Source organism: Exiguobacterium sp. ZOR0005 (assembly GCF_000798975.1).
Classification (GTDB): domain Bacteria; phylum Bacillota; class Bacilli; order Exiguobacteriales; family Exiguobacteriaceae; genus Exiguobacterium; species Exiguobacterium aurantiacum.
In genome coordinates this window covers 55,944-104,384 of the sequence record NZ_JTLB01000034.1, presented here as the reverse complement: position 1 = coordinate 104,384, position 48,441 = coordinate 55,944, and the positions used below count along the sequence as shown (strand labels likewise).

The window sequence follows — 48,441 nt, the reverse complement described above, 5'->3', positions numbered from 1 at the left end:
GAGCCCTGTCGAATACAGGTCTCAAGCCGCCTAGGCTGGTTTTCATTGTTTGTCCTGTCTACTTGACAGGGAGCACTTCAGGCCGCAAGCAGGTCTTTTTGTTGCGGCACGGACGAGACACGTCGTGCTACACTTGAAACAGACAGTGGATTTGTTTTGTTTTTGTAAAGATTTGCTTTGAAGTTGGTGTGATGGCGCATTGCTTTGTAAAATGGGTAGTGTGATAAGAAGTGATTAGAGGAGGAATAAGTGTGGCCGATAAAGTGATTGTCGTCGATGATGAAGTATCGATTGCGACGTTATTGAAGTTTAATTTAGAACAAGCCGGTTTCGAAGTGGAGACCGCCCATGATGGTAAGACCGGGCTCGAACTTGCCGAAAAACAAGATGCCGTACTCATCGTCCTCGATTTGATGTTGCCGGAAATGGATGGTCTTGAAGTGTGTAAACGACTGCGCCAGCAAAAAGTGAATACACCGATTCTCATGCTGACGGCTAAAGATGACGAGTTCGATAAAGTGTTAGGGCTTGAGCTCGGAGCGGACGACTATTTGACGAAACCGTTCAGCCCGCGCGAGGTCGTCGCGCGAGTGAAGGCGATTCTTCGACGCTCGACGCCGGCAGAAGTGGCGTCAGGTGATCAAGATGCGATTGAGATCGGGGACGTCAAAATCGTTCCTTCGAACTATGAAGTATTCAAAAAAGGTGAGCGGTTGGAATTGACGCCGAAAGAGTTCGAACTGCTCGCCTATCTCGCCAAAAACAAAGGCCGTGTCTTGACACGCGACCAACTGTTGTCAGCGATTTGGAACTATGATTTCGTCGGAGACACGCGAATCGTCGACGTTCACATTAGCCACTTGCGAGAAAAAATCGAGCCGGTGACGAAGAAGCCGACGTATATTAAAACAATTCGTGGTCTCGGATATAAGATGGAAGAACCGATGGCCGAATGAAGACGTATCGTTCGCGTTTCTTGACGACGCTCATCTTGCTCGTGACCGGTGTGCTACTCACGCTCGGCATCGTGCTCGGTCAGTTGTTTAAAGATTTTTATTTGGACTCGGAGCGCGACCGGTTGAAAGAGGATGCGAAGCTCGCTGCGTTATATCTCGATGGAAGTGAGTTGGCAGAGATTCAAGACTACGTCGGCCAAATCGACGATGCGAGCAGCTTTGACATCCTATTGCTCAATCGACGCATGGAAGTGATTGCCGGGACGCCGTTTCGGGTGGGGACGTTTGAATACCGCATCGACGCAGAGACGATCTCACCGGATGGAGAATTCGGGAATGCGACGCGGGACGACTTGATTCAATTCACGAAACCGATTGAGCTGTCTTCAGGTGAGACGGTCTACCTTAGTTTTATTCGGTATATTTCAGACTTAGAGAACGTCTACACGAGGATTTGGCTGACGATCGCGTTCGCGTTGTTCTTTTCATTCTTCATCATTTTATTCGTTCTCCACAATTTGACGAATCAGTTCATCCGACCGATCGATGAGGCGACGATCGTCTTAAGGGAGCTAGCCGACGGGAACTACCGGGCCCGGGTGTATGAGTTGCGGAACGACGAAGAGACGGGGAGTCTCGCCGGCTCGATCAACGTGCTCGCAAGAAACCTTGAAACGATCTCGCTCGGTGAGGCGGTACAACGGGCACGGCTCGAGTCGCTCATCGAATATATGGGGGCGGGGTTGTTGCTCGTCGATGAGCGAGGCATCGTCACGCTCGTCAACCGTTCATACCGGGATATGTTTCAGTATGATGAGCTGATGATTGGTCAGTTTTATCATGGCATCTTGCCAAGTCCGGACGTCGAGACGTTGATCGAGGACGTCTATTTGACGGAAGAACCGCATCGACGTCAGTTATCCATCCGGACCGGGTTCAATCAACGGACGTACATGGTATCGGCCGCGCCGATCTTTAGTGACACGGGCATGCTTCGCGGCACGACGCTACTGTTCAACGATATTAGCGAGTTGAAGCGACTTGAAAAAATGCGTAAAGATTTCGTCGCCAACGTGAGTCACGAGTTGAAGACACCGCTCACATCGATTCGCGGATTCAGCGAGACGCTTCTCGACGGGGCGAAAGAAGTTCCGGAACTAAGAGATCAGTTCCTCGATATCATCCAAAAAGAAGCGACACGCATGCAAATGCTCGTCGAGGACTTGCTCGAACTGTCACGGCTCGAGCGAGAAGATTTTCATCTAGAGTTCGCTCCGGTGCAGCTCAATCAACTGGTCGAGGAAGTCTGCCTCGTCTTAAGTCAAAAAGCCGAGAAGAAATCGATCCATCTTGAGACCCGGCACGACGGGGAAGTCATTTTACAAGCCGATTTGAATCGAATCAAACAAGTGATCATGAACCTTGTGGCGAACGCCATCAACTATTCGCCGGAAGAAAGTCTTGTCGAGATCGCGGTCGAACGGAAAGAGCAAACGGCGCGACTGATCGTCAAAGATAACGGTATCGGGATCGATCCAAAAGAAGTCGGTCGCATCTTCGAGCGGTTCTATCGAGTCGATAAGGCGAGGAGTCGTAATTCGGGAGGGACCGGACTCGGTCTAGCCATCGTCAAACATATCGTCGATCTGCATCATGCGACGATTGAAGTCGACAGTGTCGAAGGGGAAGGGACGACGTTCACGATCGAGTTCCCGCTCCCTTAACAATGAGTTCACGTCCCGTTCATACCTTCTTTACAATCAAGTGCTACTCTAGTGGTGAGACCTCTTCATCATCTCGTGTCCCACCCGGTGCTCATCTCCACGCGGGCGGGAAAGATTGACCCTTTTCTAGTTATTAGAAAAGGGTCTTTTTTTTCGAACGCATGTGCCCGTATGATATGATGGATACAGAAGAGAATGGAGGTTGGATCATGAATAAATTACTGCTCCTCGATGGAAACTCACTGACGTACCGTGCGTTTTTTGCACTGCCTCCGATGACGGATGCATCGGGACGAAACACGAATGCCGTGTATGGGTTCACGATGATGCTATTGAAATTGATGGAAGACGAGCAACCGACCCATTTCGCGGTCGCGTTCGATGCGTCGAAGAAGACGTTCCGACACGATACGTTCGCCGACTATAAAGGCGGTCGGCAAAAAACACCGGGCGAGCTCCGTGAGCAGTTCCCGATCGTGCGTGAACTGTGCGAGGCGTTCGGGATCAAAGTGCTCGAACTCGATCAATACGAGGCCGATGACATCATCGGGACGCTCTCGAAGCGAGAAGCGTTTGACCAGGTGACGATCGTCACGGGAGATAAAGACTTACTTCAACTGATCGATGATCGGGTCACAGTTTACTTAACGAAACGCGGGATCACAGATGTCGAAGCGATGGACGCATCTGCTTTCCAAGAACGTTACGACGGATTGACGCCGCACCAGATGATCGACCTGAAAGGGTTGATGGGTGATAAATCCGACAACATCCCTGGTATACCGGGTGTCGGTGAGAAAACGGCGCTTAAACTGCTTTCAAACTACGGTTCGGTCGAAGGGCTATACGAACATACGCATGAACTGAAAGGGAAGCAAAAAGAAAAAGTCGAGGCGAATGAAAAGGAAGCTCGAATGTCGAAACAGCTCGCGACGATTTATACGGACGTCCCAATCGACGTCGACGTCGACGATTTACAGTTCCACCCTTACGATGCGGCGAAAGTGAAGCCGTTGTTCATGAGCCTCCAGTTCAAGTCGCTCCTCGGCAAGTTGAACACGGAAGCGACGACCGAAGAGGCGACAGAAGCACGAGAAGTGACGACGGTCAGCATCGAACAACAAGATTTGACGGAAGCCGTTTTGGTCCTTGAACAATTACGAGACGATTATTTCGAAGACGACATCATCGGTGTGGCAATCGCCTCGAAAGCCGGAGTGACGGTCGGGGACGTGTCGTTGTTAAGCGAACCGGCCGTGAAATCGTGGCTGGCCGATGAGGCAAGGAAAACCATCTGCTTAGACGCAAAACAGACGATCATTCAATTGAAGCGTCATGAATTAACGCTCGCTGGCTATGAAGACCTGCTCGTGGCCGGATATCTTCTAAACTTGTCAGGTGGGACGACGCTCGATTCGATTGCCGCTCATTTTGACTACACCCTTCCGGAAGACGAGGCTGTCTACGGAAAAGGGGCGAAACGTCACGTACCGGAGCAAGACGTTTTCGAACAGCACGTCGCGGAAAAGGCGATGGCGATTCTCTCACTATTCGACCGTGTCTCGGCCGAACTCGATCAAAACGAGCAGACCTCCTTGTACCAAGATTTAGAACGTCCGCTCGTGGCGGTGCTCGCCGAGATGGAGTGGGCCGGTATCCACGTCGATGTCGCGACGTTAAAAGTGATGGAAGAAGACCTCGGCGGCAGGATCCGTCAGCTTGAGGAAGAGATTCATGGTCTGGCCGGTGAAGCGTTCAATATCAACTCGCCGAAACAGCTCGGTGTCATCTTGTTTGAGAAATTGGCGCTCCCGCCCGTCAAAAAGACGAAGACTGGCTACTCGACGGCGGCTGACGTATTGGAAAAGCTGGCTCCGCTTCACCCGATCGTCGAACATATCATGCATTATCGAGAACTCGGCAAATTGCAGTCGACATACGTCGAAGGGTTGCAAAAAGTGATCAAAGCGGACGGGAAGATTCATACACGTTATACGCAGACGCTCACCCAGACCGGTCGACTGTCATCGGTCAACCCGAACTTACAAAACATTCCGATTCGATTAGAAGAAGGACGGCGGATTCGTAAAGCGTTCACGCCGAGCGAACAAGGTTGGATGCTGTATGCGGTCGATTATTCGCAAATCGAGCTCCGGATCATGTCACATATGTCACAAGATGAGAAGATGCTCGAGGCGTTCCTTCATGACGAGGACATCCATACGTCGACAGCGGCGAACGTGTTCCGTGTCGCCAAAGAAGAAGTGACGTCGCTCATGCGTCGGCAGGCGAAAGCCGTCAACTTCGGGATCATCTACGGCATCAGTGACTACGGACTATCGCAAAACTTAGGAATCAGCCGGAAAGAGGCACAGACGTTCATCGATACGTACTTCGAGCAATTCCCTGGCGTCAAACGGTTCATGGATGCCGCAATCGAGCGCGCGCGCGAGCATGGTTATGTCGAGACGATGCTCAAACGGCGTCGTAACATCCCGGACATCCACTCTCGGAACTTCAATTTGCGGGGCTTCGCGGAACGGACGGCCATCAATACACCGATTCAAGGAACGGCAGCCGACATCATTAAAAAGGCGATGATCGATGTCGACACGGCGCTCCGGTCGTCTGGACTTCAGTCGAAGCTGTTGCTTCAAGTTCACGATGAACTGATCTTTGAAGGGCCGAAAGAAGAAATGACAGAGCTCGAGACGCTCGTCAAAGGCGCGATGGAACACACCGTCAAACTCGACGTCCCGCTTCGTGCGGACGGATCGTTCGGAGAGACGTGGTTTGACACGAAATAAGTTAGAGGAAGGAAGTCATTATGCCTGAATTACCTGAAGTGGAAACGGTCTGTCGGCGGTTGCGACCGTTCGTCTCCGGAAAGACGATTTCAGCCGTCGATGTGCTCGACGCAAAAATCATTCGAGGGCACGAGCCTGAGATTTGGAAACAACAGCTGCTCGGCGAGACGATTCAAGACGTCGAGCGACGCGGCAAGTTTATTTTGTTTAAACTGACGAACGGTTATCTCGTCTCTCATTTGCGGATGGAAGGAAAATTTTATCCGCATGGCGAAACAGTCAGTCCGGTCAAACATACTCACGTCGTCTTCACGTTCTCGGACGGGACTACGCTTCACTATAACGACGTTCGGAAGTTCGGCACGATGGAGATCAAGACGAATGAAGCGTTGTATGTGACGCCGCCGCTGTCCTTGCTCGCCTTAGAACCGTTCGACCCGAATGTGACGGCCGAGACGTTGCATGAACGCATGAAACGGATGAACGTCCGCGCTATCAAGACGGCGCTCCTCGATCAGTCGATCTTTGTCGGGCTAGGCAACATTTATGTCGATGAGACACTGTTCCGCGCCGGGATTCACCCGACGCGTCCGGCGGCCTCGTTGTCGCTTGAAGAGGTCGAGGCGGTGCGTCAAGAAGCGGTCGCCGTGTTGACCGAGGCGATTGAGCGAGGGGGAAGCACGATCCGGAGTTATACGAATCCGGACGGGGCGACCGGTACGTTTCAAGAGACGTTGTACGTATACGGCCAGACCGGCGAGCCGTGCCGAAACTGCGGCCGCCCAATTGAAAAGATGAAACTAGGTGGACGGGGCACACATTACTGTCCACACTGCCAAAAATAAGAGGTGGACAAGATGTTGAAGATTGGGTTGACAGGTGGGATCGCGACAGGGAAATCGACGGTATCACGTCTATTCCGACAAGAAGGCATCCCGATCATCGATGCTGACAAAATCGCCCGTGTCGTCGTGGAACCAGGCGGGAAAGCGCACACCGCTGTAAGCGAAGCGTTTCCGCGTTGTTTTGAAGGTGAACAGTTGAATCGGCCGGCGCTCGGACGAGAGATTTTCCATGACGCTCATAAGCGGCAACTGCTCAATCAACTCATGCATCCGGCCATCCGTGAACAGATGGAAGAGGAGATGCGGGGGTATGAGGCGGCGGGAGAGACCGTCGTCATCTTCGATATTCCACTCTTGTTCGAAGGGACGATGCGCGACCTCGTCGATTACACGGTCGTCGTCTACTGCCGGGAAGAGATTCAGTTGATGCGGCTCATGGAACGGAACGGTTTGACGAAAGAAGAAGCGCTCGCGCGCATTCAGTCGCAAATGCCGATCGAAGAGAAAAAGCATCATGCCGATTTCCTCATCAATAACAACGGGGCGCTAAGTGAACTGCCGCCTCAAGTGACACGACTTGTCGAACAGTTTCAGACCATCAAAAAAGAAGGCGAATGACGCCTTCTTTTTTGATGGTTGCATCTTTGAAGCGGGATGCGTTTTTTGTTAGTTGAGCGGGTCGGCATCAGGTTTTCCTTTTCGCCACGTGTCATAAATGGCGCGGCCATCGCTCGGGTGTCCGTTCGAATAGTAGATCGGATAGAGCGAGAAGAACACGTAATAAAACGAGAAATATGCGAATTGATACGTATAGATCGTCGGTTCAAGCTCGCGTGTCAAGATGAATCCGTTCACGATCAAAATACTAGCTAGATTGAAGATAGAGCCGCCCGCGTAGACGATGCTCCTCGTCAAGCGATTACTATACTTCAAGTCAGAAAATTGGCACCAAGCGTCATAGAAATAGACGCGGTTAAACTGTAGCCGACCGATTTTAAATAGTTTCTTTCCTGTCCCGATCTCCATATCAAGCGATCCTCCGAATAATTTCGCGAAAAAGAAATGCCCGAACTGATGGATAATTGTCACAATCGGTAAAATGATAAAGAACGAGATGACGAATTTGTCTAAGTCTCCCCAACTAAACATAATACATAGCTCCTTTCCAAGCTCTACACCAAATTTCCCTCTTTTTCAAAACTGAAACTGTAAAAAAGTGAAAGAAATGTGACGATTGATAGTGAAAACGCTTCCAATTATCCGTTATAATGGTGTCGTAACGCAGAAAAAAAGGGGGAACTAGAATGGGGACGAAAGTGGCAATCAATGGTTTTGGACGTATCGGGAGAATGGTGTTTCGGAAGTTGATGCTCGAAGGACGGCATGACGTCGTGGCCATCAATGCGAGTTATCCGGCAGAGACGCTCGCGCACTTGATCAAACACGACACGGTCCACGGGCCGTTCACGTTGACGGTACGGGCGCATGGGGATGCGCTCATCGTCGATGGGAAACGAATCGAGCTCGTATCGGAGCGCGATCCGGAAAGGCTGCCGTGGGGGGAGCTTGGTGTTGAGATCGTCGTCGAGGCGACGGGGAAGTTCAATTCTGACATCGGGGCGAAGAAGCATTTGACGGCAGGTGCGAAGAAAGTCATTTTGACGGCGCCGGGGAAAGGTGATGTGCGGACGATTGTGATGGGGGTCAATGATCGCGAGTACACACCGGAGCATGATCACGTCATCTCGAACGCATCATGCACGACGAACTGCCTCGGACCGGTCGTCAAAGTGCTCGACGCGACGTTCGGGATTGAGACGGGACTCGTGACGACGGTGCACGCCTACACGAACGACCAAAACAACATCGACAATCCACATAAAGATTTACGCCGGGCCCGGGCTTGTGGTACTTCGATTATACCGACTTCGACCGGGGCCGCGAAAGCAATCGGACTCGTCTTGCCCGAACTTCAAGGTAAACTGAACGGGATGGCGCTTCGTGTCCCGACGCCGAACGTCTCGCTCGTCGACCTCGTCGTCGAACTGCGCCGCGACGTCACGGTTGACGAAGTGAACGAGGCGTTCGAACGGGCAGCCCACGGGGAGATGACTGGCATTCTCGGTGTCTCGAACGAGCCGCTCGTCTCGATCGATTTTAACGGTGACGAACGGTCGTCGATTATCGATGCGGATTCGACGATGGTGCTCGGCGGGAACCATGTTAAAGTGCTCGCGTGGTATGACAATGAATGGGGCTATTCGTGCCGTGTCGTCGATCTGTTAGACATGGTGGCGAGCTACCTTCAAATCGGGCGACAAGAAACCCACGCTTAAAAAAATATATTTAACCAAAAATATTTTTAAAGAATTGAAACAAATATCTTGTAACGACGTCCCAAACACGATACACTCAATCTCGTGAACTTCAATTGGTCTGACAAACGCAACTTAAAGGGTTAGGACCTCTTTGGACTAACTTGCCCCCGTGGTTGTGGGCGATTCAGGCACAAAGTGAGTGATCATCAACTACTTTGAGACCATTGATGTAAAGGGGGATCCACTAATATGGATACTATGGGACGTCACATTATTACAGAACTTTGGGAGTGCAATCCCGACAAATTGAACGATATCGACTACATCGAGCGCTTGTTCGTCGATGCAGCACTTCGCTCGGGCGCTGAAGTCCGCGAAGTCGCTTTCCACAAATTCGCACCACACGGTGTAAGTGGGGTCGTTATCATTTCAGAATCACACTTAACGATTCACAGTTTCCCAGAGCATGGTTACGCATCAGTCGATGTGTTCACATGTGGGGATCGTATCGATCCGGCTACAGCGTCACAGTATATCGCTGAAGGTTTGGATGCGAAAGTGCGTGAAGACGTCAAACTTGATCGTGGGATGGGACCAATCCGTGTTCCTGAAGCGCAAGTGGCAATCAGCAAATAATCAGATTGACCTTTTGAGGCTGGCCGATTTTCGGTCAGCCCTTTTAATTGTTTTGTTGGAGCCTTAATTTTGATATGCTTAACGTATATAAATGAGTTGTTGAGGTGGAAAATGGGATTATTCGATAAGTTTCAAACACATATTCAAACTGATGATTCGCATAAAAATGAAGCGTTGCGCACCCGTTACTTCGCGGCGTCGCCGAACGCGGTGCTGACATGGTTAAGTGAACAAATCAAAACACAAGGCCAAACGGTCCGTCGCGTCGATTCTGAACGTGGGGAACTTGCTTTTAACGGTGAGGGCTGGGACGCACTCGCTACAATCATTCAAGTCGATGGGGGACGGACGGCCGTCGATTTCACGATGAATCGTGAAAGTCGGATCGGTCCGGACCTCGGCCCGCTCGTCACGAAGTATTATGAGGCGTTAGAGCAAAAATTCCCGCTCCGTGCCATCGGAAACCAATCTGTCGAACGATAAGGAGGGCTGAGCATGCGTTGTCCTAAATGCGATCATAACGGAACGAGGGTGCTCGACTCCCGTCCTGTCCAAGATTTTTACTCAATCCGACGCCGCCGGGAATGTGAACAGTGCGGTTATCGGTTCACGACGTTTGAGACCGTTGAACAAACACCGCTCATCATCGTGAAAAAAGATGGAAATCGAGAGGAGTTCAGCCGTGAGAAAGTGCTTCGAGGCATCATACGGGCCTGTGAGAAACGACCGGTCACGCTCGAACAACTCGAAGGCGTCGTCACGAAAGTCGAGCAGCAGTTACGTGCCCTCGGCCAGTCCGAGATTCCGAGTGAACAAGTCGGTGAACTCGTCATGAACGAGCTCGCCCGTGTCGATGAAGTGGCTTACGTCCGCTTCGCCTCGGTCTACCGCCAATTTAAAGATATCTCTGTGTTCTTTAAAGAGTTAGAAGATTTAATGAAGCAAGAGAAATCGACCAACTAAAGGGGCGGCCTTCTGGTCGCCCTTTTTCAGGGGAGAATCATTATGGAAAAAGAACGGACCATATTCGGAACCGATGAATTATTGATCATGAGTACCGGACTCATCGATCGCGAATCGTATCAGTCACTCTATCACTTGTACCAACCGGTCATCGGAGTGAGAGCGCTCGCGCTATACCAAACGCTATGGAGCGAGTTGAAACCGGGCAAGATGAAATCGAACTATATGTCGCACAGTGCGCTTTGTGAACTGCTCGATTATTCGATCAACGAGTTGACGGACAGTTTGTTCCGCCTCGAGGCGATCGGTCTCGTGCGCACGTACAAGACGAAAGATGCCCGCGTGACCCAGTACGTCTATCAACTGCGTGTACCGCTCGCACCGCACACGTTTTTAAATGACGGGCTGTTGTCGAGTTTTCTCTTTTATAAAGTAGGAGAAGTCCGCTTCAAACAGCTGCAAGGACGGTTCACGATCGATCCGCTCCCGGCGGGCATCGTCGAAGTGACGAAAGACTTTAATGAAGTGTTCGACGTCAAAGGCGTCAATCATATGGCGTTCACGCAAAAGAACTATGAGAAACCGGATCGGGCGAAGATTGAAATCAACTATACGTTTGACATGGATATCGTCAAAAAGTTGACGAACTTCCCGGTCGGTTTCTTCACGAAGAAGCTTGATGAGACGATCACGAAACTTGCTTACGTCTCCCAAATCGATGAAGAATTGATGGCGGAGATGCTGAAAGAGTATTTCGTCCACGAAGCGTACTTGCCGCTCAGTGAGCAAGAGAAGCGCGACGGATGCCGTCAAATGGTTCTTCAATTGAAGAAAAAGCAGACGCGGCACCGAAAAGTGAAGTCGGATGAGACGACAAAGGCAGCGGTTGGCGACTTGCACGACGTCGCCGTCATGGAAACGGCACACCCACATCAATACGTGTCGACGCTCCGGAAGACGCCGCAGCTCTCGAAGAGTGATGAACAGCTCATCATCGAGATGGTCGATACGCTCGGCCTCGCGCCAAGTGTCATCAATGCGTTGTTCTACTATTGTATCGAAGTGAAGAAACAGACGCGGCTCAGTGAAAATTATGTCATGCGCATCGCCACGAGCTGGAAGACGGCAGGTTACCTCCATGCGAAAGACGCGCTCGAGCAAGAAGCGACACAAGACGCCTTGATTGAGAAAAAACAACAAAAACGCGAAAACGTGCAACGGACGACAGTCGGGGCGAGACGGAAGACACAACAGACCGAGCTACCGAAATGGCTCGAAGAGGAAGCGAAAGAGCAACGTTCCTACGATCAGAAGCGGAAACAAGAGCTCGAGTCTTCGGTGCCAGACGACGCCGAGCTCGTCAAGCTGCTCAATGAATTGAAAGAGAAAGGATGAGGGACATGGAACGCATCAATCAAACGCTTGCCCAGATGATGAATCGAAAAGAAGTGCGGGAAGCGTACGAGTCGATTCGCCGGCGAACCCTCGAGCATCCGGGCATCATCGCATTTTTACGCGCTCATCCAGAATTGGACGAGTCAGCGATCGAAATCGGCTTCACGAAGTTGAGTGAATACGCCGAACAAATGGACGGGAAGAAACTCGTGGAAGAGCATGCCGTCATCCCCGGTCATCAACCAGTCCTTTACGTCGATCTCGGACAAGTCGCGATCCGTTATGAAGAGACGGTGAAGCATCGTCAAGCGCGGCGACAAAAAGAGATGGACCGTAAGTTCAAGAGCCTGTTCTTGCCTGAAGAAGTACGGGAAGCGAGCTTTGATTCGTTCGATTGGTCCGATGATGCCAGAAAGATCGCGCTTCGCGAGGCGATGCGATTCGTTTCAGGCATGAAGACCGGTCAAAAAGTGAACGGGCTCTATTTACACGGTAGCTTCGGTGTCGGGAAGACGTATCTCCTCGCCGCCATCGCCAATGAGTTGAAAGTCGCGGACATCGAGACGATTCTCGTCCACGCGCCGGGCTTCGTCTCCGAGGCGAAACGGAAAATACGGACCGACTCGTTCGACTCTTTCTTGACGTCTTTCCAACACGTTCCGGTCCTATTGATTGACGACATCGGGGCGGAAGCGATCAGCCCATGGGTTCGTGACGAATTGTTCGGAATCATTTTGCAGTACCGCATGATGCACCGTCTGCCGACGTTATACAGCTCAAACTTTAGCGGAGAAGAGCTGGAGACACATTTCTCAATCGATGGTTCCCCGCAAAATAAGATGAAAGCGCAACGGCTCATGCAACGGATTTCAACGACGACGACACAAATCGAGTTGAAAGGTGAAAATCGCCGTCGTTAAAGGATTGTTTTTCTCGATTAGGTTGACTATACTAATAAGCATATAACCGATGCAGGAATAGAGGACACGAGATGTCGATACGGGTTTCTAAGCGAGGGAAGGTTGGTGCGAGCTTCCTAAACACGACGACCGTCTTACTCCCTCTTAGCACCGTACGGGACAATCGTGCGGCGGGTCACACTCGTTATCGTGTGTTCGAGCCAAGCTTCTGCTTGGGAACGAGGGTGGTACCACGAGAATCAAAGCTCGTCCCTTTCATAGGGATGGGCTTTTTTTATTTTTTTCTAAATAGAGAGGGGAAGTTGACACATGATTCATTTAACATTTCCAGATGGCGCCGTCAAAGAGTTCGAGGCGGGGATCACAGCAGAAGAAGTGGCGGGTTCGATCAGCCCAGGACTTCGTAAAAAGGCGATCGCCGCCAAAATTGACGGTGAACTGATTGACTATCGCCGTCCGATCAATCACGACGGCCGTATCGAGCTCGTCATGCCTGACTCGGAAGACGGACTCGATTTGATGCGTCACTCGTCAGCGCACTTGATGGCACAAGCGATCAAGCGTCTTTACGGTGAAGAAGGCTCGATTTATCTCGGGATCGGCCCGACGATCGAGAACGGATTCTATTATGATATCGAGATGGACCGTCGCATTAACGAGGAAGACCTTCCAGAAATCGAGAAGATGATGAAGCGTATCGTCGACGAGAACCTCGACATCACACGTGAAGTCGTGTCACGTGACGAGGCGCTCGCCCGTTATAAAGAACTCGGGGACCCGCTCAAAATCGAATTGCTCGAAGACATTCCGGCCGATGAGACGCTCACGATGTATCATCAAGGTGAATTTTTCGACCTTTGCCGTGGACCACACGTTTCATCGACGTCGAAATTGAAAGTGTTCAAATTGATGAGTGTCGCCGGTGCCTACTGGCGTGGCGATTCAAATAACAAAATGCTCCAACGTATTTATGGGACGGCGTGGGCGACGAAAGAACAGCTCGCGGAACATTTGCGTCTTTTAGAAGAAGCGAAAGAGCGTGATCACCGTAAACTCGGAAAAGAGCTCGATCTCTTCTTCGTCTCACAAGAAGTCGGTCAAGGCTTGCCGATGTGGCTCCCGAAAGGTGCGTCGATTCGCCGCACGGTCGAACGTTATATCGTCGACAAAGAGCTCGAACTCGGCTACCAGCATGTGTATACGCCGGTTCTCGGCTCGGTCGACTTGTATAAGACGTCTGGACACTGGGACCACTATCAAGACGACATGTTCCCGAAAATGGAGATGGACAATGAGGAACTCGTGCTCCGACCGATGAACTGCCCACACCATATGACGATCTACAAGCACGAGCCGCGCTCGTACCGTGAGTTGCCGCTTCGTATCGCCGAACTCGGCGGTATGCACCGTTACGAGATGTCTGGAGCGCTCACAGGCCTTCAACGCGTCCGTTACATGGTATTAAACGATGGACATACGTTCGTCACACCGGAACAGATGAAGCAAGAGTTCAAAGACATCGTTCATTTGATCCAAGAAGTATACGCCGACTTCGGCATTAAAGACTATCGCTTCCGCTTGTCGTATCGTGACCCGGCCGACAAAGAGAAGTACTTCGACAACGACGCGATCTGGGAGACGGCCCAACGTCAGTTGAAAGAGACGATGGACGAGCTCGGTCTCCCGTATTTCGAGGCAGACGGAGAAGCGGCGTTCTACGGACCGAAGCTTGATGTCCAAGTCCGCACGGCGCTCGGCAAAGAAGAGACGCTCTCGACCGTTCAACTCGACTTCTTGCTCCCAGAACGTTTCGACTTGACGTACACAGGTCCGGACGGCAAAGATCACCGCCCGATCGTGTTGCACCGCGGTGTCGTCTCGACGATGGAACGGTTCGTCGCGTACTTGATCGAAGAGTACAAAGGCGCTTTCCCGACATGGCTCGCACCGGTCCAAGTGAAGTTGATCCCGGTGTCGCACGTCCATGACGAGTATGTCGCAGAAGTGAAAGCGGAGCTCGTCAAACGTGGCGTCCGTGTCGAGACGGATCTTCGCGACGAGAAACTCGGCTATAAGATTCGTGAGGCACAGATGAAGAAAATCCCGATGACGCTCGTGCTCGGCGACAAAGAGCGCGACGAGCGGGCGGTCAACATCCGCCGTTACGGCCAACAAGAACAAGTGTCGGCTTCACTCGACGAATTTATCACGTCGTTGACGGAAGAAATCGCCAATCGTTCACGTTAAACGAGGGACCATCCTTCTTCGGAAGGGTGGTCTTCTTTTCGGTCTAAAGACGGATGCGAAATAGGTGAGAGAACACGTAAGGTAGAAGAAAGGAGTGATTATCTTGAAATTTATGAAACCATTCGTAGCGCTGACAATCGGTTCGGTCGTCGCGACGAGCATGATACCAAAAGTAAACGCAGAAGCCATCGTGGACGATACAATCGTCACGCTCGGGGAGTCGCTCTCCTCGAACCAGCAACAGTGGGTGCTCGACCGCGTCGAGGCACCGGCCGGCATCGATCCGATTATCGCGACCGTGGCCGACGAAGAAAAATATTTAGGCGACGCGGTTCCACAAGCCCAGCGTGGGGGTGGGATGTACTCGTCGGCCCGCATCAAATTGATGGAGGAAGGCACAGGGTTGAACATTAAGACGGAGAACGTCACGTGGGTGACGGAAGATATGTATGCGAATGCACTCGTCACGGCCGGTGTGACCGACGCAGACATCTACATCACGTCACCGATTCGCGTGACCGGCACGTCCGCTCTCACAGGCATCATGAAGGCGTATGACGTCACCGCCAGTGAGACGGGCATCGAATTGAGTGAAGAGCGGAAAGCGCTCGCCCAAGAAGAACTCGCCGTCACGTCAGAAATCGGGAAAACGGTCGGCCAAGACGATGTCGCGGGTCTTATGAACGAGATCAAAGCGGCGATCGCCAACGAAAAACCAGAGACGAACATCGAGATTCGCGATATCGTCATTCAAGTGCTCAATCAAAACAACGTCCAGCTGTCAGACACGCAACTGAACCGTTTGACAGGTCTGTTCGAGAATATGCAACAAGCGAACCTCGATTGGGGATCGATCAGTGACGGGTTGAAAGGGGCCGGACAAAACGTCCAATCTTTCCTCGAACAAGAAGAAGTGAAAGGGTTCTTCGCCCGATTGTTCGCGGCGCTCAGTAACTTCTTCAAATCGTTGACGAATTAAACAGGTTTAAAAAAGGGCTCACGCCCTTTTTTAATACCAACGTTTATAGATGTAGTCCCGCGCGCTCTTGTTGTCATCGACAATCTTCAACGTGATCCGGTTCATCTCTTCGAGAAGGTCGGTCAACACCGCTTTCAGCTTCTCATCTTCAAGTCCGTGATGACGCATCGTTTCCGTGACGATCCGCTCGACTTGGTCATGATAATTATGGTCATCACCGATCTTATTTCGCCAATCCATGTCCATCCCTCCCTTTTTTATTTTTATTCCCGTACAAAAGGTATTGCGAAACGATGGAATGACTGTTATTATCATAAAAGTGTGAGCTACCAATTATTCATGCGCGAATTCTTGACATCTTTTCCTGTTAGTGTTAAGATGACTTAGTGATTAAAAACAACAAAGCAGAAGCGCCCGCTTCTCACCTCGTCCGAACAGCTTCGGTCAGGTCCATCATGTACGCAACTCAAAGTCGGAATTGTTCCGCTTTGGATTCGAAATGATGTGTGGGCGGGAAACTGCCGACGCTTTTTTTATTGCCATGTTGTCTTATCAATCTAAAACTCGTGCAATCGCACGATGGAGGTGCTAACCATTAGCAAAGAGCTCTTTATCAACGAAAACATTCGTGCCCGTGAAGTTCGCTTAATTGGAGCGGACGGTGCACAACTCGGTGTGCAATCGCGCAGTGAAGCATTACGCTTGGCTGAAGAGGCTGAACTCGACTTAGTCTTGGTCGCCGACAAAGCAAACCCACCGGTCGCTAAAATCATGGACTATGGTAAATACCGTTTCGAACTCCAGAAAAAGGAGAAAGAAGCGCGTAAAAACCAAAAGGTCATCCAATTGAAAGAAGTACGCCTCAGCCCGACAATCGAGGAAAATGATTTCCAGACGAAATTGCGTAACGCTCGCAAATTCCTTGAAAATGGAAACAAAGTGAAGGCGTCGATCCGTTTCCGCGGACGTGCCATCACACACTCGGAAATCGGCAGACGCGTTATGGAAAAATTGGCGGCGGAATGTGCCGACTTGGCAACAGTTGAACAAAAGCCGAAGATGGAAGGACGCAGCATGTTCTTAGTGCTGGCTCCGAAGAAAGAAGATTAATCATCGAGTCATAGTGGGGAGGAAATACTCATGCCGAAAATGAAATCGCACCGTGGTGCTTCAAAACGTTTCAAACGTACTGCATCAGGTAAACTCAAGCGTTCACACGCTTACACAAGTCACTTGTTTGGTAACAAATCGACAAAAGCGAAACGTAAGCTCCGTAAAGGTGCTATCGTATCAGCTGGAGACTTCAAACGCATTCGCAACATGATTGCGAAGTAATACAGAAGGAATTTAGGAGGGAAACTATATGCCACGCGTAAAAGGCGGTTATACGACTCGTCAACGTCGTAAAAAGCAAATCAAATTGGCCAAAGGTTATTATGGCGCAAAACATATTCTATTTAAAGTAGCAAAACAACAGGTCATGAAGTCACTCATGTACGCATACCGTGACCGTCGTCAAAAGAAACGTGATTTCCGTCGTCTTTGGATCACACGTATCAATGCGGCAGCACGCACAAACGGCCTCTCATACAGCCGTATGATGCACGGCCTCAAGCTTGCAGGGATCGACATCAACCGTAAGATGCTTGCTGAGCTTGCTGTGACGGATGCACAAGCGTTCGCGTCACTCGCTGACACAGCTAAATCAAAATTGAACGCTTAATCGTTCAAACGAAAGCGCCGAGATAATGTCTCGGCGCTTTCTTTTTTCTCGGTAATTTCTTAAGATGAAGAGAAGGAGGAGAACGTATGGATCAATCGGTTTTAGCAATCATCGCCGTGGCGCTCATCGTCTTGAACGTCTTCACGTACATCCAAGCGAAGAACTACACGCACGGGAACGGTGATTTCAACATATTATACGCTTACGCGGGCGGCGCGATCGGTGCGCTGTTCGGGCTTCATTTGACACGCAAGAAGACCGTTCATGCCCCAAAAAGCGTCCAATTACAAGTATTGATTTTAGCAGTGGGCTGGTCTTTAATGATTTTAGTACTGCTTTAAGTGGAGAATAGGAGGAGCAACCGGTGAACTGGACAACATTATTTGATCAGCAGCGTCGTTTGGATGAGCGGATCAAAGAAGAACATCAACTATCCGGGAACCAATTCGATGAGCGCTTGCTCGCGTTACACGTCGAACTTGGGGAACTCGCCAATGAGACCCGTAGTTTTAAATTTTGGTCGACGAAAGGCCCGTCGCCTCAAGACGTGATCTTAGAGGAGTATGTTGACGGCATGCACTTTTTACTGTCACTCGGCCTCGCCCTCGGTTATGAACGGGAGTCGTTCCCGGCCGGTAGCTCGTATCTTGATGCGACTGATGCTTTTTTAGACGTTTTCCGGAAAGTGACGAATTTTGGTTTGTCGAAGACGGAAGCGATGTACGAGACGCTGATGGCGGCATATCTCGAACTCGGTTATACGTTAGGGTTTAATGAAGAATTGATTATGATGGCGTATATGTCGAAAAATCAAGTGAACCATGAGCGACAAGATCAAGGCTACTAAACGGAAAAAGGAGCGATATGAGATGAACGAATCATTACATATGTTAAAACGATTGACGGATGCGACAGGTGTCCCAGGAAACGAAGGGGAAGTCCGATCTCTCATGCGCGAATACCTCGAACCGCACGTCGAATCGTTTGAACAAGACGGACTTGGCAGCTTGTTCGGGCGTGTGACCGGAGACGCCGATGGCCCGCGTGTCATGATTGCCGGCCATATGGACGAAGTCGGCTTCATGGTGACACGAATCGAAGAAGGAGGGTTCCTTCGTTTCCAAGCACTCGGCGGTTGGTGGAACCAAGTGCTATTGGCACAACGCATGGACGTCGTGACGCGCTCGGGTGAAAAGATTCCTGGCGTGATCGGGGCGAAGCCGCCACACGTCTTGCCGATGGAAGCCCGCAAAAAACCGGTCGAGATCAAGGACATGTTCCTCGATATCGGCGCGACATCGAAAGACGAAGTCGCCGAATGGGGAATTCGCCCGGGAGATACGGTCGTCCCGCATTGTGAGTTCACGGTCATGAAAAATGAGAACTTTTTGATGGCAAAAGCATGGGACAACCGAATCGGTTGCGCCATCGCGATTGAAGCGGCGAAACGTTTGAAAGAAGAAACCGTGCCAGGTGTCGTCTTCTCCGGTGCGACCGTCCAAGAAGAGGTCGGTTTGCGCGGTGCGGTGACAGCGGCCAACTTGATCAAACCGGACGTCGCCATTGCCGTGGATACAGGCATTCCGGGAGACACGCCGGGCATGACGCCGGCTGAAGGGTTGTCTAAACTCGGAGAAGGGGTCCAAGTCATCTTCTTTGATGCGACGACGGTCACGAATCCGCGTTTAATCGATTTGATCGTTGACGTGGCGAAAGAGAATGACATCAAGTATCAATTAGACTTGACGCCGGGTGGCGGTACGGACGCCGGTCGTTTCCATCTATCAGGTGTCGGGATGCCGGCCGTAGCGCTCACGGTACCGGTCCGTTACTTGCACACGAACGTCTCGATTATTCATAAAGCGGATTATGAGGCGGCGGTCGACTTAGTCGTCGCACTCACAAAACGATTAGATCAAGAAACGGTTCAATGGTTGAAAGAGGGATAATATGACGAAAATCACGTCTACGAAAAGTGAGACCATCAAGCGGTTGAAACGGTTGATGACGAAAAAAGGCAGACAAGAGTCCGGGCAATTTCTTGTCGAGGGCGAGCATTTGGTCGACGAGGCGATTCGTGCCGGTCGTCTCGTTCAGTTGATCATGGGTGAATCATACTCGCCAAAGAACTCGTGGCGTCTAGATGAAATGCCTGTGCTCGAGTTATCGGACCACGTCGCCGATTTGTTGTCTGAGACGGAGAAGACGCAAGGCGTGTTCGCTGTCGTGAACATGTCCCCGGTCGAGCGGAAGATGAAGCACGTTCTCGTCCTCGATCGGATTCAAGACCCTGGCAACTTAGGGACGATGATTCGGACGGCTGATGCGGCCGGGTTTGATACCGTCTTGCTCGGAAAAGGGACGGTCGACCCGTATAACGCCAAGGCGGTCCGGGCGACGCAAGGTTCACTGTTCCACGTGAACGTGAGCTCGGTCGATTTACTCGAGACGTTACCTGAATTAAAGAGTGAAGGCTTCCACGTGTACGGGACGGCCCTTTCAAAAGCGAAGTCATACGACCAAGTTGACTTCAACGAGAAAGTCGCTCTCGTCATCGGGAACGAGGCGCAAGGCGTTCACGCTGACGTCCTTGCCTTGTGTGACACGCGTGTCCATATCCCGGTGCTCGGTGACGCCGAATCACTCAACGCCGCGGTCGCGGCCGGGATCCTCATGTATCGGATCGCGCTAAAATAAACTTGTCAGCTTTTTTGAATCATGATAGGTTAGTTGTATTGAACGTAATAGTATAGACGTTGAAGGAGCATAGTACGCGAACTACCGAACGAGTACAGGGAGCATGGGCCGTGATTGAGAGCCGATGCCTCGGGCGGCGCCGAATTCACTCTGGAGTCGTGTTGGAGACAACACCGGGTTGGCATCTCGATAACGATGCCTCTTAAGTGGGCCTCAAACGGCCAAGCAGGGTGGTACCGCGATTATTCGTCCCTTCAGTCATCGACTGAAGGGGCTTTTTTTGTAGAGGAGGAACTAGTAATGAAAGAACAGTTAGAGTTGTTACAACAAGAGGCGCTCCAAGAGATTGGGGCGGCATCGACACAAAAGACGTTGAACGACGTCCGCATCAAATATTTAGGCAAAAAGGGGCCGATGACCGAAGTGTTGCGCGGGATGGGGAAACTCTCACCTGAAGAACGACCTGCCGTCGGCGAACTCGTCAACACGGTCCGCACGACAATCCAAGATACGTTAGAGGCCCGGATCGAGGAAGTGAAGGCAGTCGAACTCGAAGCGAAACTCGCGGCGGAAACGATTGATGTCACGCTCCCAGGTCGGACGTCATTGCCAGGACACACGCATTTGCTTCAACAGATTGTAGATGAGATGGAAGATTTGTTCGTCGGCCTCGGCTATACGATCGCCGAAGGTCCGGAAGTCGAGACCGACTTGTATAACTTCGAGATGCTCAACCTCCCGAAAGACCATCCGGCCCGCGACATGCAGGATTCGTTCTATGTCACAGACGAGACGCTCCTCCGGACGCATACGTCCCCTGTACAGGCACGGACGATGCTCGAAGCAGGCGGACAGCCGATTCGCATCATCTGCCCGGGCAAAGTGTACCGCCGCGACGAGGATGACGCGACCCATTCGCATCAGTTCATGCAAATCGAAGGGCTCGTCATCGATGAGCATATTTCGATGGCTGATTTGAAAGGGACGCTCGAATCGTTCGTCAAGCAGCTGTTCGGTGAGACGCGTGAGATTCGTCTCCGTCCGAGTTTCTTCCCGTTCACCGAACCGTCAGTCGAAGTCGATATCTCTTGTTTCAAGTGCGGCGGCAAAGGCTGCAACGTCTGTAAGAAGACGGGCTGGATTGAGATCTTGGGTGCTGGGATGGTGCATCCACGTGTGCTCGAGATGGCAGGCTATGATTCGACGAAGATGTCTGGATTCGCATTCGGAATCGGTGTCGAACGGATGGCGATGTTAAAACATGGGGTGGACGATATTCGCCACTTCTATACAAACGACTTACGCTTCATCGAGCAATTCTAAGGGGGATCACACATGTTATTATCAAAAAAATGGTTGAATCAATATATTGATGTATCCGATTTGAGCGGACAAACGCTTGGCGACTTAATCACGAAAAACGGGATTGAAGTCGAGAGTGTCGTCAGCCGGTCTGAAGGTTTGTCGGGACTCGTCGTCGGGCATGTCCTCGCTTGCGAGAAGCATCCGGAGGCTGACAAATTGAACGTGACGACGGTCGATATCGGCGCGGAAAGCCCGGTCCAAATCGTCTGTGGCGCGCCGAACGTCGCCGCCGGTCAACACGTCATCGTGGCGACGGTCGGAGCCCGTCTCCCGGGACTCAAAATCAAGAAAGCGAAGCTACGCGGCGTCGAGTCGCAAGGGATGATTTGCTCGCTCGAGGAACTCGGGTTCGAGAAAAAACAAATTCGTGAAGACGAGCAGGACGGCATTCACACGTTCCGTGAACCTGTCGAAATCGGTGCAGACGTCATCCGCCTGTTAGACCTCGACGATGAAGTAATCGAACTCGGATTGACTCCGAACCGCTCGGATTGCTTGAGCCTTTACGGGATCATTCATGAAGTCGCGGCCATTCTTGAGCGTCCATACACATTACCGACTGCCGACGTGACGACTGATGTCGCGAACACGGTCAGCGTTCGTCTCGAGACAGACAACTGTCCGTACTATGCGACACGCCGTGTCGACGGCGTCGTCATCGGTGACTCACCGCAATGGTTGAAAAACATTTTGATTGCAGAAGGCGTCCGTCCGATCAACAACGTCGTCGATGTGACGAACTACGTCATGCTCGAGCTAGGTCAACCGCTTCATGCGTTCGATACGGCGAAACTCGGAACGACGATTGCTGTTCGTCAAGCACATGACGGGGAAGAAATCGTCACGCTCGATGACGTAACGCGCACGCTCGATGCCTCGATGATGGTCATCACGAACGGCGAACAGCCTGTCGCCATAGCCGGTGTCATGGGTGGAGCGAACACTGAAGTCGATGCGACGACGTCGAGCATCATCCTTGAGTCGGCCTATTTCGCACCGGCCTCGGTCCGTAAGACGAGCCGGACGCTCGGTTTACGCTCGGATTCGAGTGCCCGGTTCGAAAAGGGGGTAGACCCGGAACGGTTGCAATTGGCCCTTGATCGTGCGGCCGAACTCATCGTCGAAGTGAGCGGTGGCACAATCAGCGACATCGTCATCGCTGGGGACAAAGAATCGGCGGCCCGGACGATTGACGTCTCTGTCGCTTATATCAACCATCGACTCGGGATGGATCTTGAGCAGGCGACGATCGTCCGCATCTTGGAACGTCTCGGTCTCGATGTGACCGGTGATGAGACGTTGACGGTTCACGTACCGTCTCGTCGTCCTGACTTGGAATTGCCGGCTGACATCACGGAAGAAGTGGCACGCCTCTATGGCTATGACAGTCTTCCGTCGAGCCTTCCGGCGTCGCGCTCGAAAGGGTATCTTCCGAAAGAGAACGTGTTGCGACGTCACGTCCGTCGTGTCCTTCAAGGCGCAGGGCTGTCGCAAGCCATCACGTACTCGCTCACGAGTGTCGGGAACGCCTCGCGCTTCAGTGGGGCCGATTTGACGCAAGTGAATTTAGCGATGCCGATGAGCGAAGAGCGTTCGGTGCTCCGGACATCGATCATCCCAGGTTTGCTCGAGGCGGCTCGTTATAATACGTCGCGTCAACAAGCCAACGTGCGATTGTATGAGACAGGACGCGTCTATGTCGAACAAGGTGAGACGTTGCCGCGTGAAACGGAGCGGGTCGCCGGCGTATTGACGGGACTCTGGTACGATCACCGTTCACAAGGAACGCGTGTCCCGGTCGATTACTTCGTTGCCAAAGGGGCTGTTGAGACGCTCTTGGCTGCGCTACGTGTCGAAGCGACGTATGAGGCGGCCGTGGTTGCGGATATGCATCCAGGTCGTACCGCAAACGTGCTCATCGACGGACGTGTCATCGGTTACGTCGGACAAGTCCACCCAGGCGTGTCCAAAGACGTGTACGGGTTGAAAGAAGTGTACGTGTTCGAACTTGACTTGGACGTGTTGCAACAGACAGCCGAGCTCATCTATGAAGACGTGCCGCGTTTCCCATCCGTCACACGCGACTTAGCGCTCGTGTTGAAGCATGACATCCCGGCCGGTCAAGTCGAAGCGACAATCAAACAGGCGGCTGGACCGCTGTTGATCGATCTCGCGTTGTTCGATGTGTACACGGGTGAGAACGTCGGGGAAGACGAGAAGTCGCTCGCCTTCTCACTTAAATATCAAGATCCGACGCGCACGCTTCAAGATGAAGAAGTGACAGCGTCTTACGAGGCGATTATCGCCGCTGTGAAAGTAGCTCACGGCGCTGACGTTCGCGCTTAACACAAAAAACTGCGATTCCTAAACTTAGGAATCGCAGTTTTTGTCATTGCACTTCGAGTGCCAAGTCACCAAACTTCGTCCATCCGACGAGGCAAGTCACTTTATAAAGAAGGAACGTAATGACTGCCGGAAGCACGACGCCCGTGCCGACGAAGATGGCGAACGCTTCGACGCCTTGCGCCGCCAAGATGTTGAGTGGTGCGATCATTGAGTTCAAACCGAGGCCGGCAATCTCGTACGGTACTTCGAGCGAGAACCAGAGCGTCGCGATCGGGGCGCTGATCATGGCCGCGATGAACGGCGGCATGACGACGCGTGGATTTTTGACGACGTTCGGAAACTGGACTTTCGGTGTGACGAAGAACGATGCGACCAAACCGCCTGGGTCGGTTTGGCGATAGGCCATAAGCGTGAAACCGACGAACTGGGCCGTACAACCGATCAAGGCGGCAGCACTCGCGACTGGATCGAGTTGAAGCGCGATGGCGAGCGCGGCCGATGAAGCCGGTGACATGAGCATAACACTGAAGACGAGTGCGATGACGAGTGATGTGGCGATTGGTGACGTATTGACGGAAGCCGTGATGCTAGCGCTGATCGAGTTGATGAGCGGTGTCGTGACGGCAGCAGCCCCGACGCCGACGATGCCGCCGCCAAGGACGGCGGAAACCGGGACGACCATCATGTCAAACTTCGTCTTCCCGAGTACACGCTTTCCAATCCAGACGGCAGCAGCCGCTGCGATCAACGCACTGATCGGTTGACCAGGGACGAGGACGAGTCCACTTTCGGTCGTTTGGAGCGCGGCCCCGCCGACGGTCGCCGCAATCATCGAACTGAATAAAATGAGGGTATTCCCGCCGAGCTGATAGGCGACACCGGCACCGAGCGCCGGAGCGAGCAAGGACTTGGCGACTTGGCCGATTGTGACGAGCATATCGAGTCCTGTCATTTTACCGATCGTCTCGATCAGCAGTCCGACCCCGAGCGTGACGAGGACGGCACTTGCCATTCCTGCTGATATTTTAATCATTCGATCCATTGCGTACTGTTTCACTTCCATCATCTCCTCTGTCTATTTTCCAATAAAAAAACCTATCCGGATGGGATAGGCGCACGATACAAACGGTGAGCGCCTCGTCCGAAACCATCGAAACAAGGGCCCAAAAATTCGTCTCGGTCATCGAGTCGATTTTCAGTCCCTTCGTCGAATAATAATCAGCAGGCCGTGTTGTGTCTGTGTATGCATGGCGTTTCGCTCCTCCGTTTTGCTAAGATTTGTCTTAGACTAACACGATAATTTTCAATAATCAATATTTTCTGAAAATTTATTTGAAAATATTTGTCGGCCGAAAAAAAAGAAAGGTAACCGCTCTTTTTTGTAAGCGTTACCTTTCTTGAGTTAATTCGTTAAGACGTGCTAGCCGTGATCAATCCGACTTGTTCATCGATAAAGTTCATCGATACGGTGTTGAAGATGTCCGGCTGGTCGACGTTAACGACGTGACCGGAGTCATGGACGACGTGAACGTTCGCTGTCGGCTGATGTTTTGCCGTGCGTTCGACCGCCTCAAGGAACATATAGTCCTCGTCTCCCATCACGTACAAGATTGGAACGGACGTTTGAATCGAAGAGAAATGGCGCAGCAACGGATTCATGTTCTCGGTCATTTTGAACCAACGGATGAATTCACGCTGGCAAAGGTTAGCCGCATCGCGGACGAACATCATCCGAGACTTCTTGTGGCGTTTTTTCGGCAATAAAATCCAGGCGAACAGTTGATAGAGCCACATGTACGGGACGAAGCTTTGGACGAGGCTGCCGAGACGAATCAACAACGTCGATCGAACGTTGAATTTGACGATCGCGCCCCCGAGCACGACCGAGGCGATTCGTTCCGGATGATGCTCGAACATCGCTTGAATGACGATCGTCCCGAGCGATAGACCGACCATGTGGCCTTTTTCGATGTTCAAGTGGTCCATCACTTCGACCACGTCCTCGACGACGACGTCGAGTGTATACGCGTTGAGCGGTTGCGTCAACGATTGCTCGGCATCATACGATCCGCCATGGCCGCGCAAATCGAGCAACAGGACGTTGTATTTCTTTTTAAACGGTCGGATTTGACGATACCAGTGAGACAGGCTCCCCCCGGCGCCATGAATAAAGATGACCCAAGGATGATCGTCGCTTAATGTATACGTTTTATAATGCAACATGAACGCTATCCTCCAAAAATTTTTAAGTTCATTAAACCTTGAAACAAATATACCATATGTCGACGAGGAGCACTATCGTTTCAACTCGCTCAAACGCACGGCTTTTTTCGTGTTGGCGAAGTGAACTTTAGCGATGTCATTCAACCGTTCGACGCCATCACGCTTAATCAACGTGGCGGCGACTTGGTCGACTTTGGCGCCCGCTCCTTTTGGTAACGTGACGCCGACGGTTTGACTCAATTTGTCCATTTCTTTCAAAAAGAACGCGCGCGCCAAAATCGAGGCGGCGGCGACGGCCACGTGAAGTCCTTCCGCCTTGGTGGAAAAGAAGACATCGTCCTTCACGACAGCGGCTTCACCGCTTAAATGTCTGTAATAGACGTTCTTTTCGGCGAACTGGTCGATCAAGATAGCGTCTGGCTTCTGATCCAGTTTTTTTAATAACGCCGACAAGGCAGCATTATGGGCGATTGCCGTCATCTTTCCTTGTGTCATCGTCCGTTGCATCTTATTGTACATCGGATTATGGAGCGTTGCTTTTTGATACGGGATGGTGACGTGCAAGTCGCGGGCGATGCGCTTGATGTCCGTGTCCGATAACAACTTGGAGTCTTTGACGCCGAGTTCTTTGACGAGTGCGATGTTGTCGCTCGACACGTAGGCGGCGACGACGACGAGTGGACCGAAGAAGTCGCCTTTTCCGACTTCGTCGCTACCGATGACGGACCAGTCGGAAAAGCCTTCAGGCAATGTCGTTTTAGGGACGGATGCCGCCTTTTGGATGACGTCTCCCCATTTCGCTGCTTCTTGTTCAGCGGTTCGGCCTTGGAACATGACTTTACCCGAATTGTAGACGGTAATCACGCACGTCGGTGTCTTTGCACAGAAACGAGCGTGAGGAGGCGGGCTGACCGCTTGGGAGGAATACGTTTCGATGAGGGCACGTTGCGCCTCGACCGATAATTTGATGACTTGATTGCCCAACAGGAGCACTTCCTTTCTGTCTCGCAAATTAATCTTACATTTTTTTGGTGGATTTTGAAACCAACATCCCGGCTTTTTCGTATGAAACAATGAGTCGAGAAGAAGTGAGGTGAGACGAAGATGTGGTGGCGCGATGACACGGAGCAAGATGAGGCTGGATCCCTCTATAAACAGATTCTCGAACTTGAGTCGAGGATCGCGAAACTAGTTGCCCATCAAGTGCGGGTGCGTCGGCTGCTCATGCAAGAGTCGTCCGAGGCGACGGCTGATCAAATCATTACGTTGCAAGCGGAAGTCGATCATTATTTAACGCTACTTCGTCAGGAAAGAGTGGAGGCCGTCGACCGATATGAACGCTTGCGTTTTGAGCAAACAATCGGTCGTGTGCGCGAACATGTCGCACAACCGACCCGTCCGCTCACAGAGTGGGACACGATCGAACGGGCGCTCGCGCTCGAAGTTGAACATCTGCGCCGCGTGCTCGCTTTCGAGCATGAACGCCGGAGCGAGGAGGGGTGGTAATGGAATCAATTGATCAATTATACTGGTGGGTATTGATCATTGCCGGGCTCGGCACGTTCATTTATATGCTGTTCTCCGATGCGTTCGATTTATTTGAGGGCTGGTTCAATCCTGCCGTCATCCTCTCGTTCTTGGCGCTCGGTGCCGGGATCGGCTTAATCTTGAACGCACTCGCGCACGTGTCACCGATGATCGGCCTCGCTGTCGCCCTCGTCGGCTCATTCGCCTTGACGACGCTTCTGTACTTGTTCGTATTATTACCGCTCTCGAATGCGGAAGAATCGATCGGCATGACCGATGAATCGCTCATCGGTCTCGTCGGTCGGTTGACCGTGCCGGTCCCTGAAGGCGGCTACGGGGAAGTGCTCGTCGAATCGGTCACCGGGTCAGTAGTAAAGACGGCGCAAAGTATCGACGGAAAAGCGATTCCGAGCGAACGGCGCGTCGTCATCATTGAAGTAGAACGAAATATTGCGATCGTCATGGAATATGACGAGCCGACAATCCGGAAGGAGAATGGATAGATGGATACAGTCATACTTGCAAGCATTATCGTCGGGGTGATCATTCTTTCCCTGATTTTTGTATTCGTATTAAAGTACCGTACGGTCGGACCGGACGAGGCGTTGATCGTCACCGGTAGTTACTTAGGGAAGAAAAATGTCCATAGCGACGCCTCGGGCAACCGGGTCAAAATCATTCGTGGTGGCGGTACGTTCGTCTTGCCGGTCTTCCAACAGGCAGAACCGCTCAGCCTTCTTTCAAGCAAGCTCGAAGTAACGACACCGGAAGTGTATACGGAGCAAGGTGTTCCGGTCATGGCGGATGGGACAGCCATCATTAAAATCGGTGGGTCGATTAGCGAAATCGCGACGGCGGCCGAACAATTCCTCGGTAAACCGAAAATCGAGCGCGAGAACGAAGCGAAAGAAGTGCTCGAAGGTCACCTCCGTTCTATCCTCGGTTCGATGACCGTCGAAGAGATTTATAAAAACCGTGACAAGTTCTCGCAAGAAGTGCAACGCGTCGCCTCTCAAGATTTGGCGAAGATGGGTCTCGTCATCGTCTCATTCACGATCAAAGACGTCCGCGACAAGAACGGTTACCTCGAGTCGCTCGGGAAGCCGCGTATCGCCCAAGTGAAGCGCGACGCTGACATCGCGACGGCAGAAGCCGACAAAGAGACGCGCATCAAGCAAGCGGAAGCGATGAAAGACGCGAAAAAAGCGGAACTCGAGCGGGCTTCAGAGATCGCTGAAGCCGAGAAAGAGAATCAGCTTCGCATCGCGGCGTATCGTCGTGAACAAGACGTCGCCAAAGCCCGGGCCGACCAAGCGTACGAGCTCGAAGAGGCGAAAGCGAAACAAGAAGTCACCGAGCAACAGATGCAAGTCCAAATCATCGAGCGTCAAAAGCAAATCGAGCTCGAAGAGAAAGAGATTATGCGTCGTGAGAAACAATACGACTCAGAAGTGAAGAAGAAAGCCGATGCCGACCGCTATGCGATCGAGCAGTCAGCTGAAGCCGACAAGGCGCGACAAATCGCCTCAGCGGATGCCGAGAAGTACCGGATCGAAGCGGAGGCGAAAGCCGACGCCGAACGCGTCCGACTCGCTGGTGTCGCCGAAGCGGACTCGGAACGAGCGAAAGGGGAAGCGGAAGCTGAAATCATCCGCTTGACCGGTCTCGCTGAAGCCGAAGCGAAACAGAAGATTGCGGAAGCGTTCGAGCAATACGGACAGGCGGCAATTCTCGACATGGTCGTCAAGATGCTTCCTGACTATGCGAAACAGATTGCGGCGCCGCTCGGTAACATCGATCAAATTACGGTCGTCGACACGGGCAGTGGCAAAGACGGTGGGGCCGGAAAAGTGACCGGTTACGCGACCGACTTGATGGCGTCGCTTCAACAGACGCTCAAAGCCTCGTCTGGCATCGACATGAAAGATTTGCTCGACAACTTTGTGGGGAAAGGTAGCGTCCCGACTGGTGATACGTCAGACCGCACGTTGACGGAACCGACTGTCGCGGCAACAGAAGAATAACGAGCAAGGCTGTAGACGATTCGTCTGCAGCCTTTTTTTCACGGATGATTCCCCTAACTTTCAACTGGAATGACTTCAAGCCAAGTCGAATTCTGTCGATAAGTAAGATGTCAGACTAATAGAGAGAGGGAGTAAAGTCATGAGAAAAGCAGTTATGATCGGAATGATGACCGCGTGCGTTGCGTGGTTATCGGGATGTCAATCCGTGATCAATCAACCAGAGGCGACCGTCGAGGAGCGGCAATCGATGGGTGTCGTCTTATCGGACGTCGGTCTCGGGGACCAGTCGTTCAGCGATGCGGCGATGCGCGGGATGGGCCAACTACGGGAGACTGGAGAGTGGTTCGTCGACTATCGGGAGCTTGACGAGACCGAGACGTATAAAGCGGGCTTCGAGCAACTCGTCGCCGACGGGCATGACGTCATCATCGGTCTCGGCTTCGCTTGCCAGGCCGACCTGGAAACAGTGGCGACCGCCAACCCGGACCAGCAGTTCGCTTTGATCGACGCGGTGTCGACATTACCGAACGTCATCTCGGTCACGTTTGAAGAAGTGGAAGGAAGTGCCTTGGCCGGTGCGGTCGCTGGACTAGAGACCGATACGGACAAAATCGGATTCATCGGCGGAGTGGACAATGAACTGATTCAGAAATTTTCTACCGGATTTTTGCTCGGTGCAAAGGCGGTAAATGAAGACGTCGAGCTCATCGTCGATTATGCGAACGATTTCGCCTCTCCGGACATCGGCCGCAAGTTGGCGGAAAAACAAATTCAAGCGGGCGTTGACGTGCTGTATGCAGCGGCAGGACTGACGGGTGTCGGCGTGTTAGAGACCGCTGAAAAGAACGGGGTGAAGGCGATCGGTGTCGATAGCGACCAATCGATGATTGCCCCGGACGCCGTCATCACATCGATGTTGAAACAAGTCGACTTGGCGATCGTCGAAATTGCGAACAACGTCAAAGGAGATGTATTCAGTGAACATTACGTGCTCGGTCTCGACCAAGGCGGTGTCGGCTTGTCAGCGCTGCGGCGCATCCAATGGACCGAAGACGAGCGTGAACGGTTTGAATCGTTCGAGAAACGTCTGATGGAGGGGGCACAGTGATGAGTTTACGGAAACGATTTATTTTCTCCACCGTCTTCACGGTGCTGTTGATCATACTGATGATGAGTTACGTCTTGACGACATTGAACCGATTGCAGACTTATAATGAACAGTACGGTTCACAGATGATCGAGTTGTCGCAACTCGAGACGTCGTTGCTCCAAGAACAGTCGCTTTGGACGTCGCTCGGTGAGCAGATGAGCCCGGCGACGCTCAATCAATTGGAGCGTATCCGCCTGAACAACACGGAGACGTTCGACACGTTGCGGGAAACGTATTTGATTCCAGCCTTCGAAGAGCATCTGGAGCGAGCGACGATGAAATATGAGCGCATCGGTGCCGACGTCGAGACGGCCCGTGAAGGCGGGATCGCGGCGCGCATCCAAGCCGCCAAGCTCGAAGGTCTGCTGAATGACGTGAACACGCTCTTGCTCAAGAACGGTACGTTTTATGAGGCGTTGCAACGTGAAGCGGCCGAGGAGACGAGACGTCTGTTCATCGTGTCGATCGTCCTGACAGGGTTCGTCATTCTCGCACTCGGGATTTACAACTTTTTCTTTGCCCGGTCGATCACACTTCCGCTCGAGCGGAACGTCGAGGCGGCCGAAGCGATCGCGTCTGGTCGGTTGATCACGTTACCGGACTCGACCCGGCGCGATGAGATTGGGCGATTGGAGCGGGCGATGCAAGACATGACGGCCTCCCTGCAGACGGTCATCGGATCGATCCGCGTCACCTCGATGCGAGTGAATGACATGACCGAGACGGCGGCAGCCGAGAACGAGGCGGTCGTGAGCACGACATCGAACATCACGAACGCGGTCGACGAAATGGCGAACGGTGCCCAATCGATCGCGACCGAACTTCAAGAGACGCTTGAATCGGTAGGCATTATGGCTTCTTCATTCGAAACGAGCCTGGACCAGACGAGGCAGACGACCGAAGAAACGACCGAGATGACACGTGAAGTGGCCGCTGGGATCGAAACGCTCACCGATCAAGAACGCATCTTGCACCAATCGAGTGAGCGAAACGGGATGCTCGTGACCCGGATGGAACAGTTCGCACGGAACACGGCCGAAATTGAGAAGATGGCAAAACTCGTCGAAGATGTGGCGGCACAGACGAATTTGCTCGCTCTGAACGCAGCCATCGAGGCCGCGCGAGCAGGTGAGGCAGGGCGTGGATTCGCTGTCGTTGCGAGCGAAGTGAAGAAGTTAGCCGAAGAGAGCAACGTGGCGACCCGTTCAATCTTTGGTGTCGTCCAGTCGATCCATGAAGAAGTCGAACGATTGAAGGAGACGGTCGAAGAATCAAGCCGCGAACAGAACGCCCAACTTCAAGCGTTCGGATTGACGAAACAAGCGTTCACACGCATTCATGAGCGGACCGACCACGTGGCCACATTCGTCTCGACGATCGAACGCGAGATGGTCGCTTCGAGCCGTGAAGTGACGAACGTGTTGAAGCGGGTCGAGGAAGTGAGCGGCGTGACCGAAGAACTGGCAGCCGGGAACGAAGAAGTGGCCGCCTCGATGAAAGAACAACAAGCAAGTTTCGATCAAATCTTTGCCTTGATGCAAGAGTTAGAAGGGCAAGCGGCCGCGCTCGCGAGCCAAGTCCAACATTTTGAGAACGAATGAGGAAGAGACAAGTTTCGGCTTGTCTCTTTTTTGTCGTGTTGCTGGATGAGGAAAGTGAAGAGAGTGCTCACAGAAGGGCGGGGCAACGATGCGTTAACGAAGCGAACATTATCGACACACGTGCATCATACTAGGAAGTGAACATTTGTCGACATGGAGGGATGCGTAATGGAGAAATGGAAGCGGTACGTCGTCGGGCTCGTCGTTGGACTCTTCATCGGTGTCGGGTATTTATTCGCGTCAAAACAACCAGAGACGACGATCGTTGAAGAATTCACTGTCACAGAAGAAGTGGAACCGAACGTGTCGGCAGAAGGAGGAGTGTCTCAAGTCGTCGTATACGTGGCCGGCGCGGTCGAGACGCCGGACGTGTACACGATGCCTCAAGGCGCAAGAGTCGGAGACGTGTTGTCGCTCGCCGTTTTGACGAGCGACGCCGACCCGCAACAGTTGAACTTGGCCCAACTGCTCGTCGACGGGACTAAAGTCACCGTCCCGCGGAAAGGTGAGGTCCTCGTGGCCGCACCGGATACGACTAGTGGCGGGACGAACGGTGTCCATGTCAACAGTGCGACAAAAGAGGAGTTGATGAGCGTACCTGGCATCGGTCCTGCCAAGGCAGACGCGATTTTAACCTACTTGCAGACGCACGGACCGTTCAAGTCGTACGAGGAGATCGGGAACGTCAAAGGGTTTGGTGAGAAGACGCTAGAGAGCATGGAAGGGTATTTGCTGGTCCCGTGACATGCCGATCTATCCGTTCCTTCCCATCATGCTCGTCATTGCCTTCACATACGAGATGTGGCCGATTGCGCTGCTCGTCGGCGTACTTCTCGCGCTGACGTTTCGTGGTCAAGCGATGGCCACTCATATCGGGGCGAGCTGTTTCGCCCTAATCGTCTTCGTTCACGGCGCCCCGCTACCGGTCACAGGAGAGGTGCCGTACGCTTTTGAGATTGAGAGCCGCAGGGATAACGGTCGTTCGGTTCGATTATATGGCACGATCGGCGACGCGAGCGGGGTGTTGGTCGGACGGGACGTATCGGCGGGGCGTCCAGGCGAGACGTGCCATGTGATGTTTGAGACGGAACCGTTCTCTCCGCTTCGAAACGTCGGAGGGTTTGACGAGGCGTCTTGGGCACTCGGGTCAGGGCTCAGCTTCAAAGGAAAGAACAGCTCGATTGAATCGTGTCGTCCGACAGCCACTTGGAACGGGAGGATGCTACGGTTCAAAGACCGGCAGCTCTTGAAGATCGAGACGAGGCACCGTCCGGACGTCGCTCTTTACATGCAGGCGCTCTTGTTCGGGGAAGGGCGTCTGTTAGATGAGGAGACGTCTTTTTCGTACCGTGTGACCGGACTGCTCCATCTGCTCGTCATTTCAGGGTCACATATCGCCATGCTCGTGATCGCGTTCAAATGGCTCATGCGTCCGCTGCCGCTCCATCGGGAGACGAAGACGGTGTTCATCATGGTCGGTGTGACGGCGTTCGGTTGGCTGACCGGCTTTTCGCCGCCGGTCGCGCGTGCCGTACTCGTGGCGGACGTGCTGCTCGCCTTGACACTCGTCGGCTACTCGGTCCGTGATCCGATGAGGCTGCTCAGTTGGTGCGCGGCGGTGCTGTTGGCGTTGCACCCATATTTATTGTTCAATCTTGGGTTTCAATTGACGGTCGGGATGACCCTCTTCTTGATTGTGACCCGTTCGATATGGACGAACGTGTTCAGCTTGGCGCTTTACGCCCAGTGGTTCGGGTTGATTGTCCTTTGGGCCGTCCAACCAGTCATTTCATGGTTCGCTCCGCTCTACAATGTGGTCGTGGCCATCTTGATCTCTTGGGTCATTATTCCGCTCGCTTTGTTGACGTACGTGTTTCCGTCGAGCGATCGGTTGTTACACCCGATCCTCGACGGGTTGAACGGGACGTTCGCGCTTCACCATACGTACAAACCGTGGTTCCCGCTCCACGACGTGACGCTTTGGCATAGTCTGTATCTCGCGGGCTCGTTGTGGGTCGGACTCGTGATCTTGGAGCGCGGACGGAAGGTGGGTTGGCTGTGCGCAGGGGCGGCGCTTCTCGCCTTGGCGTTCATGTTAGAGTCGGCCGAAGAAGACCGGGTCACGTTTTTAGACGTCGGTCAAGGGGATGCGATCGTCGTCGAGGCGAACGGGGTGACAGGGGTGATCGATGTCGGTGGGGTGTATCAAGACCCAGACGAGAGGAAACGGTCGACGTATGACCCGGGTGCTGATGTCGTCGTCCCGTACGTTTGGAAGCGAGGCGAGCGGGAACTGGACTTCTTGTTGCTCACGCATGCCGACCACGACCATATCGGCGGCTTGACCGGTGTCCTCGAGAAGCTGCAGGTCCGTGAGGTATGGCTGGCGGCCGAAGGAACTGATCAAACGAAGCGGTCCGAACTGTTATCGACGCTCGCGACGTACGACGTCCCGGTCCGTTTCGTTCGAGCGGGTGACCGACCGTATCCGTGGATGTGGATCGTCAGTCCGACTGAGAGGGAAGACGATGAGAACGCTAACTCTGTATCGGTCTATATGATGGTCGGTGGGCTGAAATATTTGTTGACGGGTGACTTGCCTGAGGCCGGTGAAAAGAAGTTACCGACCGTCGATGTCGATGTGTTCAAGCTCGGTCATCACGGGTCGGACACATCTTCGAGTGAGGACTTGTTGACTCGCATTGACCCGGAATGGACGGTCATCAGTGTCGGCAGGAATAATCGATACGGGCATCCGCATGAAGACGTGTTAGCTCGCCTTGTCGGGAAGCACGTGTTACGGACCGATGAACATGGCATGGTCGTATGTGAGCGTGGAGGGTGTCGAGGGATTGTGGAAACAGCGGTCAGCCGATGAAATGTATGATAAACTAAAAAACGATTGCTCCCCCGGGGCAATCGTTTAATACATTATAAGCTTAAGAACTTGATGAGGACACCGATCGCGAAGAGTGTGAAGAAAAAGCCGAACGGTACGATGAAGCCGATTGCTGAATCGATGGCGTCGTTCCGTTTGCACTGCACGTCGTTCTCGAACGGGTTTTCGCTTGGTGGGCGAACAGAGTTAATATGCATAGTGAGTCCCTCCTTGAAATGGTTCCGTCCTAAGTATAGCGAATCAGCGAAGGATTATCTATGTTTTAGATAAGAATAAATTGTGAAAGTGGTGTGTGTTTTGAATGAACCATGGCTACATAACGGGAAGCTGTCCAACGTTTACGTGTTGTACGGGACAGAGAAGTACTTGCTCGACACGTGGGAACGCGAAATCGTCAAAGCGGCCAACCCGTCCGGAGATCAATTCGACGTCATGCGTCTCGACCTGCATGAGACGTCACTCGATACTGCGCTCGATGAGGCCGAGACGGTACCGTTTTTTAGTGAGTATCGGACCGTCGTCGTCAAACACGCTCAGTTTTTGACCGGTGCGAAAGAAAAACAGAAACAAAACGTGGACCGGCTGACCGAATATGCCCTCCAACCAGCCCCTTATTCGGTGCTCGTCTTTATCGTCGAAGCGGAAAAACTCGATGAGCGGAAAAAAGTCGTCAAGCGCTTGAAGGAGCGGGCCATCGTCCTTGAGGCGAAAAAGCCGAGCCAGACGGACCTCATGCGTTACGTCGGCGATGAATTGAGCCGTCGCGGGCAGAAAATGAAGCGTTCGACCGTCGAACGGTTGTTGTTCTTATGCCAGGACGACTGGGGAAAACTCGTGCGCGAGCTTGAAAAATTACAGCTATACGCGAGCGACGGGGCCGAGATCCCGCTCGACGTCGTCAATGACCTCGTTCCGCGGACACTTGAGGACAACGTGTTTCAATTGTCTGAGTTTCTAGTGGCCAGACGGGCCGATGCCGCGCTTCGACTCGTCCGTGACCTCGAAAAACAAGGTCAAGAGTTGATTGGACTGCTGTCCTTGCTCGCCCGGCAATATCGAAACATGTACCTTACCAAACAGTTGACGGAAAAAGGATACGGTGAGAAACAGATCGCTTCGAAGATAGGGGCTCATCCGTACACGGTCAAACTCGCAGGTCAGGCGAGCCGTAACTTCACGGAAGCGCAGCTCGCTACGGCCTTGACGGTCATTGCCGAGGCGGACGAATCGATGAAGACGGGACGAGGCGACAAACAGATCGTGTTCGATACGCTCGTCTGTCAGTTGACATTATTGTGAGGTGAAAACATGGGGTTGCAAGAAGTGAGACTTGAAGATGTGATTCCGCTCCGGCATGAGGTATTGCGTCCGGGGCGTCCGATCGAGACGTGTTATTTTGACGGGGATGATGCTCGGGACACGCGTCATTTCGCCTGGGTCGAAGCAGGGCGCGTCCTATCGATCGCGACCGTCATGCGACAAGAACGTGAGCTTTCGGGCGAACGTGTGATTCTTCAATTGCGCGGCATGGCGACCGCTATAGACGTCGCCGGGCAAGGAGTCGGATCGGCTTTCCTGCAGGCGTTAAATGAGGAGCTCGGGGCGTCGTGGTGGTGTAACGCCCGAGCCGTCGCTGTTCGCTTTTATGAACGGAACGGACTCACCGTCGTCGGCGAGCCGTTTGATATTCCGGGAATCGGGACACATTATGTCATGTATCACAAAAAAACAGCCGGCTCCTAATGGAGGCGGCTGTTCCGGTTTGGTCTCTAATTAGAGAGCTGCGATGCGAGCTGCGAGACGTGATTTGTCACGACCAGCTTTGTTTTGGTGGATAAGACCTTTTGCTGCAGCTTTGTCGATTTTCTTCGTAGCGAGGACGAAAGCTTCTTGAGCAGCTTCTTTGTTTCCTTCGAGTACGAGGGCATCAACACGTTTTACTGCTGTACGCATTGCTGCTTTCTCTTGCGAGTTCGCGACACGGCGTTTTTCAGAAGTTTTTGCACGTTTGATTGCTGATTTGATATTTGCCATTGTTTGTCACCTCCTGAAACAAGAAAGTGTATGTTCTCATTACTTCAAGTAATCATTCAACAGAACAAGCACAATTGTAGCAAACGGTTATTCGAAAAGCAACCACTTGATGATTATTCTGAAAACTATATGTGGTATTGTTGTAGTAGGTCGTACACATTAAGTTAGGATTTTGATATAATGACACGGTATGCATGAGAAGGATAGGTGAACCCATATATGAACAAACAAGAATTAGAGAATCGTCAGAAGAAGATTCGCAACTTTTCCATTATCGCCCACATCGACCATGGGAAGTCGACGCTCGCTGACCGGATTCTTGAAAAGACTGGTGCGCTCACGGCGCGTGAAATGAAAGAACAGACACTCGATGCGATGGATCTCGAACGGGAACGTGGGATCACGATCAAATTGAACGCCGTCAAGTTGAACTATACGGCAAAAGATGGCGAAGAATACATCCTCCACTTGATCGATACACCGGGTCACGTCGACTTCACATACGAAGTCTCGCGCTCGCTCGCGGCGTGTGAAGGCGCTGTCCTCGTCGTCGATGCGGCACAAGGGATCGAGGCGCAGACGCTCGCGAACGTCTATCTCGCCCTCGATAACGACCTTGAGATCATCCCGGTCATCAACAAAATCGACTTGCCATCGGCTGACGTCGAGCGTGTCCGTCAAGAGATCGAGGACGTGATCGGTCTTGATGCGAGCGATGCCGTCCCGGCCTCTGCGAAAGCAGGCATCGGGATTGAAGAGATTCTCGAACAGATCGTCGAACTCGTCCCGGCACCGACGGGCGATCCGTCCGCGCCGCTTCAAGCGCTCATCTTTGACTCGTACTATGACGCGTATCGCGGTGTCGTCGCTTCGATCCGAATTGTCAACGGTTCGGTCAAAGTTGGAGACAAGGTGCAAATGATGTCGACCGGAAAATCGTTCGAAGTCACAGACCTCGGCGTCTCGACGCCAAAACCGTTGTCGGTGAAAGAGTTGAACGTCGGAGACGTTGGTACGCTCTCGGCATCGATCAAGACGGTAGGGGACGTCCGCGTCGGTGACACGATCACACTCGCGAAAAACCCATCGACGGAGCAGCTACCTGGTTATCGGAAGATGAACCCGATGGTATATTGCGGTCTTTACCCGATCGATGCGGCGAAGTATAACGATTTACGTGAAGCGCTCGAACGGCTTCAGTTGTCGGATGCGGCGCTCGAGTTCGAACCGGAGACGTCACAGGCGCTAGGGTTCGGTTTCCGCAGCGGATTCCTCGGCATGCTCCACATGGAAATCATCCAAGAGCGCATCGAGCGTGAGTTCGGGATTGACTTGATCACGACGGCACCGTCGGTTATTTATCACGTCACGACGACGGCGGGCGACGTCATCCATGTCGATAACCCATCGAAGATGCCAGAACAACAAAAGATCGAAGCGATTGAAGAACCGTACGTCAAAGCGGCCATCATGACGCCGAACGATTATGTCGGTGCCATCATGGAACTTTGTCAGAAGAAGCGCGGCAGCTTCATCGACATGCAGTATATCGATACGACCCGCGTCAAGATCACGTACGACATCCCGCTCAGTGAGATCGTCTATGACTTCTTCGACCAGTTGAAGTCGAGTACGAAAGGGTACGCGTCGCTTGACTACGACTTGATCGGATATCGTCCGTCACGACTCGTCAAGATGGACATCCTCCTCAACAACGAACTCGTTGATGCGCTCAGCTTTATCGTTCACCGCGATTTCGCCTATGAGCGTGGGAAAGTCATCGTCGAGAAGTTGAAGGCACTCATCCCGCGGATGCAGTTCGAAGTACCGATCCAAGCAGCGGTCGGCACGAAAATCGTCGCCCGTTCGACGATCAAGGCACTTCGTAAAAACGTCCTCGCTAAATGTTACGGCGGGGACATCTCGCGGAAGCGGAAGCTTCTCGAGAAGCAAAAAGAAGGTAAAAAGCGCATGAAGATGGTTGGTTCCGTCGAAGTGCCACAAGAAGCGTTCATGTCCGTCTTGTCGATGGACGAAGAATAAGTGGTCGCCCTTATCAAACGATAAGGGCGATTTTTTTGATTTGGCAGGATATAGGGAAGGCGATACGGAATAGTACCCACTTACAGAAAAATAGAGGAGGAGAGGCAGTGCCGACTTATAATTTTTCAGCCGGTCCGGGGGTGCTACCTGCACCGGTGTTGGAAGAAGTGCGATCACAACTTCTTTCCTATAAAGACAGCGGCGTTTCGATTGTCGAGATGAGCCATCGTTCTCAGGCGTTCATGGAAGTGGTACGTGAGCTAGAGCACCGCCTTCGCCGGTTGATGGACATTCCAGACACGTATGCCGTTTTGTTCCTTCAAGGCGGGGCGACGTTACAGTTTTCGATGGTACCGATGAATCTACGCGAATCGGGTCGTTTCGCTTATCTCGATAGCGGGACGTGGTCGAAGAAAGCGATTCAAGACGCAAGCCGGTTCGGTGACGTCGTCATCGCCGGTAGTTCAGCGTCGTCGAACTACGACACAATCCCGAATTGGGCGGGACAGATTCAAGACGTCGACTATCTTCATATAACGTTGAACAACACGATCGAAGGGACGCGTTACACGACGTTGCCGGAGACGAACGTCCCGCTCGTCGCGGACGTCTCCTCGAACATTTTGGCGGAAGCGATCGATGTGCGTCGCTACGGTCTCTTGTACGCCGGTGCGCAAAAAAATATCGGGCCGGCCGGGTTGACGATCGTCCTCATCCGTCGCGATTTAATCATCGCACGCGATTTGCCGTCGTATCTTGCTTACAGCGAACACGTCGACACGCTTCTTAACACCCCGTCGACGTTCAGCATATATGTCGCCGAACGGGTGCTCGCCTGGATCGAGGCCGAGGGAGGCGTCGCCGAGATGGAGCGGCGTAACCGCTTGAAGAGTGATCGGTTATATGGCGCGCTCGATGCGTCACCGTTGTTCCGTCCGCTCGTGACCGACACGACATGCCGCTCATTGACGAACATCCCGTTCACGACCGGAAATAAGGAGACGGACGAGACGTTTCGTCTGTACGCGGAAGCGCGCGGTTTGATTGAGCTTGGCGGTCATCGCTCTGTCGGCGGCTTACGGGCCAGTCTATACAACGCGATGCCGCTCGAAGGTGTCGAGCGGCTCGTGGATGCCATGCATGAGTTTGAACAGGAGGGACACGATGTATCATATAAAAACGTATAATCAAATCGCCGCAGAAGGGCTCACCCGTTTTGAACCGAGCGAGTACGCGGTCAATGCGGCCGAGCACGCCGATGCGTGGGTCATCAGGAGCCATGACGTGCACGAAGCTGAGATCCCGCCGTATTTGCTCGCGATCGCCCGAGCCGGTGCCGGGGTCAACAATCTTCCGCTCGAGCGATTGGCGCGCCAAGGCGTCGTCGTGTTCCATACACCGGGAGCGAACGCGAACGCGGTCAAAGAACTCGTGCTTGCGAGCATGCTCTTGTCGGTGCGGCCGATTTTACAAGGAGTGAACTGGGTGAACGATCAAACGTTTTCTAGTCAGACATTGCTCGAACGAGCGATGGAAGATGAGAAACGTCGGTTCGTCGGTTCCGAACTGCGCGGGAAAAAAGTCGGGATTGTCGGTCTCGGGGCCATCGGTTCGGCGCTTGCGAGCGACTTGATCCAGCTCGGCGTCGATGTCATCGGCTACGACCCGCATCTATCGGTTGACGGGGCGTGGAACGTCTCGAAGCAAGTGAAACGGGCCCGGCATTTGAGTGAGCTCCTCGCGGACATCGATCTGCTTTCCATCCATATGCCACTCACGGATGACACGCGCGGGGTAATCAATGACGCCTGGTTCTCTCAAATGAAACGAGGCATCACGGTGTTGAATTTTGCCCGCGGTGAACTGGTGAACGATGAGCATTTGTTACGAGCGCTAGACGATCAAGTCGCCACATATATCACCGATTTCCCAAAACATGTGCTGCTCGGTCATCCCCGTGTTCTCGCGTTTCCGCATCTCGGCGCATCGACGAAGGAATCTGAAGTGAACTGTGCGATTCAAGCGGTCGATACGTTGAAAGCCTATTTAGAGACCGGAAACATTCGGCATTCGGCGAACTTCCCCGATACCGAGCTCCCTTACATCGGGAAGCGGCGCCTGGCCGTCTTACACTTGAACGTACCGAACATGGTCGGTCAAATCGCGAGCCGACTCGCAGAGGCGAGCATCAATATCGACAATATGGTGAACCGTAGCCGCGGTGACGTCGCATATACGTTGATCGATATCGACAATCATCAACATGAGCAATTATCTGTCCATACATTGTATGAGATCGAGGGCGTCATGCGCGTCCGTGAATTTTAAGGAGGAATGACCATGGTCGTATTCAAACCGTTTGCCCCATACATGCCGAAACATCCCGAGAACGTCGCCGCCGACCCGTATGATATCGTCACCGTCGAACAGGCGCGTCTTGACGTCGAACAGCGTCCTGATTCATTCCTAGCGGTCGATAAGCCAGAAGTGTTCATGGCGGACATGCCGCTCGAGGCGTGGGGACAACGAGCCCGTCACGAACTCGAACGGCTTTACAAGAGCGAGTTGACCGAACGGGCGAACGGATTTTACGTGTATCGGCTCACCGATCAAGGGCGTGTGCAGACAGGACTCGTCGCCACGTTCTCGGTGACAGATTATGAGGAAGGTCGGATCAAGATTCATGAGCACACACGGGAAGTGAAAGAACGCGAACGCGTCGAGCACGTCTCGGCGACGAAAGCGCACACCGGCCCGATCTTACTGAGCCACGCGCCGGACGAAGGGTTGCGTCGCATCTTAGACGACGCGACGACAGGAGAGGCGTTGTTTGCCTTCACGGACAGTCAAGGTGTTTTCCATGAAGGCTATGCCGTGCCATCGAAGCATCAAGCACGCGTCATCATGCTCGGGGCCAGCATTCCGACCATCTATATCGCCGATGGGCATCACCGGGCCAAAGCCGCAGCCGTCGTCGCCCGGCGCCCGATTCATGAAGGGGAATCCAAACAAGAGCGGGACCACTTTCTCGGTGTCTTGTTCCCGAGCGACGAGCTGACGATTTTGCCGTACCATCGCGTCTTGCACGATGTGGCACCTGAAGAAGTGGCGGCGCTACTAGACGGCCTCTCCTTTAGTTACGAGATTGAAGCCGCAGACAAGGTATTCGTCCCGACCGAGAGTGCGATGTTCGGTTTGGCTTTTCGAGGCAAGCATTACAAGCTGATGAAGCGACAAGGCGTCGAGGCGTTAGCCGTCGCGACGCTTCAACGAGACATCCTCGAGCCGTACTTCCGAGTCGAGGATGTCCGGACGGATGAACGCATCGATTTTGTCGGTGGAAAAGACGCGATTGAGCGCATCGAAGCGTTAGCGAGGCGACAGGACGTCGTCATCCTGACATGCCACGCCACGGCGATGGAAGAACTGATGCGCGTCGCTGACGAAGCGGGCCAGATGCCGCCGAAATCGACATGGTTCGAGCCGAAACTGAAGAGCGGGCTATTCATCCATCGATTCGACTGAACACGCATAGTGGCATCGCGACGCAAAAAACGTTATAAATGGAAAGAGAAGAAAGGGGTGGCCGCTCATGGCTAAAGCCGTATATCTTCACATTCCATTTTGTGAACATATTTGTTATTACTGCGATTTCAACAAGGTGTTCTTAAAGAACCAACCGGTTGATGACTATTTAGATGCACTTGAACGAGAGATCGAACTATCGCTCGTTCAATATCCGACCGATACGATCGAGACGATTTTTATCGGCGGTGGGACACCGACGGCGCTCAATGAGGCGCAGATGAAACGACTTATGGACATGGTCGAACGTCATCTGCTCCCGCTCGCGTCTCCGAATCTTGAATACTCGGTCGAGGCGAACCCGAACTTCGTCAGTGCCGAGAAACTCGACACGATGAAACAGGGCGGGGTCAACCGCGTCAGTTTCGGCGTCCAGACGTTCGATGACGGCGGACTCGAGCGGATCGGGCGGACACACCGGGCCGACGACGTGTTCGCGACCGTGACAGAGGCCGCGAAGCGATTCGACAACATCTCGATCGACTTGATGTTCGGGTTGCCGGAACAGACGCTCGAGCAAATCGAGCGCGACCTCGACTTGGCGTTCCAGCTCCCGATTCAACACGTGTCTTCCTATTCGCTCATTCTCGAACCACATACCGTGTTCGCGATTCAAGAGCGAAAAGGGAAGTTGCGTCTTCCGGGTGAGGATATCGAAGTCGCGATGTATTTGAAAGTGATGGAGACGCTCGAACGGCGAGGCTTGAAACAATATGAGATTTCAAACTATAGCCTCGAAGGACGGGAGAGCCGGCATAACCAAGTGTACTGGCGCAATGAAGAGTATTATGGCTTCGGTGCCGGTGCGCACAGTTATTTGAACGGGGAACGGCGCGCGAACATCGCCCCGATTCCGCACTATATCAAGGCGGAAGGGTTGCCGGTTCGCAATACGACGAAACTCGAGACGGTCGAAAAGATGGAAGAAGAGCTATTCCTCGGCCTCCGCATGCGCTCAGGTGTCTCGTTTGAAACGTTCGAGTCGAAGTATGGCGTGTCGATGCGTTCGGCGTTCAGCCACGTTCTCGATGATCTCGTGGCAAAACGGCTGATTGAACTGACGGACACGCACGTCCGTTTGACGGAGTCGGGTTTACCGCTCGCCAACGAGGCGTTCGCCGCGTTCATCGGCGAGGCCCGCGTCGATGCGGACACGGTGAAATAAAGGCAAAACGTATACAAAAAAGGGAATCCGCAACGGATTCCCTTTCTATATTATAAGACGAGATCGCGATAGATCGGCATGAGCCGGCTGTACGTATCCTCGATGAGAGCGAGAAACGCCGCCTCGTTTTGAAGGATAGAGGCATCGGCCGGTAGTTGACGACCGATCAAGAAGTCGGCTTTCTTCACGTCTTTGAACCGCGCCGTCATCGTCTCGACCGCTTCATCAGACATGTCTTCGAGCAAGAACGCGTCTTTTTTCATATGGTCGCCGGAGATATGGAAGTCCGGAAACTGAGACTTCAAGTCGAGCGACATGAGCCGTTCGCCGATCGCTTCTTTGTTCGGCATCTCATAGATGAAAGCGAGCCAGACGAAGACCCGGTCGTCAAACAGGCCGACTTGGAAGTGAGGATGTTTCTTGTAGCCACGTTTATCGTGGCAGATGGCCATCCACGTGTCTTTAGGCGGATTGACGGTCCGGCGCGCATGTTTGGCGACGTGTAAATAAAGGGGGATGCCGACATCTGCCTCGAGCTGGGGACCGACTTCTTCATAAATTTGATGGAAGAGCGGCTGAATGTTCGAACGGATGCCTTCCATGCGGGCATCAAGTCCATCTTTTGTGAATACGTCGAATTGTTGTGTTGTAAACATATAATCACCTCAATTTGTATCATACCGAATCTGCTGAAAACATGCATAGGCGACGACTTCATGGCAGCTTAGAAAATGAGACGAATGAATTGACAAATAGTGAGAACGTGATAATATTTGAAGTGTGATTAGCACTCGTTAAATATGAGTGCTAATAAAGCGAGGCCTATCTTTCAGAGAGGAGTGAAGATGTGCTGACAGAGAGACAGTTGCTCATTTTACGAGCTATCATTGATGACTATATCCAGACGGCGCAACCGGTCGGCTCCCGCACGTTGTCGAAACGGGATGACCTGTCATTCAGTTCGGCGACGATCCGGAACGATATGGCCGATCTCGAGGACATGGGTTTGATTGAAAAACCCCACACCTCGGCCGGACGGATCCCATCCGAGGTGGGGTATCGTTACTACGTCGACCATCTCGTCGAAACGAAGATCATCGACGAGCGCGAGACGTATCGTCTCGGGGAACATCTGCGGGCGTCCGCACAAGAGTCCGAAGTGCTCATCCGTCAAGCCGCCGACCTACTCTCTGATTTGACCAACTATACGACCGTCGCCCTCGGCCCGAACAGCCAGATGAACCGGTTGGCACGAATCGATTTGATGCCGCTCGATGAACGGCGTGGCGTCGTCTTGATCGTCACGGACCAAGGGCATGTCGAACACCGGACGGTCGTCTTTGAATCGCCGATGGCGCCGGAGATGGTCGAAGAGACGATTCGTTTCTTAAACGATCGTCTTAAAGGGACACCGCTCGGTCAACTGAAGTCCCGGATTGGTGAAGAAGTATCGAAACTTCGACTCGCACATCAAGAACAGTATGAGAACATGATGCAGCTCATCCAATCGACTGCCGGGCTGCATCATCCGAGCTCGCTCTACTTGGGCGGGAAGAAAAACATCTTCAATCAACCGGAGTTTCAATCGCTCGATACGCTCCGTCCGTTCCTCGAATGGATCGATGAACAGGAGCGCTTGACCGATTGGCTCGAATCGTTGCCAAATCGCGAGATTTATGTGAGCATTGGGAGCGAGAACGGTATCGTCGCGCTTCAAAATTGCAGCGTCATCACCTCTGACTACACGCTCGACGGGAAGACGTTCGGAACGATCGCCATGATCGGACCGACGCGGATGGACTATCGACATGGGGTGCAGATGATGGGGCAGCTCATCGAGGCGCTCAGGCGAACGAAACTAGAAGAGTGACGGAAAGGAGCCTCAACATGACAGCAGACAACCAAAACGGTCCGGACAAGGACGAAGTGCTCGAGGAAAAAGATTTCGAGCCGAAGCAAGAACCGACGACAGACGTCGAATCAGACGAGGTTTCAAATGCTCAGAATGTGGAAGAAAGTTCTGAGGGGACCGATTTACAAAAAGAGATCGAAGTGCTCAAAGCGAGTGAACTTCGCATTCGCGCCGATTTTGACAACTTCCGCCGCCGGACGAACGAAGAGAACGCGAAACGCGTCAAGTTCGCCTCGCAAGCGGTCGTTGAAAAATTGATTCCGCTCATCGATAACTTCGAGCGTGCGCTCCAAGTCGAAGCGAACTCGGACGACGCCAAGCAAATCCAGGCGGGCGTCGATATGATCCATCGACAGTTGCTCGATGTGTTGAACGGTGAGAGCGTCGAAGCGATCGAAGCGGTCGGTCAACCGTTCGACCCGAACTTCCACCAAGCGGTCATGCAAGAGCCGAGCGATGAGTTCGAGTCAGGCATCGTGACGATGGAACTTCAAAAAGGATACACGATGCACGGGCGTGTCATTCGTCCGAGCATGGTAAAAGTCGCAGAATAACATTACTTAACTAGATGGAGGAATCGACAATGGGTAAAATTATCGGAATTGACTTAGGGACAACAAACTCATGCGTGGCAGTTATGGAAGGTGGCGAAGCGGTCGTCATCTCGAACGCGGAAGGGAACCGTACGACACCTTCTGTCGTCGCCTTCAAAGGGGAAGAGCGTCAAGTCGGGGAAGTCGCAAAACGTCAAGCGATCACGAACCCGAACACGATCCAATCGATCAAGCGTCATATGGGTACGTCGCATACAGTAGAAGTTGAGGGCAAGAAGTTCACGCCGCAAGAGATTTCAGCCATCATCTTGCAAAAACTCAAAAAAGACGCTGAAGACTACCTCGGTGAGTCAGTGACGGAAGCGGTCATCACAGTTCCTGCTTACTTCAACGATGCTGAGCGTCAAGCGACAAAAGATGCAGGGAAGATCGCTGGCCTCGACGTCAAGCGGATCATCAACGAACCGACAGCGGCCGCACTCGCATACGGGCTCGATAAAGGCGAAGATCATACGATCTTGATCTATGACCTTGGCGGCGGTACGTTCGACGTATCGATCCTCGAACTCGGTGATGGTGTCTTTGAAGTAGTCGCGACAGCGGGTGACAACCGTCTCGGTGGGGACGACTTCGACCAAAAAGTCATCGACTACCTCGTCCAAGAGTTCAAAAAAGAGAACGGCATCGACCTCGCCCAAGACAAGATGGCGCTTCAACGCTTGAAAGACGCAGCTGAGAAAGCGAAAAAAGACCTTTCAGGCGTGACAAGTGCACATATCAGCCTCCCGTTCATCACGGCCGGAGCAGCTGGTCCGCTTCACTTGGAAACGACACTCACACGTGCGAAGTTTGACGAGTTGACAGCTGACCTCGTCGAGCGCACGATGGAGCCGACACGCCGCGCGTTGAAAGATTCAGGTCTCACACCGTCTGACCTCGACAAGATCATCCTCGTCGGTGGCTCGACACGTATTCCTGCGGTCCAAAAAGCGATTCACGACTTCACGAAGAAAGAGCCGTTCAAAGGTGTCAACCCGGATGAAGTCGTTGCCCTCGGTGCTGCGATTCAAGGTGGCGTCCTTGCCGGTGACGTGAAAGACGTCGTTCTTCTCGATGTCACACCGCTCTCACTCGGTATCGAGACGATGGGTGGCGTCATGACGAAGTTGATCGACCGTAACACGACGATCCCGACATCGAAATCACAAGTCTTCTCGACAGCGGCTGACAACCAACCGGCTGTTGACATCCACGTCCTCCAAGGGGAACGTCCGATGGCACCAGATAACAAGACGCTCGGTCGCTTCCAGTTGACGGACATCCCGCCGGCACAACGTGGCGTCCCACAAATCGAAGTCAAGTTCGACATCGATGCGAACGGAATCGTTCACGTGTCGGCGAAAGACCTCGGCACGAACAAAGAACAGTCGATCACGATCCAATCGTCGTCAGGTATCGACGAGTCTGAAATCGAGCGCATGGTAAAAGAAGCCGAAGCGAACGCCGAAGCCGATAAACAGCGTAAAGAAGAAGCTGAACTCCGCAACGAGACGGACCAACTCGTCTTCGCGACAGACAAAGCGATCAAAGATCTCGGCGAGCAAGTCGACGCCGCGGATAAAGACAAAGCGGAAGCTGCAAAAGAAAAAGCGAAATCAGCACTTGAAGGAACGGATCTTGAAGCCATTCGTTCGGCAAAAGACGAATTGGCGACTGTCGTTCAAGAGTTGACACAAAAAGTGTATGCGAAAATGGCCGAAGAGCAAGGTGCTGAAGGCGCCGAAGCCCAAACAGAAGCGAAAG

General features: G+C 52.7%; 47 protein-coding genes and 1 other annotated feature. Of the genes, 39 read left to right on the top strand and 8 right to left on the bottom strand.

Going from position 1 to position 48,441, the window contains the following annotated elements; genetic code table 11:
* The first annotated feature begins 251 nt into the window (after window positions 1–251).
* The 5 genes from L971_RS14120 to coaE all read left to right on the top strand — a co-directional run bounded on the left by L971_RS14120 (window position 252) and on the right by coaE (window position 6,950).
* Window positions 252–956, top strand: a complete 705-nt coding sequence (locus tag L971_RS14120; RefSeq protein WP_024371383.1) for a response regulator transcription factor — start codon at window positions 252–254, stop codon at window positions 954–956.
* Complete coding sequence (gene pnpS / locus L971_RS14115) at window positions 953–2,680, top strand: two-component system histidine kinase PnpS (RefSeq protein WP_029334716.1); 1,728 nt, start codon at window positions 953–955, stop codon at window positions 2,678–2,680. Before L971_RS14120 ends, pnpS begins: the two co-directional genes overlap by 4 nt.
* Window positions 2,681–2,889: 209 nt before the next feature.
* Window positions 2,890–5,487 carry a DNA polymerase I gene (gene polA / locus L971_RS14110; RefSeq protein WP_047376384.1) on the top strand — a complete coding sequence of 866 codons (2,598 nt, stop codon included), beginning with the start codon at window positions 2,890–2,892 and terminating at the stop codon, window positions 5,485–5,487.
* A gap of 20 nt (window positions 5,488–5,507) precedes the next feature.
* A complete protein-coding gene (gene mutM, locus L971_RS14105; RefSeq protein ID WP_024371386.1) occupies window positions 5,508–6,332 on the top strand; it encodes a DNA-formamidopyrimidine glycosylase in 825 nt (274 codons plus the stop codon).
* Between the two features lie 12 nt (window positions 6,333–6,344).
* Window positions 6,345–6,950, top strand: a complete 606-nt coding sequence (gene coaE, locus L971_RS14100; protein WP_024371387.1) for a dephospho-CoA kinase — start codon at window positions 6,345–6,347, stop codon at window positions 6,948–6,950.
* A 48-nt stretch (window positions 6,951–6,998) separates the two neighbouring features.
* Here coaE and L971_RS14095 read toward each other — a convergent pair whose 3' ends face one another.
* A complete protein-coding gene (locus L971_RS14095) occupies window positions 6,999–7,481 on the bottom strand; it encodes a site-2 protease family protein (RefSeq protein ID WP_024371388.1) in 483 nt (160 codons plus the stop codon).
* Between the two features lie 155 nt (window positions 7,482–7,636).
* Between L971_RS14095 and L971_RS14090 the strand changes: the two genes are divergently transcribed.
* From L971_RS14090 to L971_RS14055, 8 genes are all read left to right on the top strand, one after another.
* Window positions 7,637–8,668, top strand: coding sequence for a glyceraldehyde-3-phosphate dehydrogenase (locus tag L971_RS14090; RefSeq protein ID WP_029334719.1), 1,032 nt, complete (start codon window positions 7,637–7,639; stop codon window positions 8,666–8,668).
* Window positions 8,669–8,899: 231 nt separating this feature from the next.
* Window positions 8,900–9,286: an adenosylmethionine decarboxylase gene (gene speD / locus L971_RS14085; protein ID WP_024371390.1), complete on the top strand. Its 387-nt coding sequence runs from the start codon at window positions 8,900–8,902 to the stop codon at window positions 9,284–9,286.
* 111 nt (window positions 9,287–9,397) lie between these two features.
* Complete coding sequence (locus L971_RS14080) at window positions 9,398–9,769, top strand: hypothetical protein (RefSeq protein WP_024371391.1); 372 nt, start codon at window positions 9,398–9,400, stop codon at window positions 9,767–9,769.
* 12 nt (window positions 9,770–9,781) lie between these two features.
* Window positions 9,782–10,249, top strand: coding sequence for a transcriptional regulator NrdR (nrdR, locus tag L971_RS14075; protein WP_024371392.1), 468 nt, complete (start codon window positions 9,782–9,784; stop codon window positions 10,247–10,249).
* A 42-nt stretch (window positions 10,250–10,291) separates the two neighbouring features.
* Window positions 10,292–11,644, top strand: a complete 1,353-nt coding sequence (locus L971_RS14070) for a DnaD domain protein (RefSeq protein ID WP_024371393.1) — start codon at window positions 10,292–10,294, stop codon at window positions 11,642–11,644.
* A 5-nt stretch (window positions 11,645–11,649) separates the two neighbouring features.
* On the top strand, window positions 11,650–12,564 hold the full coding sequence (dnaI, locus tag L971_RS14065) for a primosomal protein DnaI (RefSeq protein WP_024371394.1): 915 nt from the start codon (window positions 11,650–11,652) through the stop codon (window positions 12,562–12,564).
* Window positions 12,565–12,873: 309 nt separating this feature from the next.
* Complete coding sequence (gene thrS / locus L971_RS14060; protein WP_024371395.1) at window positions 12,874–14,811, top strand: threonine--tRNA ligase; 1,938 nt, start codon at window positions 12,874–12,876, stop codon at window positions 14,809–14,811.
* A gap of 112 nt (window positions 14,812–14,923) precedes the next feature.
* Window positions 14,924–15,790, top strand: a complete 867-nt coding sequence (locus L971_RS14055; RefSeq protein WP_024371396.1) for a DUF1002 domain-containing protein — start codon at window positions 14,924–14,926, stop codon at window positions 15,788–15,790.
* A 30-nt stretch (window positions 15,791–15,820) separates the two neighbouring features.
* Here L971_RS14055 and L971_RS14050 read toward each other — a convergent pair whose 3' ends face one another.
* Window positions 15,821–16,030 (bottom strand): hypothetical protein, encoded by a 210-nt coding sequence (locus L971_RS14050; RefSeq protein WP_029334723.1) that lies wholly within the window; start codon window positions 16,028–16,030, stop codon window positions 15,821–15,823.
* Between the two features lie 156 nt (window positions 16,031–16,186).
* Window positions 16,187–16,330, top strand: a sequence feature (ribosomal protein L20 leader region).
* 39 nt (window positions 16,331–16,369) lie between these two features.
* On the opposite strand from L971_RS14050, the gene infC reads away from it, so the two are divergent.
* The 9 genes from infC (at window position 16,370) to pheT (ending at window position 23,921) form a co-directional block, all read left to right on the top strand.
* Window positions 16,370–16,900 carry a translation initiation factor IF-3 gene (infC, locus tag L971_RS14045; RefSeq protein WP_024371398.1) on the top strand — a complete coding sequence of 177 codons (531 nt, stop codon included), beginning with the start codon at window positions 16,370–16,372 and terminating at the stop codon, window positions 16,898–16,900.
* 30 nt (window positions 16,901–16,930) lie between these two features.
* Entirely contained in the window at window positions 16,931–17,125 is a 195-nt protein-coding gene (rpmI, locus tag L971_RS14040; RefSeq protein ID WP_021065641.1) for a 50S ribosomal protein L35, read from the top strand.
* 28 nt (window positions 17,126–17,153) lie between these two features.
* Complete coding sequence (gene rplT / locus L971_RS14035) at window positions 17,154–17,513, top strand: 50S ribosomal protein L20 (RefSeq protein ID WP_024371399.1); 360 nt, start codon at window positions 17,154–17,156, stop codon at window positions 17,511–17,513.
* An 86-nt stretch (window positions 17,514–17,599) separates the two neighbouring features.
* Window positions 17,600–17,854 (top strand): hypothetical protein, encoded by a 255-nt coding sequence (locus tag L971_RS14030; RefSeq protein ID WP_024371400.1) that lies wholly within the window; start codon window positions 17,600–17,602, stop codon window positions 17,852–17,854.
* 23 nt (window positions 17,855–17,877) lie between these two features.
* Window positions 17,878–18,360, top strand: a complete 483-nt coding sequence (locus L971_RS14025; RefSeq protein WP_024371401.1) for a dUTP diphosphatase — start codon at window positions 17,878–17,880, stop codon at window positions 18,358–18,360.
* Window positions 18,361–18,382: 22 nt separating this feature from the next.
* The gene (locus L971_RS14020; RefSeq protein WP_047376381.1) at window positions 18,383–19,462 is read left to right on the top strand and encodes a M42 family metallopeptidase; all 1,080 of its coding nucleotides are present in this window, start codon (window positions 18,383–18,385) and stop codon (window positions 19,460–19,462) included.
* A 1-nt stretch (window position 19,463) separates the two neighbouring features.
* Window positions 19,464–20,210 (top strand): RNA methyltransferase, encoded by a 747-nt coding sequence (locus tag L971_RS14015; RefSeq protein ID WP_029334725.1) that lies wholly within the window; start codon window positions 19,464–19,466, stop codon window positions 20,208–20,210.
* A gap of 300 nt (window positions 20,211–20,510) precedes the next feature.
* A complete protein-coding gene (pheS, locus tag L971_RS14010) occupies window positions 20,511–21,533 on the top strand; it encodes a phenylalanine--tRNA ligase subunit alpha (protein ID WP_024371404.1) in 1,023 nt (340 codons plus the stop codon).
* 12 nt (window positions 21,534–21,545) lie between these two features.
* Window positions 21,546–23,921, top strand: a complete 2,376-nt coding sequence (pheT, locus tag L971_RS14005) for a phenylalanine--tRNA ligase subunit beta (protein ID WP_047376379.1) — start codon at window positions 21,546–21,548, stop codon at window positions 23,919–23,921.
* A gap of 43 nt (window positions 23,922–23,964) precedes the next feature.
* On the opposite strand, the gene L971_RS14000 is transcribed toward pheT, so the two are convergent.
* The 3 genes from L971_RS14000 to rnhC form a co-directional block, all read right to left on the bottom strand.
* Window positions 23,965–24,987, bottom strand: coding sequence for a PTS transporter subunit IIC (locus L971_RS14000; protein WP_047376378.1), 1,023 nt, complete (start codon window positions 24,985–24,987; stop codon window positions 23,965–23,967).
* Between the two features lie 344 nt (window positions 24,988–25,331).
* Window positions 25,332–26,144, bottom strand: coding sequence for an alpha/beta fold hydrolase (locus L971_RS13995; protein ID WP_029334728.1), 813 nt, complete (start codon window positions 26,142–26,144; stop codon window positions 25,332–25,334).
* 72 nt (window positions 26,145–26,216) lie between these two features.
* Window positions 26,217–27,128 carry a ribonuclease HIII gene (gene rnhC / locus L971_RS13990; RefSeq protein ID WP_024371408.1) on the bottom strand — a complete coding sequence of 304 codons (912 nt, stop codon included), beginning with the start codon at window positions 27,126–27,128 and terminating at the stop codon, window positions 26,217–26,219.
* Between the two features lie 120 nt (window positions 27,129–27,248).
* Between rnhC and L971_RS13985 the strand changes: the two genes are divergently transcribed.
* From L971_RS13985 to L971_RS13955, 7 genes are all read left to right on the top strand, one after another.
* Window positions 27,249–27,650, top strand: coding sequence for a hypothetical protein (locus L971_RS13985; protein ID WP_047376376.1), 402 nt, complete (start codon window positions 27,249–27,251; stop codon window positions 27,648–27,650).
* Window positions 27,650–28,174: an NfeD family protein gene (locus tag L971_RS13980; RefSeq protein WP_024371410.1), complete on the top strand. Its 525-nt coding sequence runs from the start codon at window positions 27,650–27,652 to the stop codon at window positions 28,172–28,174. The genes L971_RS13985 and L971_RS13980 overlap by 1 nt, the downstream gene beginning before the upstream one ends.
* Window positions 28,175–29,695: a flotillin family protein gene (locus L971_RS13975; RefSeq protein WP_024371411.1), complete on the top strand. Its 1,521-nt coding sequence runs from the start codon at window positions 28,175–28,177 to the stop codon at window positions 29,693–29,695.
* 205 nt (window positions 29,696–29,900) lie between these two features.
* Window positions 29,901–30,803: a BMP family protein gene (locus L971_RS13970; protein ID WP_231557617.1), complete on the top strand. Its 903-nt coding sequence runs from the start codon at window positions 29,901–29,903 to the stop codon at window positions 30,801–30,803.
* A complete protein-coding gene (locus tag L971_RS13965) occupies window positions 30,803–32,446 on the top strand; it encodes a methyl-accepting chemotaxis protein (protein ID WP_047376370.1) in 1,644 nt (547 codons plus the stop codon). Before L971_RS13970 ends, L971_RS13965 begins: the two co-directional genes overlap by 1 nt.
* A gap of 168 nt (window positions 32,447–32,614) precedes the next feature.
* Window positions 32,615–33,190: a helix-hairpin-helix domain-containing protein gene (locus tag L971_RS13960; protein ID WP_052200414.1), complete on the top strand. Its 576-nt coding sequence runs from the start codon at window positions 32,615–32,617 to the stop codon at window positions 33,188–33,190.
* A gap of 1 nt (window position 33,191) precedes the next feature.
* Complete coding sequence (locus L971_RS13955) at window positions 33,192–35,324, top strand: ComEC/Rec2 family competence protein (RefSeq protein WP_047376367.1); 2,133 nt, start codon at window positions 33,192–33,194, stop codon at window positions 35,322–35,324.
* 53 nt (window positions 35,325–35,377) lie between these two features.
* On the opposite strand, the gene L971_RS14995 is transcribed toward L971_RS13955, so the two are convergent.
* On the bottom strand, window positions 35,378–35,542 hold the full coding sequence (locus L971_RS14995; RefSeq protein ID WP_024371416.1) for a YqzM family protein: 165 nt from the start codon (window positions 35,540–35,542) through the stop codon (window positions 35,378–35,380).
* Between the two features lie 91 nt (window positions 35,543–35,633).
* On the opposite strand from L971_RS14995, the gene holA reads away from it, so the two are divergent.
* On the top strand, window positions 35,634–36,644 hold the full coding sequence (gene holA, locus L971_RS13945; protein ID WP_231557618.1) for a DNA polymerase III subunit delta: 1,011 nt from the start codon (window positions 35,634–35,636) through the stop codon (window positions 36,642–36,644).
* Between the two features lie 9 nt (window positions 36,645–36,653).
* Window positions 36,654–37,088: a GNAT family N-acetyltransferase gene (locus tag L971_RS13940; protein ID WP_047376364.1), complete on the top strand. Its 435-nt coding sequence runs from the start codon at window positions 36,654–36,656 to the stop codon at window positions 37,086–37,088.
* A 30-nt stretch (window positions 37,089–37,118) separates the two neighbouring features.
* Here the strand turns inward: L971_RS13940 and rpsT are convergent, their stop codons facing one another.
* On the bottom strand, window positions 37,119–37,379 hold the full coding sequence (gene rpsT, locus L971_RS13935; RefSeq protein WP_021065661.1) for a 30S ribosomal protein S20: 261 nt from the start codon (window positions 37,377–37,379) through the stop codon (window positions 37,119–37,121).
* Between the two features lie 219 nt (window positions 37,380–37,598).
* On the opposite strand from rpsT, the gene lepA reads away from it, so the two are divergent.
* The 5 genes from lepA (at window position 37,599) to hemW (ending at window position 44,172) form a co-directional block, all read left to right on the top strand.
* Window positions 37,599–39,422, top strand: coding sequence for a translation elongation factor 4 (lepA, locus tag L971_RS13930; protein WP_024371419.1), 1,824 nt, complete (start codon window positions 37,599–37,601; stop codon window positions 39,420–39,422).
* Window positions 39,423–39,529: 107 nt separating this feature from the next.
* Entirely contained in the window at window positions 39,530–40,609 is a 1,080-nt protein-coding gene (gene serC / locus L971_RS13925) for a 3-phosphoserine/phosphohydroxythreonine transaminase (RefSeq protein ID WP_029334736.1), read from the top strand.
* Window positions 40,587–41,750, top strand: coding sequence for a phosphoglycerate dehydrogenase (locus tag L971_RS13920; protein ID WP_047376363.1), 1,164 nt, complete (start codon window positions 40,587–40,589; stop codon window positions 41,748–41,750). The genes serC and L971_RS13920 overlap by 23 nt, the downstream gene beginning before the upstream one ends.
* 12 nt (window positions 41,751–41,762) lie before the next feature.
* The gene (locus tag L971_RS13915) at window positions 41,763–42,947 is read left to right on the top strand and encodes a DUF1015 domain-containing protein (protein WP_047376362.1); all 1,185 of its coding nucleotides are present in this window, start codon (window positions 41,763–41,765) and stop codon (window positions 42,945–42,947) included.
* Window positions 42,948–43,014: 67 nt separating this feature from the next.
* Window positions 43,015–44,172: a radical SAM family heme chaperone HemW gene (gene hemW, locus L971_RS13910; protein ID WP_047376359.1), complete on the top strand. Its 1,158-nt coding sequence runs from the start codon at window positions 43,015–43,017 to the stop codon at window positions 44,170–44,172.
* A gap of 50 nt (window positions 44,173–44,222) precedes the next feature.
* Here the strand turns inward: hemW and L971_RS13905 are convergent, their stop codons facing one another.
* Window positions 44,223–44,828 carry a DUF1054 domain-containing protein gene (locus tag L971_RS13905; protein WP_024371424.1) on the bottom strand — a complete coding sequence of 202 codons (606 nt, stop codon included), beginning with the start codon at window positions 44,826–44,828 and terminating at the stop codon, window positions 44,223–44,225.
* Between the two features lie 191 nt (window positions 44,829–45,019).
* On the opposite strand from L971_RS13905, the gene hrcA reads away from it, so the two are divergent.
* The 3 genes from hrcA to dnaK form a co-directional block, all read left to right on the top strand.
* Window positions 45,020–46,042 (top strand): heat-inducible transcriptional repressor HrcA, encoded by a 1,023-nt coding sequence (gene hrcA, locus L971_RS13900; RefSeq protein ID WP_029334739.1) that lies wholly within the window; start codon window positions 45,020–45,022, stop codon window positions 46,040–46,042.
* Between the two features lie 17 nt (window positions 46,043–46,059).
* Window positions 46,060–46,638, top strand: coding sequence for a nucleotide exchange factor GrpE (grpE, locus tag L971_RS13895; protein ID WP_024371426.1), 579 nt, complete (start codon window positions 46,060–46,062; stop codon window positions 46,636–46,638).
* A gap of 29 nt (window positions 46,639–46,667) precedes the next feature.
* Window positions 46,668–48,441, top strand: a 1,774-nt coding sequence (gene dnaK / locus L971_RS13890; protein ID WP_156111540.1) for a molecular chaperone DnaK, incomplete at its 3' end; no start/stop codon positions are given.

What these genes read in the sequence shown, in the direction of transcription:
- pheT (WP_047376379.1), top strand. Translation starts at nt 21,546, where the DNA reads ATGTTATTATCAAAAAAATGGTTGAATCAATATATTGATGTATCCGAT.
- L971_RS13965 (WP_047376370.1), top strand. Translation starts at nt 30,803, where the DNA reads ATGAGTTTACGGAAACGATTTATTTTCTCCACCGTCTTCACGGTGCTG.
- L971_RS14995 (WP_024371416.1), bottom strand. Translation starts at nt 35,542, where the DNA reads ATGCATATTAACTCTGTTCGCCCACCAAGCGAAAACCCGTTCGAGAAC.
- L971_RS13985 (WP_047376376.1), top strand. Translation starts at nt 27,249, where the DNA reads ATGTGGTGGCGCGATGACACGGAGCAAGATGAGGCTGGATCCCTCTAT.
- L971_RS14020 (WP_047376381.1), top strand. Translation starts at nt 18,383, where the DNA reads ATGAACGAATCATTACATATGTTAAAACGATTGACGGATGCGACAGGT.
- L971_RS14030 (WP_024371400.1), top strand. Translation starts at nt 17,600, where the DNA reads ATGGATCAATCGGTTTTAGCAATCATCGCCGTGGCGCTCATCGTCTTG.
- dnaI (WP_024371394.1), top strand. Translation starts at nt 11,650, where the DNA reads ATGGAACGCATCAATCAAACGCTTGCCCAGATGATGAATCGAAAAGAA.
- coaE (WP_024371387.1), top strand. Translation starts at nt 6,345, where the DNA reads ATGTTGAAGATTGGGTTGACAGGTGGGATCGCGACAGGGAAATCGACG.
- pnpS (WP_029334716.1), top strand. Translation starts at nt 953, where the DNA reads ATGAAGACGTATCGTTCGCGTTTCTTGACGACGCTCATCTTGCTCGTG.
- L971_RS14000 (WP_047376378.1), bottom strand. Translation starts at nt 24,987, where the DNA reads ATGATGGAAGTGAAACAGTACGCAATGGATCGAATGATTAAAATATCA.
- L971_RS13975 (WP_024371411.1), top strand. Translation starts at nt 28,175, where the DNA reads ATGGATACAGTCATACTTGCAAGCATTATCGTCGGGGTGATCATTCTT.
- L971_RS13915 (WP_047376362.1), top strand. Translation starts at nt 41,763, where the DNA reads ATGGTCGTATTCAAACCGTTTGCCCCATACATGCCGAAACATCCCGAG.
- nrdR (WP_024371392.1), top strand. Translation starts at nt 9,782, where the DNA reads ATGCGTTGTCCTAAATGCGATCATAACGGAACGAGGGTGCTCGACTCC.
- infC (WP_024371398.1), top strand. Translation starts at nt 16,370, where the DNA reads ATGGAGGTGCTAACCATTAGCAAAGAGCTCTTTATCAACGAAAACATT.
- L971_RS13995 (WP_029334728.1), bottom strand. Translation starts at nt 26,144, where the DNA reads ATGTTGCATTATAAAACGTATACATTAAGCGACGATCATCCTTGGGTC.
- L971_RS14080 (WP_024371391.1), top strand. Translation starts at nt 9,398, where the DNA reads ATGGGATTATTCGATAAGTTTCAAACACATATTCAAACTGATGATTCG.
- L971_RS14090 (WP_029334719.1), top strand. Translation starts at nt 7,637, where the DNA reads ATGGGGACGAAAGTGGCAATCAATGGTTTTGGACGTATCGGGAGAATG.
- mutM (WP_024371386.1), top strand. Translation starts at nt 5,508, where the DNA reads ATGCCTGAATTACCTGAAGTGGAAACGGTCTGTCGGCGGTTGCGACCG.
- polA (WP_047376384.1), top strand. Translation starts at nt 2,890, where the DNA reads ATGAATAAATTACTGCTCCTCGATGGAAACTCACTGACGTACCGTGCG.
- L971_RS14070 (WP_024371393.1), top strand. Translation starts at nt 10,292, where the DNA reads ATGGAAAAAGAACGGACCATATTCGGAACCGATGAATTATTGATCATG.
- rpmI (WP_021065641.1), top strand. Translation starts at nt 16,931, where the DNA reads ATGCCGAAAATGAAATCGCACCGTGGTGCTTCAAAACGTTTCAAACGT.
- grpE (WP_024371426.1), top strand. Translation starts at nt 46,060, where the DNA reads ATGACAGCAGACAACCAAAACGGTCCGGACAAGGACGAAGTGCTCGAG.
- lepA (WP_024371419.1), top strand. Translation starts at nt 37,599, where the DNA reads ATGAACAAACAAGAATTAGAGAATCGTCAGAAGAAGATTCGCAACTTT.
- L971_RS13960 (WP_052200414.1), top strand. Translation starts at nt 32,615, where the DNA reads ATGGAGAAATGGAAGCGGTACGTCGTCGGGCTCGTCGTTGGACTCTTC.
- thrS (WP_024371395.1), top strand. Translation starts at nt 12,874, where the DNA reads ATGATTCATTTAACATTTCCAGATGGCGCCGTCAAAGAGTTCGAGGCG.
- L971_RS13905 (WP_024371424.1), bottom strand. Translation starts at nt 44,828, where the DNA reads ATGTTTACAACACAACAATTCGACGTATTCACAAAAGATGGACTTGAT.
- L971_RS13920 (WP_047376363.1), top strand. Translation starts at nt 40,587, where the DNA reads ATGTATCATATAAAAACGTATAATCAAATCGCCGCAGAAGGGCTCACC.
- L971_RS14095 (WP_024371388.1), bottom strand. Translation starts at nt 7,481, where the DNA reads ATGTTTAGTTGGGGAGACTTAGACAAATTCGTCATCTCGTTCTTTATC.
- pheS (WP_024371404.1), top strand. Translation starts at nt 20,511, where the DNA reads ATGAAAGAACAGTTAGAGTTGTTACAACAAGAGGCGCTCCAAGAGATT.
- speD (WP_024371390.1), top strand. Translation starts at nt 8,900, where the DNA reads ATGGATACTATGGGACGTCACATTATTACAGAACTTTGGGAGTGCAAT.
- L971_RS13940 (WP_047376364.1), top strand. Translation starts at nt 36,654, where the DNA reads ATGGGGTTGCAAGAAGTGAGACTTGAAGATGTGATTCCGCTCCGGCAT.
- L971_RS14050 (WP_029334723.1), bottom strand. Translation starts at nt 16,030, where the DNA reads ATGGATTGGCGAAATAAGATCGGTGATGACCATAATTATCATGACCAA.
- L971_RS14055 (WP_024371396.1), top strand. Translation starts at nt 14,924, where the DNA reads ATGAAACCATTCGTAGCGCTGACAATCGGTTCGGTCGTCGCGACGAGC.
- rplT (WP_024371399.1), top strand. Translation starts at nt 17,154, where the DNA reads ATGCCACGCGTAAAAGGCGGTTATACGACTCGTCAACGTCGTAAAAAG.
- L971_RS14015 (WP_029334725.1), top strand. Translation starts at nt 19,464, where the DNA reads ATGACGAAAATCACGTCTACGAAAAGTGAGACCATCAAGCGGTTGAAA.
- L971_RS13955 (WP_047376367.1), top strand. Translation starts at nt 33,192, where the DNA reads ATGCCGATCTATCCGTTCCTTCCCATCATGCTCGTCATTGCCTTCACA.
- L971_RS13980 (WP_024371410.1), top strand. Translation starts at nt 27,650, where the DNA reads ATGGAATCAATTGATCAATTATACTGGTGGGTATTGATCATTGCCGGG.
- rpsT (WP_021065661.1), bottom strand. Translation starts at nt 37,379, where the DNA reads ATGGCAAATATCAAATCAGCAATCAAACGTGCAAAAACTTCTGAAAAA.
- hemW (WP_047376359.1), top strand. Translation starts at nt 43,015, where the DNA reads ATGGCTAAAGCCGTATATCTTCACATTCCATTTTGTGAACATATTTGT.